The sequence below is a fragment of the Pseudoalteromonas sp. T1lg65 genome (assembly GCF_051930985.1).
Taxonomy (GTDB): Bacteria; Pseudomonadota; Gammaproteobacteria; order Enterobacterales; family Alteromonadaceae; genus Pseudoalteromonas.
The window spans coordinates 3,567,501-3,624,151 of record NZ_CP196837.1 but is presented as its reverse complement, the minus strand read 5'-3'; the positions used below and the strand labels follow the sequence as shown (position 1 = coordinate 3,624,151).

The window sequence follows — 56,651 nt, the reverse complement described above, 5'->3', positions numbered from 1 at the left end:
AGTCAATTTGTAGATATCTGTCTAGCCGCAACCTTGGTATTACAATGATTTATACTTCTGGCTGCTGGACTTATGGAGAAAGTGAGCAAGCAATTACCGAACAATTTCCCAAACTGGCGATAGATGATTTTACTTGGATGTTAAGTAGTATCGACTATTTACGGTCTCAAAAATGTGTTGATCTGCGTATCGTTAGTCCAACCAATGTTGTTGATAAAAATGAACTTAACGTACCCCCTGTATTTCTTTGGGAATTAAAACGCTGTGGACACATTTGTTTGCCAGGGGGAGTTAGTCAGTCTTGGTCTGTTGTTGAAAGAGAAAACCTGGCTGAGTTATATCGACTGGTGTTAGAGCTAGGCGAGCCCGGCGAAGAATACATTGGTGTAGGTGAAGCAAAATTTAATATAGTGCAATGGTTAAAAAAAACGAATGACGTTGATGTCTTAACAGACAGAATAAGTGAATGGAAATCAATTTATGGCAATTGGGTTGAAGGGTATGCATTGCAACAGTATTTTTCCAGTGATAAAGCAATTGTGGAGCTTGGTTGGCAACCAAAAGCTATTAGTTCGTTAAATTAGCTGCATTTGTTATAAAAGGCTACGCCGTTAGTTTGGCTTTCCTAGCGGAAACCATACGAGGTTGCTCTATTTGGCGTTGCCATTTTTCGTTAACTGTATATACTCACAGTAAATGCACTGTATGGAAAACCAGTTATATGCGACCATTAACCAAACGACAAGAACAAGTTTTTGAACTGATCAAAGTGTTTATTAAAGACACGGGTATGCCTCCAACTCGAGCTGAAATCGCTGATGCATTAGGATTTAAAAGTGCAAATGCTGCAGAAGAACACCTAAAAGCACTTGCGAAAAAAGGCGTTATCGAAATGGTGCCAGGTGCAAGTAGAGGTATACGGTTGGCAGAAGACGACAGTGAAGAAGGATTGCCTGTCATTGGTCGGGTCGCTGCGGGTGAGCCTATTCTTGCTGAACAGCACGTTGAGTCCCATTATAACGTTGATGCCAGTATTTTTAAGCCACATGCCGATTACCTACTTCGAGTTAATGGAATGAGCATGAAGGATATTGGTATTTTAGATGGTGATCTTCTCGCAGTGCATCGAACTCAAGTGGCTGAAAATGGTCAGGTGGTTGTAGCTCGAGTTGAAGATGATGTCACTGTTAAACGCATTGAGAAGAAAGGTGCAAAAGTACTGCTGCACGCAGAAAATGAAGAGTTCTCCCCAATAGAAGTCGATCTAACGTCGCAAAATTTCGCAATAGAAGGGTTGGCTGTCGGGATTATTAGAACTGCTGACTGGATGTAATTAAGGATGACGTTGCTGATAAAAATGCAGTAGCGTCATCTTTTTGTAAAAAAATAGACAAATATCTTACTTTTTGCCGCTTAGTATCATGAAGAAGCCTTAAATTAGGCTTTGTAAATACAAATCGTTGCTTTCACTATCCTGAATTTATTAGATTATTTCTCCATCTTTTCTGCTTTCGTAGCGCACTTAACTAAAAACTTATTAACATTCTATTCTCAAATTTCTTGCCATTTTGAAGATCCTCGACTAATTGGTTAATAGTCGTGCAGTAAGTCCATGTATACGTGGGCATTATGACAGTCATCCAATAATAACAAGAGGCACAGCTAGACTGGCCTTGAAGGAGACGTCAAATGAAAATTTGTCGAATAGTTACCGTTATTGTCATTGCGCTAGTTTCTGAGTTTGCACTTGCTAACAGCGCGTACAATATGCGGCAAGGAGTTACAGACATTAGTCAGCAAGTCTACGACCTACACATGACGATATTTCTGATCTGTTGTGCAATCGGTGCTGTGGTATTTGCGGTAATGTTTTGGGCGCTATTAAAACATCGAAAATCCAAAGGCGTTGTGCCAGCTCAGTTCCATGAGAGTACAAAAGTTGAGATTTTGTGGACTGCAATTCCATTTGTCATTTTGATTGCGATGGCTATTCCGGCTACGAAAACCTTGATTGCAATGGAAGATACGAGCAAAGCGGATCTTACTATTAAGGTAACTGGCTCGCAATGGAAATGGCACTATGAATACATGGGCCACGATGTAGAGTTTTATTCCTTACTTTCTACCCCAAAAGATCAAATAAATGATCAACAAGACAAGACAGAAAATTACCTATTGGAAGTGGATAAACCTTTGGTTATACCCACAGATAGAAAGGTTCGTTTTTTGATGACATCTGACGATGTTATTCACTCTTGGTGGGTACCTGACTTTGCTGTCAAAAAGGATGCCAACCCTGGGTTTATAAATGAAGCCTGGACTAAGGTAAATGAAGAAGGGACTTATCGAGGTCAATGTGCTGAACTGTGTGGAAAAGACCATGGTTTCATGCCGGTTGTAGTTGAAGCTGTAGCGCCGGAAAAGTTTGATTCTTGGCTAGCTAATGCGAAGGCAGAGAAACTGCAAGCGCAGGCAGAATCAGAGGCAATTGCTCAGCAAACGCTGTCGAAAGAAGAATTGATGACAGTGGGTGAACAAACCTATATGGCGTACTGTGCAGCATGTCATCAGCCAACAGGGCTTGGTTTACCTGGGGTTTTTCCAGCGCTTAAAGACAATAAAGTTGTACTGGGTGATGTGAAAGAACACATAGATGTATTGCTTTTAGGCCGTCCTGGTACCGCAATGCAGGCATTTGCTAAACAGTTAACGATTAAGCAGTTGGCTGGTGTCATCACTTATAAACGTAACAGCTGGGGAAATGATACGGGAGAAGTCATACAACCTAGTCAAGTACAAGCAGAAATTGACGCGCTAGAGGAGGCTGGAAAATGAGTGCCATAGTCGAAGAACATTCCCATCACAGTGCACCAAAAGGCCTTAAGCGGTGGCTTTATACTACAAACCATAAAGATATAGGCACGTTATATCTCATATTTTCTTTAACCATGTTCCTCATTGGTGGAGCAATGGCAATGGTTATCAGGGCTGAGTTATTCCAGCCTGGTTTACAACTTGTAGACCCCCATTTTTTTAATCAAATGACAACAGTACATGGTCTGATCATGGTATTTGGGGCTGTTATGCCAGCGTTTACAGGTTTGGCTAACTGGATGATCCCTATGATGATCGGTGCTCCTGATATGGCTCTGCCTCGAATGAATAACTGGAGCTTTTGGATACTACCATTTGCGTTTGCAATTCTGTTACTGTCGTTGTTTCTAGAAGGCGGAGGTCCGGCTTTTGGTTGGACATTCTATGCGCCACTTTCTACGACCTACAGTAATGACAACACGGCATTTTTTGTGTTTGCTGTCCATATAATGGGTATTAGCTCGATAATGGGAGCGATCAATGTAATCGTAACGATCGTTAACCTCAGGGCACCAGGAATGACTTGGATGAAGTTACCCTTGTTCGTTTGGACTTGGTTGATCACCGCGTTTTTACTTATCGCAGTGATGCCTGTACTGGCAGGTGCTGTTACGATGGTTCTAACTGATAAGTTTTTTGGTACTAGCTTCTTTGATGCTGCAGGTGGCGGAGATCCCGTGATGTTCCAGCATATTTTTTGGTTCTTTGGTCATCCAGAAGTCTACATAATGATTCTACCTGCATTCGGGATTATCTCGACGATAGTACCGACTTTCTCACGAAAAAAACTATTTGGTTATGCCTCAATGGTGTACGCCACAGCATCAATTGCTTTACTGTCGTTTGTGGTCTGGGCCCACCATATGTTTACCACTGGTATGCCACTAGCTGGTGAATTGTTCTTTATGTATGCGACTATGCTTATTTCAGTACCGACCGGCGTTAAAGTATTTAACTGGGTAGCCACCATGTGGCGAGGGGCCATCAGTTTTGAGGTCCCGATGCTGTTTTCAGTCGCTTTTATTGTGTTATTTACTATCGGTGGATTTTCAGGGTTGATGCTTGCGATAACCCCTGCTGATTTCCAATACCATGATACATACTTTGTTGTGGCCCATTTTCACTATGTATTAGTGACCGGTGCCGTGTTCTCTATTATGGCGGCAGCCTACTATTGGTTACCTAAGTGGACAGGGAACATGTTTGACGTGAAATTGGCAAAATTACACTTCTGGTTGTCTTTGGTCAGCGTCAACTTGCTATTTTTCCCCATGCACTTCGTTGGCCTTGCTGGAATGCCGAGACGAATCCCTGACTATGCACTTCAGTTTGCCGACTTTAACGCGATTATTAGCATAGGTGGCTTTGCATTTGGTCTTTCGCAATTGCTGTTTGTGGCTGTGGTATACAAATGTGCGAAAGGTGGAGAGCAAGTGCCTGGGAAAGTGTGGGACGGAGCCGAGGGATTGGAATGGGAAGTACCTTCTCCTGCGCCATATCACACCTTCACAACACCACCGGAGATTAAGTAATGCAGCATAGCAAGTTAATTAAAAAACTTGTTTTGTTAACGCTAGGAATGTTTGCCTTCGCCTTCGCTTTAGTGCCGTTATATGACGTTTTTTGTGACATCACTGGATTGAATGGCAAACCCGAGATGGTGGTAGCTAAAGAAAGTAAGACTGTTGCTGAGGGGCGTTCTGTCACTGTTAGTTTTACAACTCATAGTCAATCCCAGGCTCCATTCTCTGTTGAGTCGGTATTACAGTCTATTGAAGTGGTACCTGGCAAATTAGTCGATGTGAAGTTCCTAGCAAAAAATTTGAGTGGACAAGAAAGAGTGATGCAGGCGATACCCTCAGTATCGCCAGGTAAAGCCGCAAAATATTTACATAAAATGGCATGTTTTTGTTTTGATCAACAGCCATTAATCGGTCATGAGGAGGCCGAATTTGTGTTGCGGTTTTACGTAGATACAGAGTTACCTGAAGATGTAGAAGAGCTCACCCTTTCATATGCACTATTTGATATTACTGAGCGAGTGTCTAAAGTTTCTGCCGCAGAGCAACCTTTGATACTTGCTCATAAGGAGTTCATAAATGAACCATGAGCAACAAAAATATTACGTTCCTGAACAGAGCCCTTGGCCCATCGTTGGCGCGGTGGCAATGTTCTTTATTGCAGTCGGTGCTGGATTGACTGTGATTCAAAGTGGTAGTGAGGCTGGGAGTGGAGTCTGGCTGCTTGTTATAGGTCTAGCAATACTTATTTATATGATCTTTGGCTGGTTTAGAAATGTGATCGAAGAGTCGATGAATGGACTTTACTCTGCACAGATGGACCGCTCTTTTAAGCAGGGGATGAGTTGGTTTATCTTTTCCGAAGTGATGTTTTTTGCGGCTTTTTTTGGTGCACTTTTTTATGCTCGTATGTTTGCCGTTCCATGGCTTGGTGGTGATAGTAATAATGCAATGACAAATGAGGTGTTGTGGCCTCAGTTTGAGGCCATTTGGCCATTGCTTACAACTCCTGATGGGACCTCAACGCAGGCTATGGGATGGCAGGGTCTACCGCTTGTGAATACCATTATCTTACTCGCATCATCAGTCACACTCAGTATCGCCCACGTCGCTTTAGAGAAAGAGCAGCGCGCCAAGGTGAAAGCATTCCTTGGAGTTACGGTACTGCTGGGATTAGGCTTCTTAGTTCTTCAAGTTGAGGAGTATATTCACGCATATCAGGAGTTGGGGTTAACGCTACAGTCCGGTATCTACGGTAATACTTTCTTTTTACTTACTGGTTTTCACGGTATGCACGTGACACTCGGCGCTATCATTTTATTTGTGGTATGGATTCGAGTGCTCAAGGGCCACTTTAGTGCTGAGCGGCATTTTGCTTTTCAAGCTGGAGCGTGGTACTGGCACTTTGTCGATGTGGTATGGCTGTGCTTGTTTGTGTTTGTGTATGTTTTATAGAAAGTGGGGAAGGGTTGAGTTTTATGACATCGAATGCTGCTGCAACACAAATTAGCATGATGACTGCAATTGAAGCATAAACCCTTTTTAATAACAGTTTTGCCATCGAAGCCTGTTGCTCTGTTTTTAGCATAATTATTAAAGCTCTAAATAAGTTGTAGAAAGTTAGTAGTAGCAAAAAAACAATAATAATTTTAATCATAAGAGGTATCCTTTGGGATTAAGCGCGCTGTTTAAAGGTAGAGCAAAAACACCGATATTGGGAGCTTTAATTGTTGCTCTGATTTGTAGTGGCTTATCGCTATGGCAATGGCAGCGTGCCCAGCAAAAGTATCTCATAGAGCAACGTATTGAAGCTTTTGATTTTACAGGCGAACGATTGAGTGAGTTACTCACAACGCGCACATTGAGTGAGCTTGATGGAGCCAAATTAACACTAACCGGTCAATTTTTGCCTGACCATTACTGGTTTTTAGATAATCAGGTTGTAAATGGGCAGGTCGGTTTTGATGTTGTTTCTTTATTTAAATTGCAAGGGAATGGTCAAAATATCGTCGTCAACCTTGGGTTTGTTGCTTCGGTTGCTTCGAGAATACCGCCTACAATTGTTTTGCCTAGCAACACTCAGTCTTTTACCGCGCTTATAAAATCAAATCCGCAACAAAAATTCACACTTGCAGCTCAGCCAACAACCGCTAACGAGCAGCATATTCTTCAGTACATCGATAATGACTTCTTATCAGAAATAAGTGGGGTCGATTTGCTTACCATATTAGCCTACTCAGTTGAGGATAATATTGGCGGAGCGAAGCCACACTACAAACCCGTAGTAATGTCGCCGAAAAAACATGAAGCCTATGCTCTACAGTGGCTCCTGATTGGATTAGCTGCATTATTTATCGGGTGGAAGCTAGCAAAAAAGGAGGTTCCAAATGTCTAAAAGTGGTATTTGGTTTATTGCCATATTTGTCGCGCCGTTGGTTGTAGCGATTTCGGTGCTCAAATTAGGTTGGATGCCGCAAAGTACAACTAATTTTGGTGCGTTTGTAACTGGGGAAGTAAGACAGCCAGAACTGGTGTTAGGTAGCGAATGGACTATTGCTTACAAACAGCCTGCTGAATGCGATGTAGCGTGCACTAGCCAGTTAGAAAGCTTGAGTAACCTACATACTGCCTTGGGGAAAAATCAGCAGAAGGTGTCAATTGTCGTAATCGGTTCGAAAACAAAAATTGACTCTAATGTTGTTAGTGTGTTTAACAAAGAAATCAAAGAACTAAAAGATAACCACTTATATTTAGTGGATAAAACTGGGCTGTTTGTCCTGCAATATTCGGGAAATTCAGATCCAGAACAAAACAGAATGATACAGAAAGGGCTATTGAAAGATTTGAAAAAGCTTTTGAACTACTCACGTTCAAGTTAGGAGGCTGTGTATGATAAATAGAAAAAGAAAAATAGCATTATTTTCATGCTTTGTTGCCGCGATAGTGGTGACATTAGGGGCCTTTACGCGCTTGAGCGATGCTGGGTTAGGTTGTCCAGATTGGCCTGGGTGTTACGGCTTTTTGACTGTGCCAAATGAAACACATGAATTGAATGCTGCAGCGGAGCGCTTTCCTGGAATGGAAGTTGAAGCTGATAAAGCATGGATAGAGATGGTGCATAGGTATTTTGCGAGTTTTTTAGGTTTTTTAATTGTCGCACTATTGTGGTTTAGGTTAAAAACCAAAAAAGGCGCGAACCTACCAACCAAGCACTTCTATTTGCTGTTTTTGCTAGTATTGTTTCAAGGTGCTTTGGGCATGTGGACTGTGACAATGAACCTCCAACCCGTTGTCGTAATGGGTCACTTATTAGGAGGTTTCACTATCCTAGCCCTGCTATCTTTGCTCTATTTAAGATTGAAATATGGCCAGCTTAAAGCGTCGGTGACAACTACCCAAAGTACAATGTGTAACTCCGCTTTAGTTGTGCTAGTGATCCAAATTGCACTTGGTGGTTGGCTTGCGGCAAACTATGCTGCACCTCATTGCACTGGACTTCCCCTGTGTGACAACATGCAACTTTTCTCTTGGCAAAGCTTGTTTACATTACCTGAAGCATCTGCGACCTATGAATTTGGTGTGTTGCCATTTGAATCAAGAGTATCAATTCATTTAATTCATCGAGTTTGGGCACTTGTTACAGTACTCGCTTTGTTAGCTGCATGCTGGCCTTTATTAAAACAGCAGCAAGAGAAAGTATTAAAAAAAGCCGCTTATTTGGTGCTGCTTCTGGTGAGTATTCAAGTTGCAGTTGGTGCTGCGATCGTACACTTTCAATTTCCTTTATTATTAACCCTGTTCCACAACTTTATGGCAGCTATGTTGTTACTAGCAATGGTCAGGTTATGCTTTTTCGTACATCTTGCAAAACAGGAGGTTTGCCATGTTAGCTATCAATAACTCACTACTTCAGAATGGGATTATCAGACACCTTGGTGCCTACTTTGCGATGTGTAAATTTAAGGTCGTTTGCATGCTAGTGATAACAGCATGGGTTGGTATCGCTTTAGCCCCTGATATGGGAAGAAGTATGCTATTTCAAGTATTGAGCTTGCTTGGCATTGGGCTGTTGTCAAGCAGTGCTGCCGTGATCAATCATGTTGTTGATCGAGAGATAGATAAAAAAATGGCAAGAACAAGACATAGACCTCTAGCCAAACAGTCGGTGTCTGTACCTGCAGCAATCTTGTTTGCACTTTTATTGGCAGTGCTCGGCTACGGTTTGTTAGTGTATTTCGCGAACACTTTGTGTGCATGGCTGACGTTACTCGCACTGTTTGGTTATGCGGTTGTTTATACGTTATTGCTTAAAAGAGCGACTCCACAGAACATTGTTATTGGTGGTCTCGCCGGTGCAATGCCACCACTGCTTGGCTGGGTAAGTGAAACGGGCAGTATGGGTGCTGAGCCCTGGTTATTAGTTATGATTATTTTTGCTTGGACACCTCCTCATTTTTGGGCGTTAGCCATTGCCAAACGAAAAGACTACGAACGGGCTGAAATACCAATGTTGCCAGTAACTCATGGGGAAAGATTCACAAAGCTTTGTGTGTTCTTTTACACCATTATTCTCACGTTAGTTTGTCTAATGCCTTATTTGGTGGGAATGTCAGGGCTAATCTATTTAACTATTTCGTGTTTTGCGAATGTCATGTTTTTAGTGAAAACCTGGCGGCTACTGAGCACAGATAGTAATCAATATGCGATGAGCGTATTTTATTTTTCTATCTGGCATTTATTGGTAGTCTTCGTTGCGCTGTTTGTTGATAGAGCATTTTAATGAGAAATACGCTGTTACTGAGTTTTTTACTCACTTTACTTGCTTGTACACCTCAACCGGAGTTAACGGATAAAACCGTGTGGTATAAGCAAGCAAAGACAATAAAACCATTTACCCTATATGATCAAAACGGCAATGCCGCTACTAATCAACAATTTACAGGTAAGTGGAATTTACTCTTTCTTGGTTATACGCATTGTCCAGATGTTTGTCCGATGACCTTGTTAAAGTTAACGCAACTTTATCGTTCTTTGGATAATCAAGATGATGTTCAAGTTTGGTTCGTTTCAGTAGATCCAAATCGAGACACGCAACAGCGGCGACTCGATTATATCAAACACTTCAATCCTGCATTTTTGGCGGTTAGTGCAAAGCACGATGTTTTGTATCCTTTTGTCAGAGAATTAGGGTTGATGTATGCACTTAACGATACAAGTGCTGACGAGTACTATGTCGATCACAGTGGTTCGGTTGCTCTGGTGAACCCCAGTGGTGAGCTAGAAGCAATATTCAAACCTGAGTTTGAAGCTGGAAAAGTACCAACAATTAATGTAGACACCCTTCTTAACGATTTACGTGTAATCATCAAATAAATAGCGGTAAGCGTATTCTAGCTGCCGCTTATCCCATCTAACACTCTAATTAATTGTAGATTTTTAATTAGGGTTTGTGGCATTTCTGTCATCTCGGTCTAAGCTAAATTTATTAAATAATAAACAAGGAAGGCATGGTTACACATGTTAAAACTTCCATCAGAATTTACGATCAATCAGGTTGAAAGCCTGTATCAGCAGGTTTTCCAAGAATCACCAGAAACCTCGGATGTCATTATTGATATCAGTGATGTTAGTCAAGCTGATACTGCTTCAGTCCAGTTGCTTTGTGCTCTGCAAAAGCATTTATCTACATTGGAGCACAAAATTGTTTGGCACGGTGAAAGTGAAGCATTACAAGAGGCGGTGGAGCAGCTTGGGCTAGCAAACTACCTGTTTCAAAGCACAGAAAGTTAAGAGGTGAATATGAAAAAGATTTTAGCTGTGGATGATTCAGCGTCTATGCGCCAGATGGTTGGTTTTACGTTAAAAAAGGCTGGCTTTGATGTGACCGAAGCAAAAGACGGAAGCGAGGCATTAAGCATTGCCAAACAGCAAGGGTTTGATGCTGTTATTTCAGATGTGAACATGCCAGTGATGGACGGCATTACGCTTATTCGAGAGTTGCGGAGCCTACCAAATTATAAATTTACGCCACTTCTGATGCTGACAACTGAATCGGGACTGGATAAAAAAACAGAAGGTAAAGCAGCGGGGGCGACGGGCTGGATTGTTAAGCCGTTTAACCCAGAACAATTATTAGCGGTATTGAAAAAAGTGATTCGATAGACGCTGGGGGTTGGTATGAGTATTGATTTAAGCCAGTTTTTTGAAGTTTTCTTTGAAGAAAGTTTCGAAGGACTTGATGTGATGGAGTCAGAGCTGCTTAACTTAACACCAGGCTCTGAAGACATGGAAACGATCAATACGATATTTAGAGCTGCGCACAGTATTAAGGGTGGAAGCGGCACATTTGGCTTTACCGCAGTTTCGGATTTCACTCATGTGCTTGAAACCTTGCTCGATCAAATTCGCGATGGCCGTCGTCAGCTTACCGCAGAGCATGTTAATTTATTACTCCAGTCTGTTGATTGTTTAAGGGCTCTTCTTAGGGCATTGCAATCTGAATCAACCCCAGACTTGACTGAGTCGACCCAGCTTCGTAAACAGTTCGAAGCGATTTTATCTGGTAATGCAAAAGTAGAAGAACAGCAAACACCAACCGAAGAAACGCAGTCTCAAGCGACAGAGTCACAGACTTTTCAAATAGATTTTAAGCCGCACTCGCATTTGTTCAAAACTGGTAATGAACCCTTATATATGCTCAGTGAATTGGCTGAAATGGGGATTATTGAGACCCAAGCTTTTTGTGATGCTATACCTGAGATCGAGCAGTTTAATCCTGAAGACTGTTATCTCAGTTGGCGCATTTTTTTGACAACGGAGCAAGCGGAATCAGCGATAAGAGAAGTATTCGAGTGGGTTGAAGATGATGCCGATATCGAAATCAAAATGTGCGGTGGCTTATTTAAAAAGGTACAAGAACAAAACGCCTCTGAAGAGGAAACAGCCATCACGTCTTCGCCAGTTGAACAGGCCGACGAACCTGATATGGCTGCGGTAAACGCTAAATCGAAGCAAACACAGGCAGACACAAAAAAATCAGCGGAATCTACTTCGATCAGAGTGAGCATTGATAAAGTAGACTCGTTAATAAACATGGTTGGTGAATTGGTAATAACACAGGCTATGTTGACACAAATGGGCGAGCAAGAAATTACGGAACAGTCGATCTCCGCATTGCAAGAGGGATTGGCGCAGCTGGCACACAATACTAGAGATCTGCAAGAAAATGTCATGCGGATTAGAATGCTTCCAATAAGCTTCGTGTTTAGTCGATTTCCTCGTTTAGTCAGAGACACATCACAAAAACTTAATAAGCAGGTTGAACTCAAGCTGTTAGGTGAGCAAACAGAACTAGATAAAACCGTGATGGAGAAAATTTCGGACCCTATGGTACATCTCGTTCGTAATTCGCTAGACCATGGGTTAGAAACCCCGGAAGAAAGAATAAAAGCGGGTAAAAGCCCAGTAGGAACAGTCACACTAAATGCTTTCCATCAAGGCGGTAACATTGTTATTGAAATCATGGATGATGGACGTGGACTAAATACCGAGAAGATAAGACAAAAAGCAATCAAAAATGGGATTATTCAAGAAAATGAAGAGCTATCTACCGAAGATATCAATGAGTTGATATTCAGACCTGGCTTTTCGACCGCTGACCAAGTGAGTGATATCTCTGGCAGAGGTGTCGGAATGGATGTTGTTCGTCGCAATATTCAGTCCTTGAATGGAACGGTTGAGGTGGCATCGGCGAAGGGAGTCGGTTCCACATTTACAATCAGACTGCCTTTGACATTGGCAATACTCGACGGCCAATTAGTAAAAGTGGCCAAGCATACTTATATCATTCCACTGATTTCTATTGTTGAGTCATTACAAATCGATATTAAAAAAGTAAGTACCGTGGGAAATGGTCTCGATGTACTGAGACTGAGGGATGAGTACATACCGATACTACGGCTGTATCAGCTTTTTAATCATGCTGGTGCAATCGAGGAATTGGATAGAGCCTTACTTGTGGTTGTTGAGGCAGATAACCACAAAGTCGGTTTATTGGTTGATGATTTGCTTGCTCAGCAGCAGGTTGTAATAAAAAGTTTGGAAGCAAATTATCAAAAAGTAGATGGTATTTCTGGTGCCACTATTCTTGGAGACGGTCGGGTTTCACTTATTGTTGATATTAGCGGGCTTATTAAACTGAGCGGACTAAAACGTCCTGGGTCACAAGATTTGGCACTTGGCCAAGAACTCAAAGAGGCTGCTTCGTGATGACAGAAAAAGGCGCAATAGCTGGCGAACTCATGATGTCTGATCGTGACGATGAACGTCAATTTTTAACCTTTATGATGGCCGGCGAGGAATATGGTATCGATATTCTCGCAGTACATGAGATCCGAGGTTGGGAAGAAGTCACGGCAATTCCTAACTCACCGGGTTTTGTGAATGGAGCAATTAATCTACGTGGAACAATTGTTCCGATTATTGATTTAAGAAAGCGGTTTGGCCTGAATCGAATTGATTATAGCGCTTTGACAGTAGTAATTGTCGTCTCTGTCTTGGTGAGAGGAGATGACAAGGTGATGGGGCTAGTGGTTGATGCAGTTTCTGACGTTTATAGTATTGACGAAGAAACGGCGAAGGATGTGCCAGACTTTAATGACTCTGATAATGCTCAGTTTGTTAAAGGGCTGGTAAATGTTGGGGAGAAAATGGTTGTGCTTCTCAATTTGAAAAATATTTTAGATCTTGAATTAAGACCAAGAGAATCTGTTGCGAGCGGGGGATAATATGAGCGAGCAAGCACTGACAAGTCAATCAAACAACAAATGGTTAGCCGCAGGCGTGGTGCTAGTTATCGGTTTTGCCATTAGTATTCAAATGCTTAAAGTTGAAATTAATACACAATCATTGGTTGCAATTTCAATTGCGGTGGTAAGCATTCTGCTAGCTATGCTGCTAATGCGGCAAGGCTTATCTTCTTTAGGTGCCCGTTTGAAAGCGATAGATGAACTGCTTCCTGCTCTATCTAATCAAGATCCCGAATTATTAAAACGAAGCACTTATCCGCGAAACACAGAATTGTTTATTGCGATATCCAACTTACTTGAAGGAAGTAATCAAGGTGATGCAGATGCTTCCAGCAGAGTATTAGCATTGCAGGTGTGCCAAGCCAATGTCATGTTAGCGGACCCTGAATTTAATATTACCTACTTCAACGATTCACTCAAACGCATGTTAAAAGATAATGAATTGCGCATCCAAAAAGAACTACCGAATTTCTCGGTAGATAATCTGGTAGGTCAAAATATCGATACTTTTCATAAAAATCCGGCTCATCAAAGGCACATATTGGCGGCTTTGAGGCAACCTTATGAGACGCAAATTAAAGTAGCTGGCTTGACCTTTGATTTAATAGCGACTCCAGTGTTTGATGATTCAGGTGAACGAGTTGCGACATTGGTAGAATGGAAAGACCTAACCCGCGAATTAGAACTGATAGAGAAACAGACGGAACTTGCCAATCATAATGCGCGGATCACTCGAGCGCTGGATGTTTGCCAAGCGAATGTAATGGTGGCGGATAATTCATTGAATATCATTTATGCGAATGATTCAGTGAAAGCGATGTTGAGCGAAAACCAAGCTCAATTGCGTGAATCCTTACCTAACTTTGACGTACAAACGATGCTTGGTTCTAACATCGATGTGTTCCACAAAAACCCACAGCATCAGCGAGGTCTTTTGGACAAGTTAACGGATGTGTACAGCACGGAAATTAAAGTTGCGGGTTTTACGTTTGGTCTAATTGCCACGCCGGTATTTGATGAAGAGAAAAATCGCATCGGTACCGTGGTTGAATGGGATGACAAAACACAGCGTCTTGCTAAGGAGCGAGAAGAACAAGCATTAGCTGCGGAAAACCTTCGTATTAAACGAGCGTTGGATAGTGTATCAACGAATACCATGATCGCTGATGATAAAAATAATATTGTCTACATGAACCGTTCAGTAAAACAGCTGTTTAAGTCTCACGAGGAACAGCTGAAAAAAATGGTACCAAACTTTGATTACGACACAATAGTTGGAAGTAACATTGATATCTTCCATAAAAACCCTGCGCATCAGCGTGGCATGATGGCACGTTTAGAAACTACCTTTGAAACCGAAATTGAAATAGGTAGCTTAACATTCGGCCTTACAGCAAACCCAATCCAAGATGCTGCAGGTGCTAGAGTCGGAACGGTAGTGGAGTGGAATGACCGGACTGAGGAAGTCGCGATTGAACGAGAAGTAAACAGCCTTGTACAAAAAGCAAGTAATGGAGAACTTACTGTACGAATTGAAGAAAGTGGTAAAGAAGGATTTTATCTTCGTTTAGCGAAAGGTTTAAATAGCTTAGTTGCAACAGTACAAGATACCGTTGTGGATATGGGTGAAATGCTAGATTCACTAGCGACAGGTAACCTGACTCGGCGCATTGAACGTGATTACCAGGGTTCCTATGAGAAGCTCAAAGAAGATGCGAACAAAACAGCAGAAAAACTGACTGAAGTAATGAACCGCATTCGAACATCAGCAAATTTAGTATCTAGTGGTGCAGATGAAATCTCACAAGGGAACGCAGATTTAAGTCAAAGAACGGAAGAACAAGCTTCATCATTGGAGGAAACAGCTGCGAGTATGGAGGAAATGACCAGTACTGTTAAACAAAATGCTGAGAACGCTAAATTAGCTAATGAATTGGCTGCGGATACTTGTCAAAAAGCTACCCAAGGCGGTGAAGTGGTGACACGTGCCGTAGAAAGTATGTCTGAAATCAATGACGCCAGTAAGAGAATTGCTGACATTATCGGTGTGATTGACGAAATAGCATTCCAAACCAACCTACTCGCACTTAATGCTGCGGTTGAGGCTGCAAGGGCTGGTGAACAAGGGCGAGGTTTTGCTGTAGTTGCGGGTGAGGTGCGTAATTTGGCACAGCGCTCGGCGGGTGCTGCGAAAGAAATTAAAGATCTGATCCGAGATAGTGTAAGTAAAGTTGAAGATGGCACAATGCTTGTGAATGAGTCGGGTGTCACTTTAAGAGGGATCGTTGATGCGGTCCAAAAAGTGACGGAGATGATTTCAGATATCGCAGAAGCGTCGGTCGAACAGAGCTCTGGGATCGATCAGGTGAATAAAGCGATTTCACAGATGGATGAGATGACTCAGCAAAATGCAGCATTAGTTGAGCAAGCGTCCGCAGCGGGAGAATCGATGGCTGAGCAAGCGAACGATATGACTCGATTACTTAACTTTTTTACTATGAATGATGACACGGGTGGTAACTACTTACCAAATGAACCCGTTCGAGCTATGCCGGTCGCAAGTAAAAACTCATTAAATGGGGGAGCGAAAAAATCTTCCTCTTCTCAAGGGCAAGTGAGTAAAAGTAAATTTTCAGACGAGTCAGAAGAGTGGGAAGAGTTTTAGCCATAGCTGAGTAATAATTACTGATTTTATACGCTTTAGGGAGCCGCTGTAGATGAGAGAATTTTTGTTGACGGATGACGATTTTTCTACCATTTCTGCGAAAGTTTATGAGACTTGCGGTATTGTTTTAGGTCCTCATAAAAGAGAAATGATCTACTCCCGTTTAGCGAGGAGAATTAGAGCGAATGGATTGAACTCTTTTTCTCATTATTTGCAGTTTTTAGAGGAACACACTGAAGAATTTAGCCACTTTATTAATGCGATTACCACGAACCTGACATCATTTTTTAGGGAAAAACATCACTTTGACTTTCTGCTTACAAAAGTGATCCCTGAGGTTAAAGCTAGGCACCGTGTTGATAAAAGGGTGCGAATATGGTCAGCTGGTTGTTCAACGGGTGAAGAACCCTACACGATAGCCATGACAATCGCTAATGCCTTTCCAAGGGATTGGGATGTTAAAATACTCGCGACAGACTTAGATTCTAATGTGCTCGCAAGAGGGAGTGCTGGAGAATACAACGCTAAAAGTATTACAGGTCTCGGTCCAGACATGCTTAAAGACTTTTTCCTAAAAAGTCCCGATGGTGGTACTTATAAAGTCAAGCCAGCATTACAAAAGCTTATTCATTTCAAGCGACTGAACTTACTTGAAACATGGCCAATGAAAGGACCATTTGACTTCATCTTTTGTCGCAACGTTCTGATCTATTTTGATAAAGAAACAAAAGAGCGATTATTTGACGGGTTTCGGGAGTTACTTGTATCTGATGGTTATTTGTTTATTGGGCACTCTGAAACCATGGGAAAAGACACTAAAGGGTTTAAAAACCTTGGCAAGACCATTTATCAAAAGGCGTTAATATGAAGGAGTTTAAGCCAGTACTAAATGGTTTTGAGCATGTGAAGCGATTTTGGGATTCTGGGAGGGATACGGTTGTTGCTAAGGTCCTGCCTGGTGAGTTTTATGTTTCCAAACACGATGAACTTATCTCCACGGTTTTAGGGTCGTGTATTTCAGCCTGTGTCTATGATGACAAATTGGGAGTCGGTGGGATGAATCATTTTATGTTACCTGCGACGAGAGGGATATCAGAGATCCATGCAGATGACCTCAACTGTCGTTATGGTAACTGGGCGATGGAGTATTTAATTAACGAAGTCTTGAAAAATGGTGCATCTCGCAAAAATTTAAAAATTAAGCTGTTTGGAGGTGGAAAAATTATTAGCTCCATGACTGATATTGGTGAAGGTAATATTCGTTTCGCTCATGCCTATGTTGATGAAGAAGCCTTAAATCTTGTTTCTGAGGATATTGGTGGGCCGTGGCCAAGAAAAGTGATTTTTCATCCGCAAAGCGGCAAAGCGCAGGTGAAAAAGTTGAAAACGATGCATAACAATACGATTGAGAAACGAGAAGTTAAATACCTGCATGATATCGAGGAAAGTAACAATGAAACGGACATCGAACTTTTTTAGTATGGCGGTGTAAATGATAAAAGTACTGGTAGTAGACGATTCGTCGTTGATCAGAGGCCTGTTAACAAAGATATTAAATGAGGCTGAGGATATTACGGTTGTGGGTTCTGCATCAGATCCGTATCAAGCCAGAGAATTGATAAAACAACTTAATCCAGATGTGATCACTTTAGATGTTGAAATGCCAAAAATGGATGGTATCAGTTTTCTGAAGAACTTAATGCGATTACGGCCAATGCCAGTTGTCATGATTTCTACATTGACACAAGAGGGAGCTCCTGCAACGTTAGAAGCGTTAGAAGTTGGCGCAGTCGATTTTATTTCTAAACCAACCAGCAATGTATCGAACATTCTTCATTCTTACGCAGAAACATTGTTCGACAAAATTAGAATTGCATCAAAAGCTAAAGTTAGAAGTTTACGTACAATTAAAAAAGAAGATCAGCAAGAAGTCGGTGGGAATTATCGTTTCAGAAAAGAAACTATTCTTGCGATAGGGGCTTCTACTGGTGGAACTGAAGCGATCCGAGAAGTGTTGACCAAACTTCCTCATAACGTCCCCCCAGTTGTGATCACACAACACATTCCCCCCGTATTTAGTGCCTCTTTTGCGTTGCGAATGGACAAATCTTGTACAGTTTCAGTGAAAGAAGCTGAAGATGGTGATGTACTTAAATTTGGACATGTTTTTATTGCTCCAGGAGATAAACACTTGACGATTGTCCGCAGTAGTAAGGGTTATGTTTGCAAGCTGGATGAGAAGGAACGTGTCAATCGTCATCGTCCGTCCGTTGAGGTATTATTTGACTCACTGGTCCCTGTTGCAAAAAATGTTTGTGCAGTCATGTTGACAGGTATGGGGAGTGATGGTGCTCAGGCGCTATTGCGTTTACGTGAAGCCGGCGCACAAACATTTGCTCAAGATGAAAAAAGTTCAGTAGTTTGGGGGATGCCCAGAGCGGCATATGAAATAGGGGCTGCAAAAGAGCTCGTGCCATTAAGCAAGGTAGCGTTAACCTTGCTTAATGCAGCCAAAATTAAGTAACCTCTTCATCAACCATTTTTATGTTAGTTGTTTACAATAACCCAAGGCTGAGAAAACCAAAGGTAAGACCCTGTGGATCCCTTCTTGGGAGCGGTGCAGTTATATCGAGTTCGCCCGGCTGCTAATGGTTTCGGGCTACGCACCGTTACTGTTCGTGGTGACAGCCAGTTAATGGTCGCCTGTCCAATTCCAGAAACATAACAAGCAAACTGACTTTGATGAAAGCTGTTGTCTAGATCTTGAAAGTGGATAGTCAGTGTTGGTTGATTGTCTGCGGTGACAGTGTCAGAGTATTCCAGTTTTTTTATATTAAAAGCTTGTGTCTGCATTTTTACACTGAGTGTGTCTAATTTACTATAGATCCCTGAGGCTGGGAAACGAGGTACGCGTGTCCAGTCGGTAGTTACTCCCACTGCACCAGAGTGCTGACCTATTCCGACCAGTCCAAGCTCATTCACCAACTCTTTGAGTGAATTGTTGAATTCACCGTATGGATAAGCGACATAAGGAATATCATGACCAATTTCTTGCTTTATCCTAGCTTGAGACCAAGTGAGGTCTTGTTTGATACGTTTCCGCCATTGTTCCAAGGATTCATTTTCTCGAGTGATATGCAGGTACTCGTGTTCTGCGCTATGGTTGGCAATAGTGGCCCCTTTTTTAGCTAAGTCACGAAGTTCGTCCCAAGTCATGACATAGCTTTTCTTTTCATCAATTAGTTTTGGATTGACAAAAATGGTATAGGGATAGCTAAAGGATTCCAAAATTGGTGCTGCAGCTTCTATATTATTGTCGTAGCCATCATCGAATGTGATTGCGATGGTTTTTGCTGGGAGTGATTTTCCCTTTCTTAGTGTTTCGATAATGGTTGTAAGTGGTACCACATTAAACTGTTGTTCTTTTAAATAAGTTAAATGCTGTTTAAAGGTACTTGCACTGACGCTGGTAACAGCCGGCAATTTCTCACTGACATGATGATACTGTAAGATAACCGCACCAGAGGCTTGGTTCGATACCAATACAAATAAAGCAATTAGCCAATGTATCAATTTTTTAAACAACATAAATCACAACACCTTAGTTTATTATTGCTTGCTGGGCCCATGATACTATCAAACATCACGGTCCCATTGTTAGGCTTAGTTGACACTGCCGTGATAGGTCATATGTCTGAGGCTCACTTTTTGGCAGGGATTGCGCTAGGTTCTAGTTCAATTTCAGTGTTGTTTTGGCTGGCAAGCTTTATTCGCATGAGCACAACCGGTGTAATCGCTCAGGCTTATGGAGAAAAAGACCACGATAAACTGGTTCGTTCTCTCAATACTAGCGTGATGATCGGACTATGTTTTGCGGCTGTGCTTATATTTTTGTCCCCGATACTTATCGATGTTATGGCTTTGTTGTCTAATGCAGAAGCTAAGGTACTTGAACAAGCTGGTGGCTACTTCCAAGTTCGAGTGTTTAGCGCACCTGCTGCAATTGTTAACTTGGTTTTGTTGGGGTTCATGCTTGGTATGCACTATGGCAGGGGTCCTTTTTACGTTGTTCTTATCACCAACCTAGTGAATATCATCCTTGATGTCCTATTTGTAGTGGGCTTTGAGTGGGGAGTGACTGGTGCTGCGTTTGCTTCCGTAATCGCTGATTATATCGCATTGGGCTTATCAATTTACTTGGTTAATCAAGTTGCCAGCCGTCGTGGGATAAATTTGTGTTGGCAATGGTCTGAGAAAGCGGATTGGTTTAAAGCACTTACTTTAAATCGAGATATCTTTCTTCGTTCATTAATGCTGCAAATGTGCTTTAGCTTTATGGCTTTTTATGGAGCTAGGCTGGGCGAGCTAACATTGGCCGCAAATGCTGTATTGCTGAACTTTTTGATGCTAGTTAGTTTCGCAATGGACGGTATTGCCTACGCGGTGGAAGCTAAAGTAGGTAGAGCGAAAGGGGCAAAAGATCTTCACACATTAAAGCTCTGGGTGCGATTGAGTCTATATTGGGGGTTGCTACTTGCCACAGTATACAGTCTCGTGTTTTTCATAGCGGGCAGTGCGATTATTCGCACTTTAACGAGTATTCCAGAAGTTATCGTTTATGCTGAGCAGTATCTTCCCTGGCTGGTGGCGTTACCCATTGTCTCAGCAGCCTGTTTCTTATTTGACGGTATCTTTGTCGGACTGACGCGTGCGAAAGAGATGCGAAACAGCATGTTTACATCGGCTGTGGTTGGTTTCTTCATGGTGTTTTTACTATCGAGGGAGCTAGAAAACCATGGGCTATGGCTTGCAATGACTTGCTTTATGGCATTGCGAGGGATCAGTTTAGCTGCAAAGTTTCGGCACTTATCAATACAAGACCAATTGCTAGAATAAAGCTCGCTCTACTAACACGAAGTAATGGGGCGAATAGTCCTCATTGTGCACAAGTTAGTTGCGAAAAGGGTCATTATCTTTTAAGTGTTTAAGTCGTTGAGAGCGGGACTCTAGAACTTGAGAAAAGCGGTTGGCGAAGATCCCAATATAACCATACACTGCAAGGATCACTGCGGGGAGCATGAATGCCAATCCAACAAGTTGTAACAGGTGATGACTGTAATAGCCGGCAGCAATCAGGACAACCGATATAACGAATAGCGCTAAACCAGTAAAAAATAGTTTAGCGCTGAATTTTGGGCGAGAGCCCCAACGGAAGATTAACGACTTAATCATTAATAATATGAATGCTCGCCTCTAGCATGCTCAGTAATATCACGCACGCCGTTGATTTCTTCAAATTTTGCGATCATCTCTTTTTCTATACCTTCCTTAAGAGTGACATCAATCATTGAGCAGCCATTACAACCGCCACCAAATTGTAGTACAGCGATCCCGTCTTCGGTGATTTCGACTAGGCTGACTTGGCCACCGTGGTTTGCAAGTTGAGGATTAACTTCGGTGACTAACATGTGTTCGACTTGCTCAGCTAGCGATGCATTTTCACGCAGTTTTTTAGCTTTGGCATTGGGGGCTTTCAAAGTCAGTTGACTACCCATTTTATCAGTAACAAAATCAATCTCAGCTTCTTCTAAAAATGGCGCGCTTTCTTCATCAACAACAGCGTCAAACCCATTGAATGTTAAACGAATATCAGATTCTTCTACGGCGTCAGCTGGACAGTAAGAAACCCCACACTCGGCTTGGGCAGTACCAGGATTAACAACAAAAACGCGGATATTTGTGCCTTCAGCTTGATCTGCTAGTAGTTTTGCAAAATGACTTTGGGCGGATTCAGAAATCGTGATCATGACTCGCTCTATACTTGACTAAATTACTCGGTTAATACATATCATACTCCCCTCACCTTACAGTCGCTAGTGTTGGGCGTAAAAATTTGGCAATTTAAAGTTAAATTGCTAGTTTGGCTTTAGTATGAATCTGCTGGGGATATAGATGCGCTTATTTGGTTTCTTTATTTTATTTATTTTTAGCTCAATAAGTTACGGTATTTCTGCTGAATACTATTTTGGTGATGATGTTACTTTTGATGCTAACATTACCACCCCAAAGCAGGCATTTGGTTACGAAGTGGGAGAGTGGCACTTACGTCATAACCAAATTGTGGCGTATTTAACGTTACTGGCACAGCAAAGCCCTCGGATTAGCCTAGAAACAATCGGCTACAGTCATCAGCGTCGGCCACTATTGCTCATAACAGCAACTTCTGCGGATAATCAGCAAAAGATCACGGATATTCAAGCTACCCATTTGGCAAAGCTGGCTGGAACTGCGGACACAGATAAAGAGGGGCCAGCTATTATTTGGATGGGATACAGTGTCCATGGTAATGAACCTTCCGGAAGTAATGCCGCGGTGTTACTCGCATACTATTTGGCGGCAGCGCAAGGGCAAAAAGTCATGGAGCTATTGTCGCAAAGTGTGATTCTGATTGATCCGGTACTTAATCCAGATGGGCTCTCTAAATTTGCAACTTGGGTGAATAGTAATAAAAGTAACAGCCCTTCTTTTGATCCTGAACACAGAGAGCATCACGAACCTTGGCCTTCAAGCCGCACGAATCACTATTGGTTTGATCTTAACCGTGACTGGTTATTACTACAGCATCCAGAATCACAAGCTCGAGTGGCCAAATTTCAGCAATGGAAGCCCCATGTTTTGACGGATTTTCATGAAATGGGAAGTAATAATAGCTATTTCTTCCAACCTGGTATTCCTTCAAGAACACACCCGTATACTCCGCAAGAAAATACCGCTCTGACAGCTATGCTTGCGAAGTTTCATGCTAGAGCATTTGACCAGCAAGGCCAGCTATATTTCACTGGAGAAAGCTTCGATGACTTTTACTATGGTAAAGGGTCGACCTATCCAGACATAAACGGGTCTATCGGCATTCTGTTTGAACAAGCGAGCAGCCGAGGCCATGCACAGGAAACACAATATGGTGTGTTAACTTTTCCAAAAACGATTAAAAATCAGCTGACTACAAGCTTTTCTACCTTTGCAGGGGTACTAGAGTATAAAACGCTACTGAGCGACTATCAGCGGCAGTTTTACCAGCAAGCTGTTGAGCTAGCCGAACAAGAAAACTTTGTTGGTTATGCAGTGGCAAAAGGGTCGGATCCATATCGGTTTAATGAGTTTGTTAAGTTGCTTGAGCATCATGGTATTCAGTTAAAATATTTCACAAAAGAGAAAGACATAGGCGATAGAACATATCAAGCTGGCGATCTTTTTGTACCGCTTCGTCAGTCACAGTATCGATTAATCAAAGCGGTGTTTAACACTGAAACACATTTTCAAGACAATACCTTCTACGACGTCTCGGGATGGACGTTGCCATATGCATTTGACCTACAATTTGACGTTGTCGATAGCCTCAGAGGCTTAAAAATAAGTGGTGAACCAAAACAGGAAGATGAGCAGCAAGTGGTAACATCGGGTGCCTATGCATACTTGGTTGAATGGCAGAACTACTTAGCTCCCAAACTTGCCAATCGTTTGTTAAACAAAGGCATTAAAGTAAATGCAGCAATGTCAGCATTTTCGACAGAAGTAGCGGGTAAACCGAAGCATTTTTCTGCGGGTACCTTGGTAGTAGCAAAAGGCTTACAAAGTCACAGCGAGTGGTTTTCTATCCTATTGGAAGAAGCTCAGTCTATGAAGCTAACACTCTATCCAGTAGCTTCAGGAATGACGAGTGAAGGGATTGATTTGGGGTCGAGAAAAATGCTACCACTTAGCTTACCAAAAGTGTTACTGGTTGGAGGAGAAGGAGTTAGTCAATATGAAGTGGGTGAGCTCTGGTATCACCTCGATAGACACTTATCACTCGCTCCTACCATCGTTGAGAAAAAAGCGCTCAATAAATTAGATTTGAACTCCTATACGCATATCTTTCTTGTCGATGGCAGTTACTCTGATGTGCAAGATGAAGCAAAAGCTCATCTTCAGACCTGGGTAAACAAAGGTGGCGTGTTATGGGGGCAAAAACGAGCTGCACAATGGTTGATTTCACAACAATTGCTTAAAGTAAAAATGGTGAGTAAGCAAGAAATGAATGCGCAGTTTGATACTCAAGGATTAATGTACGCAGATAAGGAGGATTTATCTGCAAAGCAGCGGATTGCAGGTGCAATATTCGATACACGGCTAGATTTGACACATCCTTTGGCATTTGGTTTTGTTGACTCAAAACTACCAAGTTTTAAAAATAGTGCTTGGGTCATGGATAGTTCTGAAAAGCCTTTTGTTACCGTGTCTAATTATACAGCAGAGCCTTTGCTAGCAGGTTACAGCCACGAAAAAAACGTTGCCCAGATCCGTAACTCGGCATCAATAGTGGCGCATCGACACCAGCAAGGCGTTGTGATTGGTGCCGCAGATAATCCGCTATTTAGAGGGTTTTGGTATGGTTCGAGTCGCATAGTCAATAATGTTTTATTCTTTTCCAAAGGATTATAACAGCTAGTTAAAGCGTGTGATGCAAAGCGCCATAGCCCACACGCTCGTTGCGCCTGCTTCTAAACAAGCTTGTGCAGCTGTATTCATGGTGGTTCCCGTTGTTATTACATCATCTAACAGCAGAACACGTTTCCCAGACATTGCACATAAAGGTGTAAATGCTGTGCTGAGGTTACGTTGCCGTTGAGCGCGAGATAATTCTGCTTGCGCTTTTGTTAGCTTATTGCGTACTAGCAGCGGCGATTTATGCGCTAACGGTTGCCATATTTGTTCCACCTGATTGTAGCCTCGGTGAATAAGTCGTGTTCTATGTAGGGGAATTGAGCTGATAAGATCAGGGTGATATACCGACTGCTCTAAGAATGTTTGCCACAAAACCTTTGATATTAAATTCAATGCTGGAAGGTAGTGACTGGAGTGTGAAAATTTAAGTCCCTTAATCCAATTATTGAGTGGAGGTTTGTACCATGCTGCAGCGCTTAGACCGTCACAGTTTGGTAAGCGGACCATGCGGCAGATATCAGGTTGATGGAGTAGATTGATAGGCGCCGAAGTAAAGTCAAAAAGTTGGTTGTGGCAGCTATCACAAATGGCCGTGTTGGCAGTGGCTTGCAGACAGCATACGCATTCGGGCCAGCCAAAAATCTTCTTATTAAGGTCTTTCCAGTCTAACATTGCTTTCCATCCTTGGTTCGCTATGATGAGGCAAATTTTGGTATAGAGATCGACGCTATGCAAAAAAAAATCGTATTTATTCATGGCTGGGGAATGAACAATGCTGTGTGGAGTATACTGCAGCAAGAGCTTGAGCTAGTTGATGGTTACTCGACAGAATCTTTAAATATTCCCGGCTTTGGCGGTGAACCTTACAGTGGTGAGTTCGAATTTACTGCGATTGCTTCCCAACTTGCTAACAAGATTTCACCACAAAGTGTGTTAGTAGGTTGGTCTTTGGGTGGACTCTTTGCGCAAAAAATAGCGATAAACCATCCTGAAAAAGTGAGTAGATTAGTGTTAGTTTCCTCTTCTCCTGCCTTTTGTGCGCAGCAGTCTTGGCCTGGAATTGACCCTACTGTACTGGCTAACTTTGAACAGCAACTACAAAAAGACAGCGAAAAAACCATCGAACGCTTTTTGGCGATACAAGCGATGGGGAGTGAGCACGCTCGAGATGATGTTAAACAACTCAAAAGGTTACTTGCATCTCAGCCAAAAAGTGATCCAGACGCCTTAGCTGGGGGATTGAAAATACTGAAATCTGTCAGCTTAAAAGATGAATTTGCAAGTATTAAACAGCCATTACATGGTGTTTTTGGTCGTTTAGATTCGCTGGTTCCTATAAAAGCTGTCCAAAAAATGCAGCAGTTAAACCCTAATTTCAAGGTTGAAGTTATAGCGAAAGCTTCCCATGCACCATTTATTTCTCATAAAGATGAGTTTATAAATATACTAAATTCAATTGTTTAAAAAAACAGGATAAAAAAGCGGCAAAAAATTGCCGCATCTACTTCCCTTTGTTGATGTTTTGCGCAATAATTAGTCAGTGGAAATAGATCTAAGTCGAGGTTAAAAATGCCAATCGGCGATGTGCTAAACAATGGTATCGAAGGTTACAACAGAGCTGCGCAAGGAATTGCTCAAGCGACTGCTGATATTAACCGTGCAACGGTAGGCCAACAAAATGAGGCTGAGCAGGCCGCAGGACGTCAACTTCAAGGTGCAAGCACTGATGAAGCCGTGACGGCGCCTGTGTCTCAAGTGCCAAAGTTGGAAGAGTCTTTGGTTGCTTTAAAGGTTGAAGAATTCAACGCAAAAGCAAACACGCAGACCATTCGCACAGCTGACGAAGTTTTAGGTACTTTGATTGACATTAAAGTGTAATGAACATAGTAACGCCACCACCGGCGATGAATCTGAATACAGCAAACGTGCATACCGAGTCGGCTGCACGTGACAACCAGCTTCGAGAAATCATTCCCAAAGCTGCACCTACCTCTTCGCCTTTCACCGAAAATAAAAATCTAGCTGATTCTGAAAAAAACCGCTCAGCCCATTCTGACGATGGCAAGTTATACAATTCGTCAGGTAAGCCTGTGGGCGAGAAAAAAGTTGAGGGAAAATCTGAAAAAGAAGAAGGGGACAAAGAGCGAAACGGCTCAGAGAAAGAACAGCAGCAGGCCGAGCAGGACGAGCAGGTAATTCAGGAGCTCAAATCTCGTGACAGAGAAGTGCGGTTACATGAGCAGGCGCATGCCCGAGTAGGTGGGCAACATGCCGGATCGCCTAGTTACGAATATCAACGTGGTCCCGATGGAAACAATTATGCCATTGGCGGACAGGTGATGATTGACGTCGCTCCAATCGAAGGCGACCCACAAGCAACCATTGAAAAGATGCAAACGGTCAGAGCTGCCGCGTTAGCACCGGCCGAGCCATCAGGTGCAGATCGAGCAATTGCCGCGGATGCCACGCAAAAGTTGTCGGCAGCGCAAGCTGAACTAGCGAAGCAAAGTATTAGTGGTGAGGAAGAAAGTAATAACAAGAACAAAGTTCCAAGCATTCAAACCAGACGTTTAAGTGGTGAAATAGCGACAGCTCAAAGTGATGAAGAAGCAAAACTTAAGCAAGATGCCGATCCTTATTCAGTAGCTATGCCTATCGAACCTGATCCAGAAATTCAAGCTAGAGCATTGCGAATTTCTCAGTTCTACCAGCATGTGGCGCAACCAAACCAAGTATCTTCACTCTCTGTGCAGATATAGCTAAGTTAGCTTTTGTTAGCCTCCGCTGGCTACTTTAACGAAGCAAATATTATACCCCGAGAAAGAAAAAGCGCGACAGAGGTCGCGCTTTTATCTTCTACCAATTTGATCTCTAAAATTGGTTAAATATTGCTGTAACTTATTGTTATTTCTTCAGTTTTGCAAAAGCCTCTGCAAATGCATTTCCCATGGCTGCGTTGTTAGGCTCTTTTGATTGTGATTTTGTTTTTCCTGTTGGCTTGCCTTTCAGAGATTTAGAATTTGTTTTCTTCTCGGTTGGGGCGTGATGCACGTCATCATTAAGTCGCATTGTGAAACTGATCCGCTTTCTAGCTACATCAACCTCTATCACTTTTACTTTAACGATATCACCAGCTTTAACAACTTCGCGAGGATCAGAAATAAACTTATCTGTGAGTGCAGATATATGAACAAGTCCGTCTTGATGAACACCGACATCGACAAATGCGCCAAAGTTAGCAACGTTAGATACTACGCCTTCTAGGATCATCCCGACTTTCAGATCTGAAATTTTCTCTACGCCTGCTTTGAATTGTGCAGTTTTAAACTCGGGGCGAGGATCTCGTCCTGGTTTATCAAGCTCTTTAATAATATCTGTGACGGTTGGTACACCAAACTTCTCATCAATATAGTCGTTAGCAACAAGTTGGTTTAGTATTTCTGAATTTCCTATTAGTCCAGAAACTTCAATATTTCTGGTTTCACAGATCCGCTTTACAACAGGGTAAGCTTCAGGGTGAACGGCCGAGCTGTCCAGAGGGTCATCTCCATTTGCAATTCGCAAGAAACCAGCTGCTTGTTCGAAAGCCTTTGGTCCTAATCGCTCAACATTCTTAAGCTGCTTACGATTACTGAATGAGCCATGTTCATCCCGATAGCGGACCAAATTACTTGCTAGGGTTTTGTTTAATCCTGACACTCTTGCAAGCAAGGGGACTGAGGCGGTGTTTACGTCTACTCCCACTGAGTTTACACAGTCTTCAACCACGGCTGTCAGCGTCTGACCTAATTGGCTTTGTGAGACATCGTGTTGGTACTGACCTACACCAATAGATTTGGGCTCTATCTTTACCAACTCAGCCAGCGGGTCTTGCAGTCTTCTGGCGATTGATACCGCGCCACGTAATGACACATCAAGATCAGGAAACTCGTTGGCTGCGAATTCAGATGCGGAATAAACCGATGCTCCAGCTTCGCTGACCATAATTTTGTTTAATTTTAGCTCTGGCGCTGTTTTAAGTACTTCCGCAGCTAGCTTATCTGTTTCTCTGGATGCTGTTCCATTTCCGATAGCGATTAATTCGACCTTATGCTGACGGCACAATTGCTCAAGAGTACGTAAAGATTTATCCCATTGGTTTTGTGGTGCATGAGGATAAATAGTCGCGGTAGTAATGAGCTTTCCTGTCGCATCAACTACGGCAACTTTACAGCCAGTTCTTAAACCCGGGTCAAGGCCAAGCGTCACACGCGGGCCAGCAGGAGCGGCCATTAGTAAATCTTTGAGATTTTTCGCAAACACATCAATCGCTTCTTTTTCGGCTTTTTCTCTTATTAAACCTAAAAATTCATTTTCTAGATGTAGCGCAATTTTAATTTTCCAAGCCCACTGTACCACGCTCATTAACCAAGCACTGGCGGCTTTACCTTGCACAGGCAAACAGTAATGATCGGCAATAATTTGCGCACAATATTGTGCTGAGTCTTCCACTGAAGGCTCTGGGTCGATACTAAGCTGGAGTATTCCCTCGTTTCTGGCCCGAAGCATGGCAAGCGCGCGATGAGAAGGCACTTTGTTGAGCACTTCATGGTGTTCAAAGTAGTCACGATACTTGCTACCTTGGTCTTCTTTGCCACTAATCACTTTACTTTGCAGCTGTGCGTTTTGTTTGAAATGCGCACGGAACTTGGCAAGTAACTTTGCATCTTCAGCAAACCGTTCCATCAAGATGAATTTCGCGCCATCTAACGCCGCTTTGCTATCAGCAACACCTTTTTCGGCATTCACATAATTTGCAGCAGCATCTTCTGGATTTAAGTCAGGATCTGCAAATAAAGCGTCAGCAAGCGGTTCAAGCCCAGCTTCGATCGCAATCTGACCTTTAGTGCGGCGTTTTGGTTTGAAAGGCAAATAAAGATCTTCAAGCACCGTTTTGCTATCTGCAGTGTGAATTTCTCTAGCCAATTCATCGGTGAGTTTACCCTGCTCTGAAATGGTCTTGAGAATAAAGTCACGTCGTTCATCTAGTTCGCGAAGATATCCTAAACGCTGTTCTAATTGACGAAGTTGAGTATCATCTAAGCCTCCTGTGACCTCCTTTCGATAGCGTGCAATAAACGGTACGGTAGCGCCTTCGTCTAGCAAGTTAATCGCTGCGATCACTTGTTGCTCTTTCGCACTCAGCTCCTCGGCTAGGCGCGTTGCGATATTGCTCATGCAAAATCCTTATATTGTTCTGAAACTAGTCTTGATTAAGTTGCCAGTATCAAGAGAGTAAATCATGGGCACTTTTTTAAAGTGCTGGTAAATTGGCTTTATAATATCACTGTTCGTTCTGTTGGCGATATTCGATTCGATTGATGTACCAAAGTCTCTTGCCATGTGGTGTGCTTACTGTCACTTCATCGTCGACAGATTTACCGAGTAAAGCTCTAGCCATCGGAGCATCAATGGAAATGTAGTCTTTTCTGTCATAGATCTCGTCTGGCCCTACAATCCGAAAAGATTTCAAGTCGCCATCTTCGTTTTCTACTTCGACCCAAGCGCCAAAATAGACTTTGCCTTCTTGTTGCGGATTGTACTCCACAATTTTTAAGTCAGGCATACGTTTACGAAGAAAGCGTACACGTCTATCAATTTGTCTCAACAGTCGCTTGTTAAATGTGTAATCCGCATTTTCTGAGCGATCTCCTAAGCTTGCCGCCCAATTGACTATTTTTGTCACTTCAGGTCTTTTCTCAAACCACAAGTGATCATGCTCTTGTTGTAATTGGCGGTAGCCTTCAGGTGTTATTAAATTTGTTTTCATTGCGTTTTAACTACTGACAATGCTTTGATATGGGTACAATACATTGTAATGTTCGGTAACAATCTAGTTTTTATTGTATGGTGTCTAAACACGTTAATTTCAATTATATTTAACGAAGATAACATCACTAATTGCAAAGCCTCGGTGGGCTTAACCAAAAAAATAATAAACAGAAGAGTAAAAAATGGGAAATGAAACGACCAAAGTATTAGTTGTTGATGATGACATGAGGTTACGCAGCCTACTAGAGCGTTATTTATTAGAGCAAGGCTTTATCGTTCGAAGTGCCGCTAACTCAGAACAAATGGATAGACTTTTGGAGCGCGAAAACTTCCACCTCATGGTGTTAGATCTAATGCTGCCAGGTGAAGATGGCCTATCAATTTGTCGAAGACTAAGACAAAAAGAAAATGAAATCCCTATTGTAATGCTGACAGCCAAAGGCGATGAGGTAGACCGCATCATTGGCCTTGAGCTTGGTGCAGATGACTATATTCCCAAGCCTTTTAATCCCAGAGAGCTGTTAGCTAGAATTAAAGCCATATTACGACGTCGTTCGAAAGAAGTTCCGGGGGCGCCTTCGGCGGAAGAGAATCAAGTAGTTTTCGGTAACTTCACTCTAAACCTTGCGACTCGGGAAATGTATCACGATGATAAAACTATTTCGCTAACCAGTGGCGAGTTTGCAGTATTAAAGGCATTGGTGAGCCATCCAAGAGAGCCGTTAAGCCGAGATAAATTAATGAACTTGGCTCGAGGACGAGATTACAGTGCATTGGAGCGCAGCATTGATGTGCAGGTATCACGCTTGCGTAGGATGATAGAAGAAGACGCCTCTAATCCGAGATATATTCAGACTGTGTGGGGGTTGGGCTACGTATTTGTACCTGACGGTAATAAATAGTCCTTATGTTACCTCGTAGTGCATTTGGACAGACGGTATTTTTTGTCGGCGCATTGCTGCTAATCAACCAAATTGTTTCGTATGTTACTGTCACTTTGTATGTGTTCAAACCCACATTTGAACAGGTCAACGTGATGCTCGCGAAGCAAGTTAAAACGGTATTTATCGACTGGGAGGACGGCGTTGAAGTTAGTGATGAGCTGTCTGAAAAGTTTTTTGATATCACCGGGATCAGAGTAATGACGCAACGTGAGGCTTATATGCATGGCCTCGGTCAGGCAAAAGAATATCGTTTACTTTCGCAGAGCATGTCAGAACAACTTAATGGCTCAGCACGGGTACGAATACATCAAGGAAATCCGGTAATTTACTGGGTGGAAGCGCCCCAGGCTCCAGGTTATTGGGTACGTGTTCCTTTGGAAGGAATTAAAGAATCAAACATTGAGTTTTTAGTATTCTATTTATCCTGCATTGGTTTTCTGAGTGTACTTGGAGGATGGCTGTTCGCTCGGCACTTGAACAAGCCACTACAAGCGCTGCAGACAGCTGCAATTCGGGTTGGTAATGGCGACTTCTCGACCAGACTAAGTGAAGAAGGTTCATCAGAAGTTATTGAGGTAACTCGAGCGTTCAACAAAATGTCGAAAGGGATTGCTGAGTTAGAAAGTGATCGACGATTACTGATGGCAGGCGTTTCTCATGATCTACGAACCCCTCTGACGCGGATCCGGCTAGCCACGGAAATGATGTCCGATGAAGAGGATTATCTTCGCGAAGGGATTGTTGATGACATTGAGGACATGAATGCCATTATCGATCAATTTATTGAGTATCTACGTCATCATAATAATATTGAGATGGAGCTAGATGACGTAAATGCTGTCGTAGAAGAAGTGGTACAGGCCGAAAAACAACACCAACGTCCCATTCATTTGCAAACTGAAGGTCACTTACCAGCGGTTATGATGAATGTGGTTGCCCTCAAGCGTGTCGTGACCAATATGATTGAGAACGCCATTCGATACTCACAATCTGATATCGAAGTGACGACCGAATATAGCGCGAAGTACCGTTCGGTATTAATCAAAGTTATGGACAGAGGACCGGGTATTCCTGAATCTGAATTAGAAGCTGTATTTGAGCCATTTAAGCAGGGCGATCAAGCTCGTGGTAGCGAGGGAAGTGGACTTGGTTTGGCAATCATCAAGCGTATAGTGTCTTCCCATGGTGGCAGAGTACGCTTGAGAAATCGAGATGGCGGTGGGCTAAGTGCAGAAGTTTCTTTACCTGTTGCCAAAAAATACGATGGTTCTAATCTAACCGGTAAAAAGTCATAACATTGTCGAAATCTGAGCATATTGATGGCAGTTAGAGACTAAAAACGGCAGAAGCTCGATACTTCTGCCGTTTTTATTATTGGTAACAAATGTCTTTAGATGGGCATAGGCCGATTGACTGGCAGATTGCTGGATGAGTGTGGCATACCACATAGCTATTACAATCAATTCTTGAACCAAATGTGGCCCCTCTAGCACCTGCCACTTGATTGGTTTCTAAGTTGCTCAATGCATTTTCTTTGAGCGATTTAAGTTGTTTCTTTTTAAGTTGTAACTTCATATCAATAGTCCTTTTTATACGTTTGGTTTAAATTCGCTCAATATATAAACATGAATTTAACAAAATAGAAATGTTTCTAAAGGTGAAACATTTTCAAGTAATTGAACTGTAAGCGTTAAGCAGGCTCTTCTGGGGTGAAGTGAGAATAGTAGAAACAAAAAAGCGCCCCTGAAGGAGCGCTTTTGATAAAGGAACTATTTCAGTTTATTAGCCGCGAGGTCCTGCTGCAACGATTGCATCAGACACTTCATACTTTTCGAAATTTGCTTTAAAGTCTGCAGCTAGTTTTGCTGCATACTCAGCATATTTTGCCTTGTCTTCCCAAGTATTTACTGGGTTTAGTAGCTTATCTTCAACGCCAGGAACAGCAACAGGAACATCAAGATTCAACGCTTCAATATGCTGGGTTTCAACACCCTCAAGCTTGTCATTAACGATAGCATCGATAACAGCGCGAGTTGTTGGAATGTCAAAACGTTTACCAATACCATATGGACCACCAGTCCAGCCCGTGTTTACTAGGTATACTTTGGCACCAAACTCACGTACACGCTTCATTAGCAGCTCAGCATAAACTCCTGCTGGGCGAGGGAAGAAAGGTGCGCCGAAACAGGTTGAGAAAGTTGACTCAATATCAGCCGTTGAACCAATTTCTGTCGAGCCTACTTTTGCGGTGTAACCACTTAAGAAGTGGTATGCAGCCGCTTCTTCAGAAAGAATTGATACCGGAGGTAAAACGCCGCTTACATCACACGTTAGAAACACAACCGCTCTGGGTTCACCTGCACGGTTTTCAACTTTACGCTTCTCAACATGTTCTAGAGGGTAAGAAGCACGTGTATTTTGAGTAAGGCTCGAATCAGCGTAGTCAGGAACACGATTCTCATCTAATACAACGTTTTCTAAGATGGTACCAAAACGGATAGCGTCCCAAATCACTGGCTCGTTCTTTTGAGAAAGATCGATACATTTAGCGTAACAACCACCTTCAATATTGAAAACGCTACCTGGCGCCCAACCATGCTCATCATCACCGATTAGGAAACGTGCAGGATCTGCCGAAAGAGTTGTTTTACCAGTACCAGACAGGCCGAAGAATAGTGCCGTGTCACCTGCTTCACCAACGTTGGCGCTACAGTGCATAGGCAATACGCCTTTAGCTGGAAGTAAGAAGTTCTGTACAGAGAACATTGATTTTTTCATTTCGCCAGCGTAATGCATGCCTGCGATCAGCACTTTGCGTTGTGCAAAGTTGATAATGACAGTGCCATCACTGTTGGTTCCATCACGCTCAGGGTCACAAACGAAAGATGGTACGTTCATAACCTGCCATTGTGGCAAATTTGAAGCGTTGTATGTCGCTGGAGTGATAAACATGTTCTGCGCAAAGATGTGGTGCCAAGCTGTTTCAGTGGTTACTACAACCGGTAAATAATGCTCAGGGTCTGCGCCCACTTCAAGGTGAGAGACGAAGTGGTCATTGCTTTGCACATGCGCTTCAACACGAGCCCAAAGCGCGTCGAATTTCTCAGCGTCGAAAGGACGGTTTACATTGCCCCACTGAATGTCATTTTCAGTGCTAGCTTCTTTAACGATGAAACGGTCATTTGGTGAACGTCCAGTGCGACGACCAGTCTTAGCTACAAAAGCCCCATTTGCCGCTAAAGTACCTTCGCCACGGCGGATTGCGTGCTCGACAAGTTCGGCTGCTGTTAAATCGACAAAACGAGTTGCGCTTGAAGTCATGTTTATACCTAAAATGTGAGAGTTGAACGGGATAGCTCTGGGGTACACTTGCCCTTTGCTGTTTTTATAGTAACAGATGACTTTGAGATATTCGAGCTTTTGCGCGGCCTAAAATGACATAAAAACATCAAAAAAAGTGAATAATTTCAATGATACCGGTGTCATAAAAGTGCCAGTATTTATGATACCGGTGTCACCAATTACCCATAAAAAAACCGCCAAAATGGCGGTTTAGTGAGTGTTAAAAAAGCAACTTACTGTTTTTAGTTAAATATTGCTTTTATATCATCTTCAGTGAAGACATAATTTTTGAGGCAATAGTGGCAATTAATGTTGATCTCACCGTATTTCTCAATGTCTTCTAACAGACCTTCTTGGCCTACATTGACCAACGCGTCAATAGTCTTTTCTCTACTACAACCACAAACGAAGGAGATTTCCTGTGGTTCGAATAGCTGCGGACCATCTTCATGATACAGTCGAGTAAGCACAGTGTGAGCATCGAGTGTTAATAGCTCATCGTCGGTGATAGTGTCACTTAATGCTTCCAAATGTTGAAAATCAACCAGTGATTTTTCTTTATCTACCGGTAATACTTGTAGGAACAGTCCTGCGGCTTTAGCTTTTTCGCCTTCGACGGATGTAGCGAACCATAGTCTCGTTTTTAACTGCTCTGATTGTTCAAAGTAGTCTTCTAGACAGGCTGCCAAAGTATCTTTGGTTAGAGGTACAATACCTTGGTATCGCTCACCTTTTGTTGGTGTGATGGTTATCACCATATAGCCTTTGCCTATTAACTGCGGAATGGTTCCGCCTTGCACATCAGACTGCAGACGTGCGACACCGCGCATTTTTTGCTCGTGATCACCATTAATTACGGCATATTTTACTGGGCCATCACCTTGTAGTTGTACCGCAATATCCCCTTCAAACTTAAGGGTGGCTGTTAATAAGCTTGTTGCAACAAGTAATTCGCCCAACAGTGCTTGCACTTCGGCAGGATAATTGTGGCCGCTAATTATATCGTTGAACGTTTGCTCTATTTGGACAAGCTCTCCGCGTACGTCAAGCTGGTCAAAGATATAACGATGTAGTAGATCTTTTTGCATCAATGAAAATCCTAGTTTGATTTCAATTTGAGTAGTTCGCGGCGCTGCTTTTTGTCTGGTTTGCTTGCAGGTCTAGGTGCGAAAAAGCTGTTGTTTTTCCGGGCGATAGCATTCTGAGTGCGTTTCTCGATACTTGTTTGAGACTCTTCATACAGTGTTTGTGCGATTGGTGCCGCTTGTCGCTTGTCCAAGATCTTCACAATGGTCACTTCTTTCTCTTCATATCCTTGGGCGAGCTTCACTACCGCTCCGAGATCAACGGTTTTGCTTGGTTTACAGCGCTGTCCGTTGTAATGCACTTTGCCCCCTTGGATCATATCTCTAGCAATGGCGCGTGTTTTATAGAAACGCGCAGCCCATAGCCACTTATCCAAGCGAACTTTATCATTTGACTGGTTGTTTTCCTGCTGGACTTTTGTCACAATTCGTTAACTAATTTAAAACGTGAATTTTAGCCTAGCAAATTTAACATATTTCACCCTACAAACAAAGTATAGGTGTCGTTGTATTGTCAGAGTTTCGCTTATATTTTTCTCTGAACGGGAACTTTCCCAACGCAATTAGTTCAAACTGGGTTAAAACGTTTTTATAATAGCCAAATTGTGTACCTCTTTTATTATAAGTTTAACATTTACGCGCTTGTTGAAAGGGTAGCAAGGCGGTACACTGGGTTGTTCAAATAGAATAAGAAAATGCTTATATGGAATTACAGTTACAACAATTACAAAAACTTCTGCATGGTCTGCCTCATGCTAAGCTGAGCCGTTTTGTTGTTGTTCTGTCTGTTGTTTATGTTGCTTACATGTTTTCGCAACTGTTTTGGTTACTTTGGCCAATACCTCAGACACAACCCTTAATGCCGATGTCTGCTGTCTACAGCCAAACGCAGTCAGATGCTGGCAGTAGCGCGATTGTGGCAAAGAACCTATTTGGGAAAGCGGGTGCTGGCAAAGTAGCTGAGCCTGCCCCCGTCGTGTCGGATGCGCCAGAAACAACACTGAATGTCCGTTTAACTGGTATTTTGGCGGTAAGTCGTAATGACTCAGCAGGGTTGGCAATTATAGAATCACAAGGGCGCCAGATAACTTATGATGTATCAGAAGCGATCAATGGTACTCGAGCGACGTTAGCTCAAGTTTTACCTGATCGAGTGATATTGAATGTCGGTGGCCGGTTTGAAACGTTGATGTTGGATGGTTTAGAATTTAGTCGTAATGTCGCGATGCCTGTCCGCCCTACTCGCCAAAACACTTTACGAGATACTTCCCCAAATCCTGATACCAGTTTGATAGCCTCACGCAGGGCAGAGTTGTTGAATGAACCTACCAAGCTGTTTGATTACATTCAAATCTCACCGGAACGACGCGATGGTAAAGTGATTGGCTATCGCTTATCGCCAGGTAAAAACCCAGAATTATTTGCAACAGTAGGTTTGCAAGAAAATGACTTGGCAATCGCTATCAACGGATTTCAACTAACGGACATGAAACAGGCAATGTCAGCCATTAATGAGCTGAAAACGAGTAATGATGCAAACATCACCATAGAGCGAAACGGCCAGGTGATGGAAGTGCAATTGAGCCTGTAATAAGAAAAATTTTTGGAGTTTATAGACCATGGGTAAAACGCTACGCCGCACTAAATGCAGAAAAGGGTTAGCCAAATATGCATCGCTGTTATTAGCCGCAGGCTTGTCTTTGTCCGTTTCAGCTGTTGAATATGCTGCGAACTTTAAAGGCACGGATGTTAAAGAGTTCATTAATATCGTTGCTAAAAACTTAGACAAGACGGTCATTATTGATCCGAATGTTCGTGGTAACATCGATGTTCGTAGCTATGAGCTTATGGATGAAAAGCTTTACTACCAGTTCTTTTTAAATGTACTGGAAGTATATGGTTACTCTGTTATCGAAATGGACAGTGGAGTACTTAAAGTTGTTCGCAGCTCTGATGGTAAAAAGGCAAACGTACCTTTGGTTGAAGCTGAAGAACTTGGTAATGGCGACGTGATGGTGACACGTGTTGTCAGATTAAAAAATGTTAGCGTACAAGAGTTAGGCCCACTGATCAGGCAGTTTAGTGACCAAAAAGATGGTGGTCATGTAACAAACCTAAGTTCAGCGAATGTGATGATGCTAACAGGTCATGCTTCATCAGTTAACCGGTTGGTCGATATTATTAAATCAGTGGATCAGGCCGGTGATAAACGGGTTGAGATTGTTCGCTTGGACCATGCTACAGCCGATGATGTAGTTAAAGTGGTAGAAAAAATTTATCAAGATAGTGGTAAAGGAACGGTTCCTGAATTTCTTATTCCTAAAGTGGTAGCCGATAGCAGAACCAACAGTGTGATTGTTAGTGGTGAAACTCAAGCTAGATCTCGAGTGGCTGATCTGATTAAGCGTCTCGATTCAGAGCTTGAATCACAGGGGAACACGCAGGTATTTAGCCTGAATTACGCAAAAGCTGAAGACTTGGTCAAAGTGCTACAAGGCGTCAGCAAGTCTATCCAAGAAGAACAAACCGGTGGACAACAGTCCCGGACCCGTAGAAATAGGGACGAGACAAGTATCGAAGCGCATGAGGACTCAAACTCGTTAGTTATTACAGCACAGCCAGATACCATGCGTTCATTGACACAAGTTATTAAGAAACTGGATGTTCGTCGAGCCCAGGTATTGGTTGAAGCAATTGTTGTTGAAGTGCTTGAAGGTGACGGTATTAACTTTGGTTTGCAGTGGATCTCTGAAGAAGGTGGTATGCTGCAATTTAATAACGGAACCACAGTACCAGTTGGTTCTCTTGCGGTTGCTGCTGAGCAAGCGAGAGACAAAGAAGTTCGCAAAAATGTCATCGGTACCGAAGGGGGCAATGCTACACCTTACACTGAGACGCGAGAAGGCGACTATTCAGCGTTGGCACAATTGGTAGGTGGTATCAATGGATTGGCTGCTGGCATCATTAAAAAAGACTGGGGTGCAATTGTTCAAGCGGTCTCTACGGATTCAAATTCAAACATTCTGGCTACTCCATCGGTGACCACCATGGATAATGAAGAAGCATCGATGATTGTTGGTCAAGAAGTCCCCGTTATCACCGGTTCTTCTGCTAGTGATAACAACTCTAACCCATTCCAAACGGTTGAGCGTCAGGAAGTTGGTATCAAGTTGAAGGTCACGCCACAGATCAACGAAGGGACGGCGGTTCAATTAACCATAGAACAAGAGGTTTCCAGTGTCAGTGGCGCAACGGCGGTGGATATCGCTGTTAACAAGAGGGCAATCAATACTACCGTGATAGCAGATGACGGTGGTATGGTGATCTTAGGTGGTTTGATTGATGAAGATGTACAAGAAAGTGTGTCTAAAGTCCCTCTGCTAGGCGATATTCCAGTATTGGGACATCTGTTTAGATCCACCAACACCAAAAAGCAAAAGCGCAACCTGTTAGTATTTATTCGCCCGACCATTATTCGTGACAGTAAGAGCATGAATAAAATAAGCCACTCAAAATACAACTTTATCCGTAGCGAGCAGCAAAAGCTAAAGGATGATGGTATTGATTTAATGCCGCTAGAAAACCCACCAATATTACCTGAATGGAATGATGAGCTAGTATTGCCGCCGACCTACGATGAATTTTTGAATAAACAGAACCAAAAAGAGCGTAGCGATGATTGAGTCGAAACCACTGATAACGGAAGAGGTTGAGTCAACGTCTTTGTTAGAGCCGATGCAAGAAGCGCAAAATGTGCTTCCTCTCGATGAAGAGCCGCACCCGCTTGCCGGTGTTATTCGACTGCCGTTTTCTTATGCGAGAAAACATGGCGTGTTGCTATTGAAAGACGGTGACAGCACCAAATTATACCATCGTGGTGAACTGGATCTTGAGACTTTAATGGAAGTACGCAGAGTCGCCGGGAAAAGTTTTAATATCGAAGGTTTAGAAGAGCCTCGTTTCGAGTTACTCCTGGAGTCTTCCTATCAGCGTGACAGTTCAGAAACACAGCAAATGATGGAAGATATTGGCAATGAAATGGACTTGTTTTCGCTTGCCGAAGAGCTTCCTCAAACGGAAGATCTACTTGCTGCCGATGACGATGCGCCGATCATTAAATTAATCAATGCGATGTTGAGTGAAGCCATCAAAGAAGGTGCTTCAGATATTCATATCGAAACCTTTGAACAAGAGCTTGTCATTCGTTTTCGCGTTGACGGTGTACTTAAAGAAGTGCTCAAACCAAATCGTAAGCTGTCGTCGTTATTAGTTTCACGTATTAAAGTAATGGCCAAGCTGGATATTGCTGAAAAAAGGGTTCCACAAGATGGCCGGATTAGTTTAAGAATTGCTGGCCGAGCGGTCGATGTGCGTGTATCTACGATGCCATCGAGCTTTGGTGAACGTGTGGTGTTACGTCTTTTAGATAAAAATAATGCGCGTTTGGATCTTGAAGATTTAGGCATGACGGAAGCAAATCGTAATGATTTTGCTGATATTATTGCCAAACCTCACGGTATTATTTTGGTTACTGGCCCTACAGGTTCGGGTAAGAGTACAACGCTTTATGCGGGCATGACACAAATAAACTCAAAAGACCGTAACATTCTGACCGTTGAAGATCCTATCGAATATGAAATACCAGGTATCGGTCAGACTCAAGTGAATCCCAAAGTGGATATGACGTTTGCTCGAGGCCTCAGAGCCATTCTACGTCAGGATCCTGATGTAGTTATGGTCGGTGAAATACGTGACTTAGAAACCGCACAAATTGCGGTGCAAGCCTCATTGACTGGTCACTTAGTATTATCCACATTACACACCAACACGGCATCGGGTGCGATTACTCGTATGGAAGACATGGGTGTCGAACCTTTTCTTCTCAGCTCGTCGTTACTGGGGGTTTTATCACAGCGCTTAGTCCGAACGTTATGTCCGAAATGTAAACAAGCCCACTTAGCCGATGACCGTGAGTGCGAATTGCTGGGTGTTGAAGCTAACTCGGGTATAAAAATCTATCGTGCGGTAGGCTGTGAAGAATGTAACTTTAACGGTTATAAAGGACGTACAGGTATTCATGAACTATTGATTGTAGACGAACACATTCGTGAGCTTATCCACAATGGTAAAGGTGAACAATCCGTAGAAAAGTATGTTCGAAAACATTCGCCAAGTATACGCCAAGATGGCTGTAGTCGTGTCTTAGTGGGTCAAACAACGCTAGAAGAAGTGCTTCGAGTGACGCGTGAGGAAGGATAATGGCGGCGTTTGAATATCGTGCTTTAGACGCAAAAGGGAAAGAAAAAAAAGGCATTTTAGAGGCGGATACGGCTAAACAAATTCGTCAGATGCTGCGTGAAAAAGCCATGATGCCGTTAGAAGTTGTTCCGGCAGCTGAGCAAGACAAAAAACAAAGCACTGGCGGTTTCAAACTGTTCAAAGGTTACAAACCATCGGTAGCAGATATCGCACTTATTACACGGCAATTGGCGACCTTGATTCAATCATCTTTGCCCGTAGAAGCCGCGGTCATGGCTGTTGCAGAGCAGTGTGAAAAACCCAGACTGCAACGAATGTTGATGTCGGTAAGGTCAAAAGTGGTTGAGGGTTATACGCTTGCTGATGGAATGTCAGAATTTCCTCATGTGTTTGACCACTTATATCGCTCGATGGTGGCGGCGGGTGAAAAGTCAGGTCACCTAGACGAAGTACTAAATCGTCTGGCCGATTATACCGAACAGCGTCAGCATATGCGCAGTCAAATTACTCAGGCGATGGTATACCCGACGATCTTGGTGATTTTTGCTATTGCCATTGTATCTATCTTGCTTGGTACGGTAGTACCGAAAATTCTGAAGACTTTTGAGAAATCAAAACAAGCGCTTCCGTGGACAACAGAATGGGTGATGGCGGCAAGTAATTTTGTGCAAAACTACTGGATGATCACGCTCGCGTTCGTAGTGATTGGTGTTTATACCATTAAGAAGGCTTTGCTAAAACCCAAAGTCCGTTTTTGGTATGACGGTAAGCTCTTAACATTACCTGGTCTTGGCAAGGTCAGTCGCAGTGTAAACACCGCGCGTTTTGCTCGCACACTCAGTATCCTGTCCTCTAGCTCAGTTCCTTTATTAGAAGGGATGAAAATAGCGGGACAAGTATTAGAGAATGAAAAAATAAAAGCGTCGGTTGCTGAAGCAGCCACTCGTGTCAGCGAAGGTGCCAGCTTGCACGCATCATTGAAACAAACAAAAATGTTCCCGCCCATGATGTTACACATGATTGCCAGTGGTGAAAAATCTGGTGAATTAGAGCAGATGCTAGAGCGTGCGGCCAACAACCAAGAGCAAGAATTTGAAAGTATGGTGAATGTCTCGCTTAAACTACTTGAACCTGCGATGATAGCCACGATGGCAATCATTGTATTGTTTATAGTGATGGCGATTCTTCAGCCAATCATGGCGATGAACAAAGCCGTAGGATTATAGTCAAAAAGGAGAGGTGTTACGTTTGGTAGCGCTTCAACGAAAAACACAGCATTGAGGTGAAGATAGTGAAAAAGCAAGCAGGTTTCTCACTTTTAGAAGTGATGGTGGTACTGGTTATCATCGGTATGATTTTGTCAATCGTGGCACCAAACGTCATGGGTCAGCAAGAAGAAGCGGCAAAAGAAAAAGCCCGCTTAGACATTCGTCAAATTGAAGACGCGATGAAGATGTATAAGCTGAAAAACAAGCGTTATCCAACGACTGAGCAAGGTCTTGAGGCTTTGGTAACGCAAACAACGATAGATCCTATTCCGAAGCGTTTTCCTGAAGGTGGTTTTATTTCTGCATTACCTGAAGATCCATGGGGAAATCCGTATCAATTGATTAGCCCAGGAGAAATGAACCAGATCGATGTCTTTTCTATGGGGCCAGATGGTGAAGTCGGTACCGACGATGATATCGGTAACTGGGACGACGAAGAGCAACGTTAACTTGTATGCAACCCGCCGCAGCACGTATTCGCCAGACCGCCACAAAGGGCTTCAGCTTACTTGAAGTCCTCGTGGTGCTTATGATCATCGCGTTTTCGGTGAATATGATTACCTATACCGTCGGAGACAGTGAAGAAGAAGAGCTAGAAAAAGCCGCGATGCGTGTGCAAGGCGTTATCAACTTAGCGTCTGAATTTGCGGTGCTCAATCAGGTTGAACTAGGGTTTCATCTAGATAAACAAACGTTGGAATTTTTAGTATTTGATGGCACTAAGTGGGTAACTTTTGAGGCTGATGACATCTACCAACCCATTGAGTTTCCTGAAAACATGAAAGTAGAATTGCTACTAGAAGATCTCCCCTGGTCTCAAGACAACCTGCTCGAGCAGGCTAACTGGCGTGAGCTAATGGGTGGCGGTGATGGAGATAACTTTCTTGAATTAAAAAAGTTGAAGATCCCCCAAGTTCTGCTCCTTTCGTCGGGTGAGACCAGTGCATTTCGATTTAGCATAGAATCTAAAGAACTCTCTGAACCTATTTATTTTGTTGAAGGCGAGTTTATGGCTCCAGTGGCACTGGTTAGGGAGCCGGAAGCGTGAAAACATTCAAAGTTAATGGGTTTACACTGTTAGAAGTCATGGTCGCACTGAGTATCTGTGCGATTGCGGGTATTGCTGCTATGCAAGCAACGGGTCAACACATTAGTCATTTAACTACACTTGAAGAGCAAACCTACGCTTCTTGGGTAGCAGAAAATCAACTCGTTATGGTAAGAGCAGAAGCCGAGCAGTGGTCGGGTACTAACGGAAAAAAAGGTGAAGAAGAAATGGCAGGCGTCACTTGGTATTGGCGTCAAGAAGTGCAAGCAACAGCGGACCCACAGTTTGTCAAACTCACCATTAGCGTTGCCCGAGAGCAAAACATGAAAAACATTATCTATGATTTGACCACTTTCATGGCCAAGGGCAAGTAAGCATGAAACGTTGTGTTTCTCAGCAAGGTTTTACCTTAATAGAAGTGCTGCTGGCGTTGACTATTTTATCCGTAGTGGTGATGGCAACACACCAGATCTTGGAATCAACCCTGAATGCGCAACAGGCTTCGGAAGAGACTATCGCAGAAATGGAGCAATTTCAGACAGCGTTTAGGTTGATGGATCAAGACTTCAGCCAAATGACCAAGCGTGAAGTTAGAAATGAAGCAGGAGACTTCAGCCCGACGTATATCATCCATGGTCGCTATGAACTGGAAAGTCAATATGATGGTATCGCGTTTGTGAGAGATGGCTGGACCAACCCCATTAGTTTATTGCCTCGTTCTGAGTTGCAAGCCGTAGGATACCGGGTTAGAGAAGAAAAATTGGAGCGACTTTATCGAGTCTATGTCGATCAGCTTGATGGCACAGAGCCGCGAGCACAGGTACTGTTTGATGATGTTGAAGATCTCACATTTGAGTTTTTAGATGACAAACTCAAATGGAAAAAAGAATGGCAGGTTAAAGCGTTACCACGAGCTATTGCTGTGACGATTCAACGAACAGATGCTGAGCCTTTACGCCGAGTGTTTCTTACCCCCGGTCGAGGCGGTAAAGGCGGTGAAGGAGAAGAATTGCCATGAAACAACGAGGTGCAGCGTTAGTCATCGTTTTGTTTATTGTCGCCCTGGCAGCAACAATTGCGGCTGAAATGGCTAGTAGTCTCATGCTACAAGTGCAAAAGGCGACCAATGTGCAGACTCAACAGCAAGCGAAATGGTACAGTTATGGTGCGGAAGAGTTAGCTAAAAGAGGTTTAGTCAAGCTCAAAGAAGATGATCCCGATAAAGTACACTTAGGTCAGGCTTGGGCAAAAGAAGAAGTACCGTATCCAGTTGATCATGGAACATTAAGCGGCAAAGTGACCGATCTACAAGCCTGCTTGAACCTCAATGCTCTGAGAGCTGCGCCAGACAATCAAAATAATAACCAGCGCTCGCAGCAAACTGGTGCAAGTAATACCAATGCGGCTCACGGCGCATTATTAGAGCTGTTGAAAAATATTGAAGATTTACCCAGCAATGAAAGTGAAGAGGCACTGGCAGATAGTGTCTATGACTGGGTAGACGAAGACAGCATTACCTATCGCTCTGGGGCAGAAGAAGACGAATACATGTCTAGACAAATGCCTTACTTGACGGCCAACAGCTTGTTTGCATCGCTCAGTGAGCTGCGGGTTGTTAAAGGGTTTAATCCTTTAGTGATGGAAAAATTACAACCTTATGTCTGCGTCATTCCTGGTAATACAGAATTGTCTATCAATGTGAACACAATCAAAGCAGAGCAAGCTTTGTTACTCAGTGCATTGTTACCCGGTTTGTCAAAGTCTGGAGCGGAAGCGGTGATTGCTGCCCGCCCCGAAGAAGGCTTCGAAGACATTAATGGATTTTACACAGAGTTAGCTAATCAAGGTGTCAAAGATCCAGATAAAACAGCAAAGATTTTTACAGTAAACAGCAATTATTTTCAGTTGCGAGCGAAAGCCGTGTTTGATGAACGTCGCTTTATGATGACATCAATAATCGAAATAAAAGATGGTAAAGCGAACATTCTGGCTCGCAAATTTGGAGGCATAGAGTGACAGAACAGTTAGTGATCCGAGTGGATCAGTCACAACAATCCGCAGTACATTGGTTGATCTGGTCAAATCAAAATGAGCAGATCATTGCCAGTGGCATGTTAGAACACAGTGGTGAGCTCACGTCTCTTACAGAGAAAGCGCAGAACCGACAAGTCAACTTGCTGCTGCCAGCTTCAGCTGTTCAACTTAGAACACTAGACTTACCTGCTAAGTGGAACCGCAAGTTAGAACAAGCGTTACCATTTATGTTAGAAGAGCAAGTAGCGTGTGACGTTGATGAGCTATTTCTAGCTATTGGCAAACCTGGAATGCGAGACAATACGCATACAATTGAAGTCGCTTTATGTGATCATCAGTGGTTAGCGAATTGGTTGGCTGTCTTTGATGATGCCGATATTGTGGTGGATAAACTTCTGCCTGATGCGTTATGTTTACCCATTTTAGATACGCAATCGGTATCAGCAATACAACTCGGTGAGCAATGGCTGTTTAAACATAATGAGTGGCAGTTAGGTTTAGCTGAACCAGCTTGGCTAGATACCTATATCAAGGCTGCAAAGATACAAAAGTTGGCACATTTCAGCCCTGCTAATGGCATGCCTGAATCTATCATTTGTGAGGCGCAAACTTCTGCTTATGATCTGCCACTGGCAATTTTTGCTAAAACCATCCCGAGTATTGATTTTACGCTTCGTCAGGGCATGTTCGCAGCCAAGAAAAAACAGCCACAATGGTGGCGAGATTGGCGTAGTGGATTAGTAGCGGCAAGTGTTGCTGTAATTAGTTTTATTGCAATCAAAGGGACACAGTTACTCATTTTAAATCATCAAGCCGATCAGCTTCAGGCGCAATCAGTCGCAATTTACCAGCAAGCTTTTCCAAACAAAGTGGTGAGACCACATTTGATGAAAAAGCAAATTCAAGGTGAGCTTGATAGCTTATCTGGTGCTGAGCAAGGTGGCTTTTTGGAGTTAACGAACCATTTTGTTTCGATATATGATCAAGTCGAGTCATTTACACCACAAACGTTGCGTTATGATAAGCGCCGTAATGAGCTAAGGATTAGAGCCAGAGCCAAAGAGTTCCAAATTTTCGGACAAGTTAAATCTATTCTCGAGCAACGCGGCGTTACCGTAGAGCAAGGCGCGCTAAATAATGATGGTGACTTTGTCGTTGGTGAGATTAAGATCAGAGGTGCAGCATGAAGCAGCAAGTGATTAATTATTGGCAGTCGCTAAAAGAGCAAGAGCAAAAGCTGCTTATGGTTGCTGGAGTGGTGTTTGTCATTTTTGTGTTGGTGATGGGAATATTTAGGCCACTTAGTGCAGCGGTGGCCGATGCACAAGCGCGTGTAGAAAAAAATCATGAATTAGTAAGCTGGGTGAATAGCAGTGTCGCCCGTTTGAAGTCAGGCCAGACGAGTCAAGCAACAAGCGTAGCTGGGAACATCAGCCAATTGGTAAACCAGACTCGTGGGCGCTACCAAATTAACATCAGTAAAATGCAACCTAATGATAATGCCCTGAGATTGACGATTGATTCGGTAGAATTTAACAAGCTGATCTCTTGGTTAGATGAGCTGACCAACCAATATGGTGTTAAGGTTGAAAACCTAGACATGACAGAAGGGGATTTACCAGGCTTTGTTCGTGTCAGTCGATTAGTGGTAGAGCTATAATTATGAAAAATACACTAACCCTTATCATCCTGTTTTTATTCGCTTTTATTACATTTAGTATCTTCACTATGCCGGCGGCTGTGATTTTGCAGTTATTCAAGACGCAAATTCCACCTTCAGTTCAGATAGGGGCTGTTAACGGTTCAATTTGGCGCGGCCAAGTAAGTGAAGTACGTGTAAATAATATTCAACTCAATCAGGTGAAGTGGCAATTAGAACCCAGTGCGTTGGTAGTTGGCAAGCTTGCAGGTAATTTAAAGTTTGGTAATCCAAGAATGGTTTCTGATATTTCTGGCAATATGCACTTTACAAAAAGTTTGTTTGGCAATGCACTGGCTCTTGAAGATGCTTCCCTACGCTTCAGTGTAGAACAAGCCATGGAACAGGTTACTTTACCTTTGCCTGTTGATGCTAAAGGACGTGTAATTGTTAAAGTTGATGAATACCAAAGTGGACAACCATACTGTGAAGGTCTGTCAGGCAGCATTAGCACACCAAATATCGATGTTAAGGGCATGAATGGTTGGTTCAGTATTGGCGACTTGAGCGGCCAGCTAGATTGTAAATCAGGTGATATTGCGGTTGTGGTAGATCCCGAAAACTTACTTGGTCTTCAAGCCGATGCTACATTGGCTGCAAACTTTCAATTTAGAGTAGCGGGCAATGTCAAACCTGACGCGTCTTTACCAAAAGATGTACATGAAGCGGTTAAGTTTTTAGGCAGACCTGACAACGAAGGGCGTTATCCTGTAAACTTGTAAGCCGTCTTGACCTTGACCGTTACGAGTATGTATCAATTCAACTTTACCGAAGAACATTTGGCATGCATTGAAAATTATCTGCAAGCGCATGCCTTATCGACCAATTTTGCTTTCTTACAAGGTTATCTATTTGCTGTCAGCGTTAGTCCTGATGGCATCGAAGTTGAGCAGTGGCTTAATGTTATTACTCACAACGACGATAGCCTTGACGAGCAAGTTGCGTTTGCATTAATGGCGTTGCATCACCAGATCACCGAAGCGGTCTACCAAAGCGGGTTCTCGTTACCTTGGAATGAGGATACCTGTTTATCTGAAAAAGAGAGTTGGTGTGAAGGTTTTTTAATGGGGGCAATGCCGTTTTACGAAAAACTCATGGCGAGTTCATTAGATGATGAATTAAAACAAGCTCTAAGTGTCAGTACTGAGCAACTTGGCTTTTTTTCGTTGGGTGAACAGCAACTGCAAGCGTTTTGTACGCAGACCGGACAGGACTTGGAGCACTTAGTACAGCAACAAAGTGAGCTGGCAGAGGAGTTTGCGCCTGCATATGCTGAGTTGGTCGAAGCGGCGGCCGTTGCAAGTGGGCTGTATGATTGAGCTTGATATCAGTTAGGCCAAGTCCAGCTCGATATGAGTGCAGCCTTTTACACAGCGAGCAATAGCTCTATTTGGATTGTCATGATCAAGAGAAACTCGGATCTCAGATTGGCATGTTTTGCACAACACCGATTGCCCTCGGCTAAGCTTTTTTATTAATGCTTTTTGCTCGTTAAATGACTTAGCTGATTGCTTATTTACTGCAGAAAAGTCCATTATAGCCTCTTTGTTGAGTTGATCGTTTGTTCCAACACTTCGCAAATTTTTGTCATTTGATCACTGTAGAAATAAAGATTGGTGTCTCGTTCTTTGCAGTAGCGAAGATGGAACAGGCGAGTTTTATCATCACTTGATAATGCCTCATTGAGGTAGGTTTGCTGATCAGCGTCCATTTCAATTGCTTTGGCAATGTTGGTTCTTGCGTAGCGTGCAGTGGTATTGCGTTGCACTTTACTGGATTCACTAAGCGCATCGATACTTTCACCCAAAAGCTTATCTCTTGGCGTCTTCACCCAAGGGTGATCTATGGTAAAAAACGCAACCACAATGGCAACAAATAGGAAAAACTTTTTCATTAGCGACGACGACTTTGATCTAGTTTACTCAACAACTTGTCGTAGTGTAATAAACTTGCAGTTACGCAGGCAACTATTTGTTCAATACTTAGGGCCTGTTGATCTTTCAGATTTGTTTTTGCAGCAGTTTGATTGGCATTTATACAAGGCAGAGCCTGCGTGGCATAGTGATTCTATGTGAGTCAGGTGATGACGTAGTGGAAATGCCACTCTAGCGCTACCCTTCGGGTTCCCCCAGAGTGCTTTGTTGCTCAACTTTTGCTTAGATTACTAGGCGCAAGTCGAGCACCGCACTCAAACCCACTGAGGGGAACAAAAATCAAACAGCAAAAATCAACAGGCCCCAGCATAGATTCTACTTAAGTCTCTATCATTAGGTGTGTCTCAAAGCGTATAATATCACTAGCAACCATTTAGGACACTGTAGCAAGTGTGCGTCGTTCAAAAGCACTAAAGGAGCTTCAATGGACAACGAAAGAATCAAAGTAAAAAATATTCCCTCAGACGTCAAAATTCAACAAGCACCTGGCTCTGGTCCTGAGCGCTTCAATCCGAGAAACCGTATTTATGTCCGAGCCGTCAATGGATTGCATCAATTACTTAGGCAGCGGATCGGGTTTGTTGGCATGTTGGCGTTTATGCTTTTACCTTGGATTAACTTCCATGGACATCAAGCGGTGTTATTTGATCTCTTCGAACAAAAATTTAATATTTTTGGCATGACGTTGTGGCCGCAGGATTTGACCATTCTTGCCTTTATCTTAATGATTGCAGCGTTTGCGTTGTTTTTAGTCACGACGTTTTATGGTCGAGTTTGGTGTGGCTACACCTGTCCACAAACCGTTTGGACGTTTATTTTTATCTGGTTTGAAGAAAAACTAGAGGGGTCAGCTAATCAGCGCAAAAAGCTGGATCAGCGGCCTATGGATTTTGATAAGTTTTGGCGAAAAACAGCCAAACACACCAGTTGGATATTGTTCTCGTTATATACTGCCATTACTTTTGTCGGTTATTTTACGCCGATACGTCAATTACTCCCTGATTTATTTACTTTCTCAGCAGGCTTTTATTCAGTACTCTGTATTATCGTATTCACAGTTTGTACCTATGGTAACGCGGGCTGGATGAGAGAAATTATGTGTTTACATATTTGTCCTTATGCCAGATTTCAATCAGCCATGTTCGACAAAGATACTTTTACTGTCAGCTACGATGCTAAACGAGGCGAAAATCGAGGACCCCGGGGCAGAAAACAAGACCCTAAACAACTGGGGTTAGGAGACTGCATCGACTGTAACCTCTGCGTTCAAGTCTGCCCTACCGGAATTGATATTCGTAATGGCTTGCAATATGAATGTATAAACTGTGGTGCCTGTATTGATGCCTGTGACGGCGTTATGGATAAGATGAATTATCCTCGAGGTCTTATAGCCTACACTACCGAGCGTAATTTAGAGGCTTCGGAAGAAAAGACCAAGCCTGTTAGAGGGAAGCTGATCGGTTATTTGATGGTGCTAATTGTTATTACCGGCGCATTGGTGGCGAATATAGCGATGCGAAAAACCATGGAACTTGATATTATCAGGGACAGAAACCAGTTATATCGCGTTAACTTCGAGGGGCTTGTAGAAAATACCTATACCTTGAAAGTGATAAACAAAGCGCAACAAGCCCAGCAGTTTAGTTTGAGTATTGACGGCTTAACTAATTATAAAATTATCGGCAAGCAAGAGTTTGAGATTGCAGCTGGAAGTACCATGGATTTACCCGTTTCTGTCGTTATTGATCCATATGATCTAAACAAGCCAGTGACAGAGTTTGAATTTGTGCTGGTTTCTAAGGGTGAATCATCAGATCGACTCGCCCAGCCGACCAACTTTTTTAAAGGTAGATAGACAAAAAGCGGGATTACCCGCTTTTTTAATCACAGTAAATTATGCATGACTTTACGTTTGAACAATTGACTCCTGACTTAATCCTAGACGCGATCGAGTCTCTCAATATCTACCCAAGCTCAGGACTGTTGGCGTTAAACAGTTACGAAAATCGGGTTTATCAATTTACCGACGATGACCGAAAACGCTACGTGGTAAAATTCTATCGTCCTGAGCGTTGGACAGATGAGCAGATCCTTGAAGAGCACGCTTTTGCAATTGACGCGATGCACGGTGAAGTGCCCGTTGTTGCGCCCTTGGAAATTGCTGGGAAAACGCTTCATCACTTTAATGGCTATCGTTTTACCCTATTTCCAAGTGTCGGTGGACGGCAGTTTGAATTAGACAATTTAGATCACCTAGAAATATTTGGTCGTTATTTAGGGCGGCTACACAGTATCGCTAAACAGCAAGCATTCGTTCATCGACCTATTTTAGATACAGATAATTTCTTGTATAAATCACAGCAGACGATAATTGATTCGCAACTGGTACCGAATCATTTGCATACTGCATTCTTCACAATTTTAAAACTAGTGGTTGAAAAAGCGGCTGCAAAGTATCGTGTAGATAATCCGATCCGTTTGCATGGTGACTGTCACGCTGGTAATTTACTGTGGTCTGGAGACCAACTGATGTTGGTGGACTTGGACGATTGTCGTTCTGGTCCTGCGGTTCAAGATCTTTGGATGATGCTCAACGGGGATAGAGCTGAACAAGTTGTGCAGTTAGATACATTGCTAAATGGGTACGAAGAGTTCGCATCTTTCAACAGCCGAGAATTGATGTTGATCGAACCTCTAAGAGCGATGAGAATGGTGCATTATATGGCTTGGCTGGCGTTAAGATGGCAAGACGCTGCTTTTAAACGGAACTTTTCTTGGTTTGCAGATGACAAATACTGGGAACAACAAATACTTGCTTTGAAAGAGCAGCTAGCTGCGTTGGATGAACCTAGTTTGAGCCTAATACCCTAAAAATAGTATAGAGAGAGTTGCATGTTAAAACGATTAAAGGTCGCGATTTTGGCCCTTTGTTTTCCGGTGTTGGCCATAGCGGCAGACTTTCAAGATGGAAAACATTACACCACGCTAAATACAGATGCGAGTAAAAACCCCAAAGTCACTGAGTTCTTTTCATTTTATTGTCCTCACTGCTATAGATTGGAGCCAGTAGCAAAGGCAGTGGAAGACAATTTACCTGATGGTGTTAAATTCGTCAGAAGCCATGTTAACTTTTTAGGTGGTGCTTCAGCGCAAACTCAAAGCAATTTGAGTTATGCCTATATCATCGCTAAGCAAGAGGGCAAAGGGGAGCAAATCGCACAACAGCTATTTCATAGCATTCATGAGAGAAGAGAACGTTTTCTCAACATTGATGATGTCAAGCGGTTGTTAGAACTGAATGGCATTCCCAAAGAAAAGTTTGATCAAGCGATGACGAGTATGCCAGTTATCGTCGCAGAAGCAGAAATGGTGCAAGCGCAACAAAGAATGTCCGACGCTGGCGGGTTGAACAGCGTGCCAACTTTTATTGTCAACGACAAATACAAAATTGAGATCCGTTCATTAAAAAGTCAGCAAGAACTAAATGAGCTGGTCGCGTACTTATTAAAAAAATAAATCTGGAGTAAACATAGATGTTGAAAGTTATTAAAGGGTTAGCGTTAGCTTTTATCCTGCCTGTATTTGCACAAGCGGCTCAATTTGAAGAAGGTGTGCATTATGATGTAATAGCTGAACGTGGTACTAAATCACCTCAGGTTACTGAGTATTTCTCTTTCTTCTGTCCTGCATGTAATGCGATGGAAGGCTTACTTGTTGAGTTAAAGCCAAAGCTTGATAAAGAAGTTAAATTCAAACAAAGCCATGTTGATTTTATTGGCTCACGCAAGCCTGAGGTTCAAAGTGCTTTAGCAACGGGTTTAGCAATTGCAGAGGTGCTGCCGGAAAAAGACAAACTAGTGGCTGCGGTGTTTAATCATATTCATGGCAAGCGTGCTTCAGTGAATGAGCTTGCTGATATCAAAGATATTTTCGTTGCACAAGGCGTAGATGGTGCTAAATTCGATAAACTAGCGCAAAGTTTTGCTGTACGCACCAAGACATCAAAAATGCAGCGTATGCAAAAAACCATGTCAGAAAAGGGCGCACTAACTGGTGTTCCCACATTTATCGTTAATGGCAAGTACAAACTTAACCTTCGTGAATCAGGTACCACCAAACCTGAACAGATTGCAGCGTTAATTAATTACTTAGCGAAAAAGTAAAATTTTACTGTGTTACTATGAACCCCGCATATTGGCGGGGTTTTTTTATGTATAGAGTTTTGGTTTCTAGCTGCCTACTCGGTAAGCCGGTTCGTTATGATGGTACTTCACAACAGCTAACGCACCATGTTATTCAATACTGGCAAAGTAAAGGTTGGTTGTTGTCTCTTTGCCCTGAAATGTCGGGTGGTTTGCCGACTCCCAGGCCTCCAGCAGAAATTCATGGTAAACAAGTCTTAACGCAATCTGGTGAAGACTTTACCGAGGCGTTTCAACGCGGCGCTGAAGTTGCACTTTCACTGTGTCGACGGCATAACATTCAATTTGCTTTACTAAAAGAGTCTAGTCCTTCCTGTGGACGAAACTGGATTTATGATGGTGTGCATTCGGGTAGAAAAATCTCAGGAATGGGGATAACGGCAAAACTTTTGGTTGATAATGGCATTTCGGTATTTAGTGAAGAACAGTTGCCAGCGCTTACAAATGCGTTGGCAACAGCAGACTAATCTGTTCAACGTAAGGTCGAGGCTTATTTCCGGGTCAGATAAACGCCAGACTCTACATGATGGGTGTAAGGGAACTGATCAAATATCGCAAGTCTTGTGAGGTTATGTGTTTTTGACAGCAGTTCCAAATCTCGTTCCAGTGTGTCGGGGTTGCATGAGATGTAGATGATATTGTCATAGTTACTAACCAGCTTACAGGTAAGTTCATCCATGCCTGCGCGAGGCGGATCGACTAAGATGGTTTGGCAGTTGTAAGAATTTAGATCAATGCCATCTAAGCGAGAAAACTGTTGGCCTTGCATTGCTTGAGTGAATTCTTCACTCGACATACGAATAATATCTAAGTTGTTGACTTGGTTTGCTGCGATATTGAACTGAGCAGATTTTACCGATGACTTAGAGATCTCCGTTGCGAGTACTTTATCAAAGTGCCCAGCAAGGGCGATGGAAAAGTTACCATTACCACAATACAACTCAAGCAAATCGTTCTCCAGTGATAGGCTGATGTCTTGTGTCCATGCCAGCATTTTTTGATTTACTTCCGCATTTGGCTGCGTGAAACTATTTTCGACTTGTTGGTAAATATATTCTTTACCGTTTACTGTTAGTTTTTCGGTGACAAAGTCACTACCAAACACGATTTTTTGCTTACGCGCTCTGCCAATGAAATCGACTTTGTAAGTCTGTTGTAACTCTTTTCTAAGCTTTAGCAACTCAGCTTGCCATTCTTCTGAAAGAGGTTTGTGGTATAACAGACTAACGAGAATTTCGCCGCTTAGAGTCGATAAATAGTCTATTTGAAATAGCTTGCGGCGGAGGATGTCGTTGTGTCTTAACTTATCCATCATCACTTGCATCATTTCGTTGACCAAAGGTGCGCCGGGATCAAATTGATCGACTCTTATTTTTTCCTTGCTTTGTTGGTCAAACATGATGTGGAAAAGATCTTCCCCTTCATGCCAAACCCTAAATTCACAACGCTGGCGGTAGTGACGCTTAGCCGATTCATATATTTCAAGTTTCGGCGCGTCGAATCGAGCAAACTGGGTCTCAATACGATTTGCTTTTTCTGCCAACTGTTGTTCGTAAGTTGACTCATCTATTTTTATCACTGCCATGCTGGGATCACCAAGGAGAAAATTAAGACGCGCTATTTTAGGGGCCGTTGCTAATTTGTCCAGTTTAGTTGCTATGTTTTGCTGGTTTTTTAAACATTTTGCTTTAGCTTTAAAACTATATGCCGATATAAAGGCAATGAAATATGGAGGGCATACCATGAAAATCGGGCAATTACATCAATTGCTGAATCCGGCGATGCAACACAAACCCGGAAAAAGCAAAGGGGTAGGACCAAATATACACCTCGGTGCAGATAGCTACGCAGGGGATAAATCAAAATTAGCTGCAAAGCTACTTGACGACAAACTGGCGGAAGCACTCGGTATCGAAAAACCGGCGAAAGAGAAAAAAGACAAACCGCTGTTTGATTTTGAAGCTATCGTCAAGAATGTACTCGACTTTGTACAAGGCGCCGTAAAAAAAGCCAAGGTAGACGGGAAAAAAGGCGATGAGCTTCGTTCAATGCTGGATGATGCCCGTAAAGGGGTTATGCAAGGGATCGATGAAGCTACCGATGAACTAAAAGGCATGGGCGTTTTTAATGATGAAATAGAAGATGGCATCGAGAAGTCACGGGAGGGGATTTTTAAAGGTCTTGAAGATTTTGAAAAAGAGCTATTCGAACCCGAGCAGCCAAAAACGTTTGCCGTAAGTGCTGCGCAGTTTGCCAGCCTGTCTAACAAAGCAGAGTATTCGTTTACTACCGCGGAGGGAGATGAAGTCACTATTTCTTTCTCAGATGCCTATGCACAGTCCTCAGCAGCCAGTGCCCAGCAGCGAGGCGACAAGTTTGGTGCCGCGTATTCAACTAATCAAACACATGAAGTCAACTTTTCGATTAGTGTCAACGGAGAGCTGAATGCAGACGAGCAAAAAGCAATAAACGAGATGATGAAAGACATTCGCGATGTCAGCGATTCATTTTTTGCTGGAGAATATGACAACGCATTCGAATTAGCGAAATCACTTAAGCTTGATAGTGAACACATTACGAATTTCAATATGGATCTGAGGCAAAGTAAGACATCCGCAGCCATCACTCAGTATCAGCAAAGTAATCCAATGAAAGAAATCGAAAAGTTGTTTGCACCACTAGACAAACGTTTAACCGATTTGCATGAACAAGCGGGATCTTTGGGCATTGACTCTCAACTGCCTGACATGATGGCTTGGATGAACGAAGGGCAGGCCCGGTTATCTGAGTTTTTAGATTATGCAACCAGCTTCTTTGACAAGCTAAGTGAGCTACACAAGACAACCACAGATAAACTTAGCTAGTAGCAAAGTTTCTTTTAAGTGCCAGACGTGGCAAACTTCTCACTCTTTTTCTTTGGAGTAAGATAGTTTGCCACGCATTTTAGTTTTTGATTCTGGTATTGGTGGAACCAGCGTGTTATCTCATATACGTCAGAAGCTGCCTAATGCGACTTATGGATATGTAATGGACAACGCGTTGTTGCCCTATGGCCTGCAACCACAAGAAGTGATCAAAGCCAGAATTCGAGGTTTAGTTCAGTGGCAAAAACGCTGTGAACCATCCGTTGACGTAATAGTCATTGCTTGTAATACCGCTTCCACGTACGCCTTAGATGAAGCCAGAAAACATACAGATATTCCTGTTGTTGGTGTTGTTCCTGCTATCAAGCCTGCTGCAGCCAGCTCAAAGACAAAGCACATTACCTTGTTGGCTACACCAGCTACTTCAAAAAACGCTTACACCAAAAAACTCATCGAAGAATTCGCCGCAGACTGCAAAGTTACTATTCTACATTCTACCGAGCTAGTTAAACTCGCTGAACAGTTATATTGGTACGGAGAGGTTGATACTTTGGCACTTAGTGATGAAATTGAAAGGTTAGGTATTCCAAAAGAGACCGATCAACTTATATTAGGATGTACTCACTTTCCGCTTCTCAGTGAACTTATCTCGCGATGTGTCGATCCCAAGATCCGATTGATCGATTCTGGTGAGGCAATAGCCAATAGAGTGAGTTATTTGCTAAATGAAAATATGAAAGCAGATAAAGGCTCTGTACCAGTAAGTGTAGACTTTTATGCTACAGAGCCTGTAGGTAGTTCAATTCAGCAA

Annotated in this window: 60 protein-coding genes (2 of these 60 cut by a window edge); 46 read left to right on the top strand and 14 right to left on the bottom strand. The window is 42.8% G+C overall.

Annotated features, from left to right (window positions below; genetic code table 11):
* The 6 genes from ACSLBF_RS16120 to ACSLBF_RS16095 all read left to right on the top strand — a co-directional run.
* A protein-coding gene (locus ACSLBF_RS16120) for an NAD-dependent epimerase/dehydratase family protein (protein ID WP_440054365.1) crosses the window boundary here: on the top strand, positions 1-584 show its 3' portion. The gene continues 271 nt to the left of window position 1, outside the view; 584 of the gene's 855 nt are visible here — the last part of the coding sequence; the start codon falls outside the window, past its left edge; its stop codon occupies positions 582-584.
* A 137-nt stretch (positions 585-721) separates the two neighbouring features.
* Positions 722-1,333, top strand: a complete 612-nt coding sequence (lexA, locus tag ACSLBF_RS16115) for a transcriptional repressor LexA (RefSeq protein WP_440054364.1) — start codon at positions 722-724, stop codon at positions 1,331-1,333.
* Between the two features lie 356 nt (positions 1,334-1,689).
* Entirely contained in the window at positions 1,690-2,835 is a 1,146-nt protein-coding gene (gene coxB, locus ACSLBF_RS16110) for a cytochrome c oxidase subunit II (protein ID WP_440054363.1), read from the top strand.
* Positions 2,832-4,406: a cytochrome c oxidase subunit I gene (ctaD, locus tag ACSLBF_RS16105; protein WP_440054362.1), complete on the top strand. Its 1,575-nt coding sequence runs from the start codon at positions 2,832-2,834 to the stop codon at positions 4,404-4,406. Before coxB ends, ctaD begins: the two co-directional genes overlap by 4 nt.
* Entirely contained in the window at positions 4,406-4,984 is a 579-nt protein-coding gene (locus ACSLBF_RS16100; protein ID WP_440054361.1) for a cytochrome c oxidase assembly protein, read from the top strand. Before ctaD ends, ACSLBF_RS16100 begins: the two co-directional genes overlap by 1 nt.
* Complete coding sequence (locus ACSLBF_RS16095) at positions 4,974-5,849, top strand: cytochrome c oxidase subunit 3 (protein WP_440054360.1); 876 nt, start codon at positions 4,974-4,976, stop codon at positions 5,847-5,849. Before ACSLBF_RS16100 ends, ACSLBF_RS16095 begins: the two co-directional genes overlap by 11 nt.
* Here ACSLBF_RS16095 and ACSLBF_RS16090 read toward each other — a convergent pair.
* Positions 5,749-6,051 carry a DUF2909 domain-containing protein gene (locus ACSLBF_RS16090; protein ID WP_440054359.1) on the bottom strand — a complete coding sequence of 101 codons (303 nt, stop codon included), beginning with the start codon at positions 6,049-6,051 and terminating at the stop codon, positions 5,749-5,751. The two genes, ACSLBF_RS16095 and ACSLBF_RS16090, sit on opposite strands and share 101 nt — an antisense overlap.
* A gap of 12 nt (positions 6,052-6,063) precedes the next feature.
* Between ACSLBF_RS16090 and ACSLBF_RS16085 the strand changes: the two genes are divergently transcribed.
* From ACSLBF_RS16085 to ACSLBF_RS16025, 13 genes are all read left to right on the top strand, one after another.
* Positions 6,064-6,789: an SURF1 family protein gene (locus tag ACSLBF_RS16085; protein WP_440054358.1), complete on the top strand. Its 726-nt coding sequence runs from the start codon at positions 6,064-6,066 to the stop codon at positions 6,787-6,789.
* Positions 6,782-7,273, top strand: a complete 492-nt coding sequence (locus tag ACSLBF_RS16080) for a transmembrane cytochrome oxidase associated protein (protein ID WP_440054357.1) — start codon at positions 6,782-6,784, stop codon at positions 7,271-7,273. Before ACSLBF_RS16085 ends, ACSLBF_RS16080 begins: the two co-directional genes overlap by 8 nt.
* 10 nt (positions 7,274-7,283) lie before the next feature.
* Complete coding sequence (locus ACSLBF_RS16075) at positions 7,284-8,294, top strand: COX15/CtaA family protein (protein WP_440054356.1); 1,011 nt, start codon at positions 7,284-7,286, stop codon at positions 8,292-8,294.
* On the top strand, positions 8,278-9,174 hold the full coding sequence (cyoE, locus tag ACSLBF_RS16070; protein WP_440054355.1) for a heme o synthase: 897 nt from the start codon (positions 8,278-8,280) through the stop codon (positions 9,172-9,174). The genes ACSLBF_RS16075 and cyoE overlap by 17 nt, the downstream gene beginning before the upstream one ends.
* Positions 9,174-9,767, top strand: a complete 594-nt coding sequence (locus tag ACSLBF_RS16065) for an SCO family protein (RefSeq protein WP_440054354.1) — start codon at positions 9,174-9,176, stop codon at positions 9,765-9,767. The genes cyoE and ACSLBF_RS16065 overlap by 1 nt, the downstream gene beginning before the upstream one ends.
* 144 nt (positions 9,768-9,911) lie before the next feature.
* On the top strand, positions 9,912-10,184 hold the full coding sequence (locus ACSLBF_RS16060; RefSeq protein ID WP_440054353.1) for an STAS domain-containing protein: 273 nt from the start codon (positions 9,912-9,914) through the stop codon (positions 10,182-10,184).
* A gap of 9 nt (positions 10,185-10,193) precedes the next feature.
* Entirely contained in the window at positions 10,194-10,556 is a 363-nt protein-coding gene (locus tag ACSLBF_RS16055; RefSeq protein ID WP_192506127.1) for a response regulator, read from the top strand.
* 15 nt (positions 10,557-10,571) lie between these two features.
* A complete protein-coding gene (locus ACSLBF_RS16050) occupies positions 10,572-12,662 on the top strand; it encodes a chemotaxis protein CheA (RefSeq protein ID WP_440054352.1) in 2,091 nt (696 codons plus the stop codon).
* Positions 12,659-13,180: a chemotaxis protein CheW gene (locus ACSLBF_RS16045; RefSeq protein ID WP_440054351.1), complete on the top strand. Its 522-nt coding sequence runs from the start codon at positions 12,659-12,661 to the stop codon at positions 13,178-13,180. The genes ACSLBF_RS16050 and ACSLBF_RS16045 overlap by 4 nt, the downstream gene beginning before the upstream one ends.
* A gap of 1 nt (position 13,181) precedes the next feature.
* On the top strand, positions 13,182-15,866 hold the full coding sequence (locus tag ACSLBF_RS16040; RefSeq protein WP_440054350.1) for a methyl-accepting chemotaxis protein: 2,685 nt from the start codon (positions 13,182-13,184) through the stop codon (positions 15,864-15,866).
* A gap of 52 nt (positions 15,867-15,918) precedes the next feature.
* A complete protein-coding gene (locus ACSLBF_RS16035) occupies positions 15,919-16,734 on the top strand; it encodes a CheR family methyltransferase (RefSeq protein WP_440054349.1) in 816 nt (271 codons plus the stop codon).
* On the top strand, positions 16,731-17,345 hold the full coding sequence (cheD, locus tag ACSLBF_RS16030; RefSeq protein ID WP_440054348.1) for a chemoreceptor glutamine deamidase CheD: 615 nt from the start codon (positions 16,731-16,733) through the stop codon (positions 17,343-17,345). Before ACSLBF_RS16035 ends, cheD begins: the two co-directional genes overlap by 4 nt.
* Before the next feature lie 13 nt (positions 17,346-17,358).
* The gene (locus tag ACSLBF_RS16025) at positions 17,359-18,390 is read left to right on the top strand and encodes a protein-glutamate methylesterase/protein-glutamine glutaminase (RefSeq protein WP_440054347.1); all 1,032 of its coding nucleotides are present in this window, start codon (positions 17,359-17,361) and stop codon (positions 18,388-18,390) included.
* A 23-nt stretch (positions 18,391-18,413) separates the two neighbouring features.
* Here ACSLBF_RS16025 and ACSLBF_RS16020 read toward each other — a convergent pair whose 3' ends face one another.
* Complete coding sequence (locus tag ACSLBF_RS16020) at positions 18,414-19,451, bottom strand: polysaccharide deacetylase family protein (protein ID WP_440056253.1); 1,038 nt, start codon at positions 19,449-19,451, stop codon at positions 18,414-18,416.
* 42 nt (positions 19,452-19,493) lie between these two features.
* Between ACSLBF_RS16020 and ACSLBF_RS16015 the strand changes: the two genes are divergently transcribed.
* Positions 19,494-20,762 carry an MATE family efflux transporter gene (locus ACSLBF_RS16015; RefSeq protein WP_440054346.1) on the top strand — a complete coding sequence of 423 codons (1,269 nt, stop codon included), beginning with the start codon at positions 19,494-19,496 and terminating at the stop codon, positions 20,760-20,762.
* A 54-nt stretch (positions 20,763-20,816) separates the two neighbouring features.
* On the opposite strand, the gene ACSLBF_RS16010 is transcribed toward ACSLBF_RS16015, so the two are convergent.
* Positions 20,817-21,098, bottom strand: a complete 282-nt coding sequence (locus ACSLBF_RS16010) for a hypothetical protein (protein ID WP_440054345.1) — start codon at positions 21,096-21,098, stop codon at positions 20,817-20,819.
* Complete coding sequence (nfuA, locus tag ACSLBF_RS16005) at positions 21,098-21,673, bottom strand: Fe-S biogenesis protein NfuA (protein ID WP_440054344.1); 576 nt, start codon at positions 21,671-21,673, stop codon at positions 21,098-21,100. The genes ACSLBF_RS16010 and nfuA overlap by 1 nt, the downstream gene beginning before the upstream one ends.
* 145 nt (positions 21,674-21,818) lie before the next feature.
* Here nfuA and ACSLBF_RS16000 point away from each other — a divergent pair, with 145 nt between their 5' ends.
* Positions 21,819-24,347, top strand: a complete 2,529-nt coding sequence (locus ACSLBF_RS16000; protein WP_440054343.1) for a M14 metallopeptidase family protein — start codon at positions 21,819-21,821, stop codon at positions 24,345-24,347.
* Positions 24,348-24,350: 3 nt separating this feature from the next.
* On the opposite strand, the gene ACSLBF_RS15995 is transcribed toward ACSLBF_RS16000, so the two are convergent.
* Entirely contained in the window at positions 24,351-25,022 is a 672-nt protein-coding gene (locus ACSLBF_RS15995; protein WP_440054342.1) for a ComF family protein, read from the bottom strand.
* A 57-nt stretch (positions 25,023-25,079) separates the two neighbouring features.
* On the opposite strand from ACSLBF_RS15995, the gene bioH reads away from it, so the two are divergent.
* The 3 genes from bioH (at position 25,080) to ACSLBF_RS15980 (ending at position 27,109) form a co-directional block, all read left to right on the top strand.
* The gene (gene bioH, locus ACSLBF_RS15990) at positions 25,080-25,814 is read left to right on the top strand and encodes a pimeloyl-ACP methyl ester esterase BioH (protein WP_440054341.1); all 735 of its coding nucleotides are present in this window, start codon (positions 25,080-25,082) and stop codon (positions 25,812-25,814) included.
* A gap of 105 nt (positions 25,815-25,919) precedes the next feature.
* A complete protein-coding gene (locus ACSLBF_RS15985; protein WP_440054340.1) occupies positions 25,920-26,228 on the top strand; it encodes a hypothetical protein in 309 nt (102 codons plus the stop codon).
* Complete coding sequence (locus tag ACSLBF_RS15980) at positions 26,228-27,109, top strand: putative metalloprotease CJM1_0395 family protein (RefSeq protein WP_440054339.1); 882 nt, start codon at positions 26,228-26,230, stop codon at positions 27,107-27,109. The genes ACSLBF_RS15985 and ACSLBF_RS15980 overlap by 1 nt, the downstream gene beginning before the upstream one ends.
* Before the next feature lie 145 nt (positions 27,110-27,254).
* Here ACSLBF_RS15980 and ACSLBF_RS15975 read toward each other — a convergent pair whose 3' ends face one another.
* Complete coding sequence (locus tag ACSLBF_RS15975) at positions 27,255-29,567, bottom strand: Tex family protein (protein WP_440054338.1); 2,313 nt, start codon at positions 29,565-29,567, stop codon at positions 27,255-27,257.
* Between the two features lie 106 nt (positions 29,568-29,673).
* Entirely contained in the window at positions 29,674-30,159 is a 486-nt protein-coding gene (gene greB, locus ACSLBF_RS15970; protein WP_440054337.1) for a transcription elongation factor GreB, read from the bottom strand.
* Between the two features lie 184 nt (positions 30,160-30,343).
* Here greB and ompR point away from each other — a divergent pair, with 184 nt between their 5' ends.
* Complete coding sequence (ompR, locus tag ACSLBF_RS15965; protein ID WP_440054336.1) at positions 30,344-31,063, top strand: osmolarity response regulator transcription factor OmpR; 720 nt, start codon at positions 30,344-30,346, stop codon at positions 31,061-31,063.
* A gap of 5 nt (positions 31,064-31,068) precedes the next feature.
* The gene (envZ, locus tag ACSLBF_RS15960; RefSeq protein WP_440054335.1) at positions 31,069-32,400 is read left to right on the top strand and encodes a two-component system sensor histidine kinase EnvZ; all 1,332 of its coding nucleotides are present in this window, start codon (positions 31,069-31,071) and stop codon (positions 32,398-32,400) included.
* 76 nt (positions 32,401-32,476) lie between these two features.
* On the opposite strand, the gene ACSLBF_RS15955 is transcribed toward envZ, so the two are convergent.
* The 4 genes from ACSLBF_RS15955 to hslR form a co-directional block, all read right to left on the bottom strand.
* Positions 32,477-32,680 (bottom strand): hypothetical protein, encoded by a 204-nt coding sequence (locus ACSLBF_RS15955; protein WP_440054334.1) that lies wholly within the window; start codon positions 32,678-32,680, stop codon positions 32,477-32,479.
* Between the two features lie 207 nt (positions 32,681-32,887).
* Entirely contained in the window at positions 32,888-34,426 is a 1,539-nt protein-coding gene (locus tag ACSLBF_RS15950) for a phosphoenolpyruvate carboxykinase (protein ID WP_440054333.1), read from the bottom strand.
* Positions 34,427-34,689: 263 nt separating this feature from the next.
* Positions 34,690-35,535: an Hsp33 family molecular chaperone HslO gene (gene hslO / locus ACSLBF_RS15945; protein WP_440054332.1), complete on the bottom strand. Its 846-nt coding sequence runs from the start codon at positions 35,533-35,535 to the stop codon at positions 34,690-34,692.
* A gap of 11 nt (positions 35,536-35,546) precedes the next feature.
* Positions 35,547-35,957: a ribosome-associated heat shock protein Hsp15 gene (hslR, locus tag ACSLBF_RS15940; RefSeq protein ID WP_440054331.1), complete on the bottom strand. Its 411-nt coding sequence runs from the start codon at positions 35,955-35,957 to the stop codon at positions 35,547-35,549.
* A gap of 278 nt (positions 35,958-36,235) precedes the next feature.
* Here hslR and gspC point away from each other — a divergent pair, with 278 nt between their 5' ends.
* From gspC to ACSLBF_RS15875, 13 genes are all read left to right on the top strand, one after another.
* Positions 36,236-37,123, top strand: a complete 888-nt coding sequence (gene gspC, locus ACSLBF_RS15935) for a type II secretion system protein GspC (protein ID WP_440054330.1) — start codon at positions 36,236-36,238, stop codon at positions 37,121-37,123.
* 28 nt (positions 37,124-37,151) lie between these two features.
* On the top strand, positions 37,152-39,215 hold the full coding sequence (gene gspD / locus ACSLBF_RS15930) for a type II secretion system secretin GspD (protein ID WP_440054329.1): 2,064 nt from the start codon (positions 37,152-37,154) through the stop codon (positions 39,213-39,215).
* Between the two features lie 52 nt (positions 39,216-39,267).
* Entirely contained in the window at positions 39,268-40,791 is a 1,524-nt protein-coding gene (gene gspE, locus ACSLBF_RS15925) for a type II secretion system ATPase GspE (RefSeq protein WP_440056252.1), read from the top strand.
* Positions 40,791-42,017, top strand: coding sequence for a type II secretion system inner membrane protein GspF (gene gspF, locus ACSLBF_RS15920; RefSeq protein WP_440054328.1), 1,227 nt, complete (start codon positions 40,791-40,793; stop codon positions 42,015-42,017). Before gspE ends, gspF begins: the two co-directional genes overlap by 1 nt.
* A 65-nt stretch (positions 42,018-42,082) precedes the next feature.
* Complete coding sequence (gene gspG / locus ACSLBF_RS15915) at positions 42,083-42,508, top strand: type II secretion system major pseudopilin GspG (protein ID WP_440054327.1); 426 nt, start codon at positions 42,083-42,085, stop codon at positions 42,506-42,508.
* A gap of 5 nt (positions 42,509-42,513) precedes the next feature.
* Entirely contained in the window at positions 42,514-43,107 is a 594-nt protein-coding gene (locus tag ACSLBF_RS15910; RefSeq protein WP_440054326.1) for a prepilin-type N-terminal cleavage/methylation domain-containing protein, read from the top strand.
* A gap of 38 nt (positions 43,108-43,145) precedes the next feature.
* Positions 43,146-43,481: a type II secretion system minor pseudopilin GspI gene (gspI, locus tag ACSLBF_RS15905; RefSeq protein ID WP_440056251.1), complete on the top strand. Its 336-nt coding sequence runs from the start codon at positions 43,146-43,148 to the stop codon at positions 43,479-43,481.
* A gap of 2 nt (positions 43,482-43,483) precedes the next feature.
* Positions 43,484-44,125 (top strand): type II secretion system minor pseudopilin GspJ, encoded by a 642-nt coding sequence (gene gspJ, locus ACSLBF_RS15900; protein WP_440054325.1) that lies wholly within the window; start codon positions 43,484-43,486, stop codon positions 44,123-44,125.
* Positions 44,122-45,123, top strand: a complete 1,002-nt coding sequence (gene gspK, locus ACSLBF_RS15895; protein ID WP_440054324.1) for a type II secretion system minor pseudopilin GspK — start codon at positions 44,122-44,124, stop codon at positions 45,121-45,123. Before gspJ ends, gspK begins: the two co-directional genes overlap by 4 nt.
* Positions 45,120-46,328: a type II secretion system protein GspL gene (gene gspL / locus ACSLBF_RS15890; RefSeq protein WP_440054323.1), complete on the top strand. Its 1,209-nt coding sequence runs from the start codon at positions 45,120-45,122 to the stop codon at positions 46,326-46,328. Before gspK ends, gspL begins: the two co-directional genes overlap by 4 nt.
* On the top strand, positions 46,325-46,801 hold the full coding sequence (gene gspM, locus ACSLBF_RS15885; RefSeq protein ID WP_440054322.1) for a type II secretion system protein GspM: 477 nt from the start codon (positions 46,325-46,327) through the stop codon (positions 46,799-46,801). The genes gspL and gspM overlap by 4 nt, the downstream gene beginning before the upstream one ends.
* A gap of 2 nt (positions 46,802-46,803) precedes the next feature.
* Positions 46,804-47,562 (top strand): type II secretion system protein N, encoded by a 759-nt coding sequence (locus tag ACSLBF_RS15880; protein ID WP_440054321.1) that lies wholly within the window; start codon positions 46,804-46,806, stop codon positions 47,560-47,562.
* Positions 47,563-47,589: 27 nt separating this feature from the next.
* On the top strand, positions 47,590-48,159 hold the full coding sequence (locus ACSLBF_RS15875; protein ID WP_440054320.1) for a UPF0149 family protein: 570 nt from the start codon (positions 47,590-47,592) through the stop codon (positions 48,157-48,159).
* A 12-nt stretch (positions 48,160-48,171) separates the two neighbouring features.
* Here the strand turns inward: ACSLBF_RS15875 and ACSLBF_RS15870 are convergent, their stop codons facing one another.
* Both ACSLBF_RS15870 and ACSLBF_RS15865 read right to left on the bottom strand, forming a co-directional pair.
* Positions 48,172-48,375 (bottom strand): hypothetical protein, encoded by a 204-nt coding sequence (locus ACSLBF_RS15870; RefSeq protein ID WP_440054319.1) that lies wholly within the window; start codon positions 48,373-48,375, stop codon positions 48,172-48,174.
* Positions 48,375-48,734 (bottom strand): hypothetical protein, encoded by a 360-nt coding sequence (locus tag ACSLBF_RS15865; protein WP_440054318.1) that lies wholly within the window; start codon positions 48,732-48,734, stop codon positions 48,375-48,377. The genes ACSLBF_RS15870 and ACSLBF_RS15865 overlap by 1 nt, the downstream gene beginning before the upstream one ends.
* Before the next feature lie 464 nt (positions 48,735-49,198).
* Between ACSLBF_RS15865 and ccoG the strand changes: the two genes are divergently transcribed.
* The 5 genes from ccoG to ACSLBF_RS15840 are packed head-to-tail and all read left to right on the top strand — an operon-like array spanning position 49,199 to position 53,443.
* Positions 49,199-50,629: a cytochrome c oxidase accessory protein CcoG gene (ccoG, locus tag ACSLBF_RS15860; RefSeq protein ID WP_440054317.1), complete on the top strand. Its 1,431-nt coding sequence runs from the start codon at positions 49,199-49,201 to the stop codon at positions 50,627-50,629.
* 41 nt (positions 50,630-50,670) lie between these two features.
* A complete protein-coding gene (locus ACSLBF_RS15855) occupies positions 50,671-51,645 on the top strand; it encodes a serine/threonine protein kinase (protein WP_440054316.1) in 975 nt (324 codons plus the stop codon).
* A gap of 21 nt (positions 51,646-51,666) precedes the next feature.
* Positions 51,667-52,290, top strand: coding sequence for a thiol:disulfide interchange protein DsbA/DsbL (locus ACSLBF_RS15850; protein ID WP_440054315.1), 624 nt, complete (start codon positions 51,667-51,669; stop codon positions 52,288-52,290).
* 17 nt (positions 52,291-52,307) lie between these two features.
* Positions 52,308-52,937 (top strand): thiol:disulfide interchange protein DsbA/DsbL, encoded by a 630-nt coding sequence (locus tag ACSLBF_RS15845; RefSeq protein WP_440054314.1) that lies wholly within the window; start codon positions 52,308-52,310, stop codon positions 52,935-52,937.
* Between the two features lie 47 nt (positions 52,938-52,984).
* Complete coding sequence (locus ACSLBF_RS15840) at positions 52,985-53,443, top strand: DUF523 domain-containing protein (RefSeq protein WP_440054313.1); 459 nt, start codon at positions 52,985-52,987, stop codon at positions 53,441-53,443.
* A gap of 23 nt (positions 53,444-53,466) precedes the next feature.
* On the opposite strand, the gene trmA is transcribed toward ACSLBF_RS15840, so the two are convergent.
* Positions 53,467-54,561 carry a tRNA (uridine(54)-C5)-methyltransferase TrmA gene (gene trmA, locus ACSLBF_RS15835; protein WP_440054312.1) on the bottom strand — a complete coding sequence of 365 codons (1,095 nt, stop codon included), beginning with the start codon at positions 54,559-54,561 and terminating at the stop codon, positions 53,467-53,469.
* 157 nt (positions 54,562-54,718) lie between these two features.
* Between trmA and ACSLBF_RS15830 the strand changes: the two genes are divergently transcribed.
* Positions 54,719-55,840, top strand: coding sequence for a DUF5610 domain-containing protein (locus ACSLBF_RS15830; RefSeq protein ID WP_440054311.1), 1,122 nt, complete (start codon positions 54,719-54,721; stop codon positions 55,838-55,840).
* A gap of 67 nt (positions 55,841-55,907) precedes the next feature.
* Positions 55,908-56,651: the 5' portion of a glutamate racemase gene (gene murI / locus ACSLBF_RS15825; protein ID WP_440054310.1), read on the top strand. The gene runs 30 nt beyond the window's last position; 744 of the gene's 774 nt are visible here — the first part of the coding sequence; it begins with the start codon at positions 55,908-55,910; its stop codon lies beyond the right edge, outside the window.

What these genes read in the sequence shown, in the direction of transcription:
- lexA (WP_440054364.1), top strand. Translation starts at nt 722, where the DNA reads ATGCGACCATTAACCAAACGACAAGAACAAGTTTTTGAACTGATCAAA.
- coxB (WP_440054363.1), top strand. Translation starts at nt 1,690, where the DNA reads ATGAAAATTTGTCGAATAGTTACCGTTATTGTCATTGCGCTAGTTTCT.
- ctaD (WP_440054362.1), top strand. Translation starts at nt 2,832, where the DNA reads ATGAGTGCCATAGTCGAAGAACATTCCCATCACAGTGCACCAAAAGGC.
- ACSLBF_RS16100 (WP_440054361.1), top strand. Translation starts at nt 4,406, where the DNA reads ATGCAGCATAGCAAGTTAATTAAAAAACTTGTTTTGTTAACGCTAGGA.
- ACSLBF_RS16095 (WP_440054360.1), top strand. Translation starts at nt 4,974, where the DNA reads ATGAACCATGAGCAACAAAAATATTACGTTCCTGAACAGAGCCCTTGG.
- ACSLBF_RS16090 (WP_440054359.1), bottom strand. Translation starts at nt 6,051, where the DNA reads ATGATTAAAATTATTATTGTTTTTTTGCTACTACTAACTTTCTACAAC.
- ACSLBF_RS16080 (WP_440054357.1), top strand. Translation starts at nt 6,782, where the DNA reads ATGTCTAAAAGTGGTATTTGGTTTATTGCCATATTTGTCGCGCCGTTG.
- ACSLBF_RS16075 (WP_440054356.1), top strand. Translation starts at nt 7,284, where the DNA reads ATGATAAATAGAAAAAGAAAAATAGCATTATTTTCATGCTTTGTTGCC.
- cyoE (WP_440054355.1), top strand. Translation starts at nt 8,278, where the DNA reads ATGTTAGCTATCAATAACTCACTACTTCAGAATGGGATTATCAGACAC.
- ACSLBF_RS16065 (WP_440054354.1), top strand. Translation starts at nt 9,174, where the DNA reads ATGAGAAATACGCTGTTACTGAGTTTTTTACTCACTTTACTTGCTTGT.
- ACSLBF_RS16060 (WP_440054353.1), top strand. Translation starts at nt 9,912, where the DNA reads ATGTTAAAACTTCCATCAGAATTTACGATCAATCAGGTTGAAAGCCTG.
- ACSLBF_RS16055 (WP_192506127.1), top strand. Translation starts at nt 10,194, where the DNA reads ATGAAAAAGATTTTAGCTGTGGATGATTCAGCGTCTATGCGCCAGATG.
- ACSLBF_RS16050 (WP_440054352.1), top strand. Translation starts at nt 10,572, where the DNA reads ATGAGTATTGATTTAAGCCAGTTTTTTGAAGTTTTCTTTGAAGAAAGT.
- ACSLBF_RS16040 (WP_440054350.1), top strand. Translation starts at nt 13,182, where the DNA reads ATGAGCGAGCAAGCACTGACAAGTCAATCAAACAACAAATGGTTAGCC.
- ACSLBF_RS16035 (WP_440054349.1), top strand. Translation starts at nt 15,919, where the DNA reads ATGAGAGAATTTTTGTTGACGGATGACGATTTTTCTACCATTTCTGCG.
- cheD (WP_440054348.1), top strand. Translation starts at nt 16,731, where the DNA reads ATGAAGGAGTTTAAGCCAGTACTAAATGGTTTTGAGCATGTGAAGCGA.
- ACSLBF_RS16025 (WP_440054347.1), top strand. Translation starts at nt 17,359, where the DNA reads ATGATAAAAGTACTGGTAGTAGACGATTCGTCGTTGATCAGAGGCCTG.
- ACSLBF_RS16015 (WP_440054346.1), top strand. Translation starts at nt 19,494, where the DNA reads ATGATACTATCAAACATCACGGTCCCATTGTTAGGCTTAGTTGACACT.
- ACSLBF_RS16010 (WP_440054345.1), bottom strand. Translation starts at nt 21,098, where the DNA reads ATGATTAAGTCGTTAATCTTCCGTTGGGGCTCTCGCCCAAAATTCAGC.
- nfuA (WP_440054344.1), bottom strand. Translation starts at nt 21,673, where the DNA reads ATGATCACGATTTCTGAATCCGCCCAAAGTCATTTTGCAAAACTACTA.
- ACSLBF_RS16000 (WP_440054343.1), top strand. Translation starts at nt 21,819, where the DNA reads ATGCGCTTATTTGGTTTCTTTATTTTATTTATTTTTAGCTCAATAAGT.
- ACSLBF_RS15995 (WP_440054342.1), bottom strand. Translation starts at nt 25,022, where the DNA reads ATGTTAGACTGGAAAGACCTTAATAAGAAGATTTTTGGCTGGCCCGAA.
- bioH (WP_440054341.1), top strand. Translation starts at nt 25,080, where the DNA reads ATGCAAAAAAAAATCGTATTTATTCATGGCTGGGGAATGAACAATGCT.
- ACSLBF_RS15985 (WP_440054340.1), top strand. Translation starts at nt 25,920, where the DNA reads ATGCCAATCGGCGATGTGCTAAACAATGGTATCGAAGGTTACAACAGA.
- ACSLBF_RS15980 (WP_440054339.1), top strand. Translation starts at nt 26,228, where the DNA reads ATGAACATAGTAACGCCACCACCGGCGATGAATCTGAATACAGCAAAC.
- ACSLBF_RS15975 (WP_440054338.1), bottom strand. Translation starts at nt 29,567, where the DNA reads ATGAGCAATATCGCAACGCGCCTAGCCGAGGAGCTGAGTGCGAAAGAG.
- greB (WP_440054337.1), bottom strand. Translation starts at nt 30,159, where the DNA reads ATGAAAACAAATTTAATAACACCTGAAGGCTACCGCCAATTACAACAA.
- ompR (WP_440054336.1), top strand. Translation starts at nt 30,344, where the DNA reads ATGGGAAATGAAACGACCAAAGTATTAGTTGTTGATGATGACATGAGG.
- envZ (WP_440054335.1), top strand. Translation starts at nt 31,069, where the DNA reads ATGTTACCTCGTAGTGCATTTGGACAGACGGTATTTTTTGTCGGCGCA.
- ACSLBF_RS15955 (WP_440054334.1), bottom strand. Translation starts at nt 32,680, where the DNA reads ATGAAGTTACAACTTAAAAAGAAACAACTTAAATCGCTCAAAGAAAAT.
- ACSLBF_RS15950 (WP_440054333.1), bottom strand. Translation starts at nt 34,426, where the DNA reads ATGACTTCAAGCGCAACTCGTTTTGTCGATTTAACAGCAGCCGAACTT.
- hslO (WP_440054332.1), bottom strand. Translation starts at nt 35,535, where the DNA reads ATGCAAAAAGATCTACTACATCGTTATATCTTTGACCAGCTTGACGTA.
- gspC (WP_440054330.1), top strand. Translation starts at nt 36,236, where the DNA reads ATGGAATTACAGTTACAACAATTACAAAAACTTCTGCATGGTCTGCCT.
- gspD (WP_440054329.1), top strand. Translation starts at nt 37,152, where the DNA reads ATGGGTAAAACGCTACGCCGCACTAAATGCAGAAAAGGGTTAGCCAAA.
- gspE (WP_440056252.1), top strand. Translation starts at nt 39,268, where the DNA reads ATGCAAGAAGCGCAAAATGTGCTTCCTCTCGATGAAGAGCCGCACCCG.
- gspF (WP_440054328.1), top strand. Translation starts at nt 40,791, where the DNA reads ATGGCGGCGTTTGAATATCGTGCTTTAGACGCAAAAGGGAAAGAAAAA.
- ACSLBF_RS15910 (WP_440054326.1), top strand. Translation starts at nt 42,514, where the DNA reads ATGCAACCCGCCGCAGCACGTATTCGCCAGACCGCCACAAAGGGCTTC.
- gspI (WP_440056251.1), top strand. Translation starts at nt 43,146, where the DNA reads ATGGTCGCACTGAGTATCTGTGCGATTGCGGGTATTGCTGCTATGCAA.
- gspJ (WP_440054325.1), top strand. Translation starts at nt 43,484, where the DNA reads ATGAAACGTTGTGTTTCTCAGCAAGGTTTTACCTTAATAGAAGTGCTG.
- gspK (WP_440054324.1), top strand. Translation starts at nt 44,122, where the DNA reads ATGAAACAACGAGGTGCAGCGTTAGTCATCGTTTTGTTTATTGTCGCC.
- gspM (WP_440054322.1), top strand. Translation starts at nt 46,325, where the DNA reads ATGAAGCAGCAAGTGATTAATTATTGGCAGTCGCTAAAAGAGCAAGAG.
- ACSLBF_RS15880 (WP_440054321.1), top strand. Translation starts at nt 46,804, where the DNA reads ATGAAAAATACACTAACCCTTATCATCCTGTTTTTATTCGCTTTTATT.
- ACSLBF_RS15875 (WP_440054320.1), top strand. Translation starts at nt 47,590, where the DNA reads ATGTATCAATTCAACTTTACCGAAGAACATTTGGCATGCATTGAAAAT.
- ACSLBF_RS15870 (WP_440054319.1), bottom strand. Translation starts at nt 48,375, where the DNA reads ATGGACTTTTCTGCAGTAAATAAGCAATCAGCTAAGTCATTTAACGAG.
- ACSLBF_RS15865 (WP_440054318.1), bottom strand. Translation starts at nt 48,734, where the DNA reads ATGAAAAAGTTTTTCCTATTTGTTGCCATTGTGGTTGCGTTTTTTACC.
- ccoG (WP_440054317.1), top strand. Translation starts at nt 49,199, where the DNA reads ATGGACAACGAAAGAATCAAAGTAAAAAATATTCCCTCAGACGTCAAA.
- ACSLBF_RS15855 (WP_440054316.1), top strand. Translation starts at nt 50,671, where the DNA reads ATGCATGACTTTACGTTTGAACAATTGACTCCTGACTTAATCCTAGAC.
- ACSLBF_RS15850 (WP_440054315.1), top strand. Translation starts at nt 51,667, where the DNA reads ATGTTAAAACGATTAAAGGTCGCGATTTTGGCCCTTTGTTTTCCGGTG.
- ACSLBF_RS15845 (WP_440054314.1), top strand. Translation starts at nt 52,308, where the DNA reads ATGTTGAAAGTTATTAAAGGGTTAGCGTTAGCTTTTATCCTGCCTGTA.
- ACSLBF_RS15840 (WP_440054313.1), top strand. Translation starts at nt 52,985, where the DNA reads ATGTATAGAGTTTTGGTTTCTAGCTGCCTACTCGGTAAGCCGGTTCGT.
- trmA (WP_440054312.1), bottom strand. Translation starts at nt 54,561, where the DNA reads ATGGCAGTGATAAAAATAGATGAGTCAACTTACGAACAACAGTTGGCA.
- ACSLBF_RS15830 (WP_440054311.1), top strand. Translation starts at nt 54,719, where the DNA reads ATGAAAATCGGGCAATTACATCAATTGCTGAATCCGGCGATGCAACAC.